46 protein-coding genes (1 of these 46 running past the window's edge) are annotated in these 57,671 nt (G+C 61.0%); 28 read left to right on the top strand and 18 right to left on the bottom strand.

What is annotated here, in order from left to right; all coding sequences use genetic code 11:
* The 13 genes from B7G66_RS03185 to B7G66_RS03125 form a co-directional block, all read left to right on the top strand.
* A protein-coding gene (locus tag B7G66_RS03185; RefSeq protein ID WP_003620391.1) for a lytic murein transglycosylase crosses the window boundary here: on the top strand, positions 1-102 show its 3' end. Its footprint begins 888 nt before the window's first position; 102 of the gene's 990 nt are visible here — the last part of the coding sequence; the start codon falls outside the window, past its left edge; the stop codon is at positions 100-102.
* Between the two features lie 44 nt (positions 103-146).
* Complete coding sequence (locus B7G66_RS03180) at positions 147-1,406, top strand: D-alanyl-D-alanine carboxypeptidase family protein (protein WP_040512018.1); 1,260 nt, start codon at positions 147-149, stop codon at positions 1,404-1,406.
* 28 nt (positions 1,407-1,434) lie between these two features.
* Positions 1,435-2,085 carry a dTMP kinase gene (gene tmk, locus B7G66_RS03175; RefSeq protein ID WP_040510853.1) on the top strand — a complete coding sequence of 217 codons (651 nt, stop codon included), beginning with the start codon at positions 1,435-1,437 and terminating at the stop codon, positions 2,083-2,085.
* Positions 2,086-2,092: 7 nt separating this feature from the next.
* Positions 2,093-3,058, top strand: a complete 966-nt coding sequence (locus tag B7G66_RS03170; protein WP_003620387.1) for a DNA polymerase III subunit delta' — start codon at positions 2,093-2,095, stop codon at positions 3,056-3,058.
* A complete protein-coding gene (metG, locus tag B7G66_RS03165; RefSeq protein WP_003620386.1) occupies positions 3,055-4,593 on the top strand; it encodes a methionine--tRNA ligase in 1,539 nt (512 codons plus the stop codon). Before B7G66_RS03170 ends, metG begins: the two co-directional genes overlap by 4 nt.
* Positions 4,593-5,390 (top strand): TatD family hydrolase, encoded by a 798-nt coding sequence (locus B7G66_RS03160; RefSeq protein WP_003620385.1) that lies wholly within the window; start codon positions 4,593-4,595, stop codon positions 5,388-5,390. Before metG ends, B7G66_RS03160 begins: the two co-directional genes overlap by 1 nt.
* Positions 5,391-5,394: 4 nt before the next feature.
* Complete coding sequence (locus B7G66_RS03155) at positions 5,395-6,180, top strand: MBL fold metallo-hydrolase (RefSeq protein ID WP_048858841.1); 786 nt, start codon at positions 5,395-5,397, stop codon at positions 6,178-6,180.
* Between the two features lie 349 nt (positions 6,181-6,529).
* Positions 6,530-8,476, top strand: coding sequence for a PrkA family serine protein kinase (locus B7G66_RS03150; protein ID WP_003620383.1), 1,947 nt, complete (start codon positions 6,530-6,532; stop codon positions 8,474-8,476).
* A gap of 26 nt (positions 8,477-8,502) precedes the next feature.
* Positions 8,503-9,813, top strand: coding sequence for a YeaH/YhbH family protein (locus B7G66_RS03145; RefSeq protein WP_003620382.1), 1,311 nt, complete (start codon positions 8,503-8,505; stop codon positions 9,811-9,813).
* A complete protein-coding gene (locus tag B7G66_RS03140; RefSeq protein ID WP_003620381.1) occupies positions 9,810-11,384 on the top strand; it encodes a SpoVR family protein in 1,575 nt (524 codons plus the stop codon). The genes B7G66_RS03145 and B7G66_RS03140 overlap by 4 nt, the downstream gene beginning before the upstream one ends.
* Before the next feature lie 151 nt (positions 11,385-11,535).
* Complete coding sequence (gene guaB, locus B7G66_RS03135; protein ID WP_003620379.1) at positions 11,536-13,038, top strand: IMP dehydrogenase; 1,503 nt, start codon at positions 11,536-11,538, stop codon at positions 13,036-13,038.
* A 30-nt stretch (positions 13,039-13,068) separates the two neighbouring features.
* Positions 13,069-14,364 carry an RsmB/NOP family class I SAM-dependent RNA methyltransferase gene (locus B7G66_RS03130; protein ID WP_003620378.1) on the top strand — a complete coding sequence of 432 codons (1,296 nt, stop codon included), beginning with the start codon at positions 13,069-13,071 and terminating at the stop codon, positions 14,362-14,364.
* Between the two features lie 145 nt (positions 14,365-14,509).
* A complete protein-coding gene (locus B7G66_RS03125; protein ID WP_003620376.1) occupies positions 14,510-16,339 on the top strand; it encodes a cation:proton antiporter in 1,830 nt (609 codons plus the stop codon).
* 12 nt (positions 16,340-16,351) lie between these two features.
* Here the strand turns inward: B7G66_RS03125 and B7G66_RS03120 are convergent, their stop codons facing one another.
* Positions 16,352-16,873 (bottom strand): L,D-transpeptidase family protein, encoded by a 522-nt coding sequence (locus B7G66_RS03120; protein ID WP_040510850.1) that lies wholly within the window; start codon positions 16,871-16,873, stop codon positions 16,352-16,354.
* Positions 16,874-17,038: 165 nt separating this feature from the next.
* Between B7G66_RS03120 and B7G66_RS03115 the strand changes: the two genes are divergently transcribed.
* The gene (locus B7G66_RS03115) at positions 17,039-17,755 is read left to right on the top strand and encodes a response regulator transcription factor (protein ID WP_003620373.1); all 717 of its coding nucleotides are present in this window, start codon (positions 17,039-17,041) and stop codon (positions 17,753-17,755) included.
* Between the two features lie 269 nt (positions 17,756-18,024).
* Here B7G66_RS03115 and B7G66_RS03110 read toward each other — a convergent pair whose 3' ends face one another.
* A complete protein-coding gene (locus B7G66_RS03110) occupies positions 18,025-18,819 on the bottom strand; it encodes an exodeoxyribonuclease III (protein WP_003620372.1) in 795 nt (264 codons plus the stop codon).
* 422 nt (positions 18,820-19,241) lie between these two features.
* On the opposite strand from B7G66_RS03110, the gene uvrC reads away from it, so the two are divergent.
* The 7 genes from uvrC (at position 19,242) to B7G66_RS03075 (ending at position 26,718) form a co-directional block, all read left to right on the top strand.
* Positions 19,242-21,167 (top strand): excinuclease ABC subunit UvrC, encoded by a 1,926-nt coding sequence (gene uvrC / locus B7G66_RS03105; protein ID WP_003620371.1) that lies wholly within the window; start codon positions 19,242-19,244, stop codon positions 21,165-21,167.
* Between the two features lie 93 nt (positions 21,168-21,260).
* Positions 21,261-21,860: a CDP-diacylglycerol--glycerol-3-phosphate 3-phosphatidyltransferase gene (pgsA, locus tag B7G66_RS03100; protein WP_003620370.1), complete on the top strand. Its 600-nt coding sequence runs from the start codon at positions 21,261-21,263 to the stop codon at positions 21,858-21,860.
* A 106-nt stretch (positions 21,861-21,966) separates the two neighbouring features.
* On the top strand, positions 21,967-22,491 hold the full coding sequence (locus B7G66_RS03095) for a hypothetical protein (RefSeq protein ID WP_003620367.1): 525 nt from the start codon (positions 21,967-21,969) through the stop codon (positions 22,489-22,491).
* A gap of 47 nt (positions 22,492-22,538) precedes the next feature.
* Positions 22,539-22,793: a molybdopterin converting factor subunit 1 gene (gene moaD / locus B7G66_RS03090; protein ID WP_003620365.1), complete on the top strand. Its 255-nt coding sequence runs from the start codon at positions 22,539-22,541 to the stop codon at positions 22,791-22,793.
* Between the two features lie 7 nt (positions 22,794-22,800).
* Positions 22,801-23,292: a molybdenum cofactor biosynthesis protein MoaE gene (locus tag B7G66_RS03085; protein ID WP_003620363.1), complete on the top strand. Its 492-nt coding sequence runs from the start codon at positions 22,801-22,803 to the stop codon at positions 23,290-23,292.
* Positions 23,293-23,590: 298 nt separating this feature from the next.
* Positions 23,591-25,453, top strand: a complete 1,863-nt coding sequence (locus B7G66_RS03080) for a ribonucleoside-diphosphate reductase subunit alpha (protein WP_003620361.1) — start codon at positions 23,591-23,593, stop codon at positions 25,451-25,453.
* 260 nt (positions 25,454-25,713) lie between these two features.
* Positions 25,714-26,718 (top strand): ribonucleotide-diphosphate reductase subunit beta, encoded by a 1,005-nt coding sequence (locus B7G66_RS03075; RefSeq protein ID WP_003620359.1) that lies wholly within the window; start codon positions 25,714-25,716, stop codon positions 26,716-26,718.
* A gap of 143 nt (positions 26,719-26,861) precedes the next feature.
* Here the strand turns inward: B7G66_RS03075 and B7G66_RS03070 are convergent, their stop codons facing one another.
* On the bottom strand, positions 26,862-27,620 hold the full coding sequence (locus B7G66_RS03070; protein WP_040512010.1) for a tRNA1(Val) (adenine(37)-N6)-methyltransferase: 759 nt from the start codon (positions 27,618-27,620) through the stop codon (positions 26,862-26,864).
* Between the two features lie 194 nt (positions 27,621-27,814).
* On the opposite strand from B7G66_RS03070, the gene B7G66_RS03065 reads away from it, so the two are divergent.
* Complete coding sequence (locus B7G66_RS03065; protein WP_003620357.1) at positions 27,815-28,819, top strand: polyprenyl synthetase family protein; 1,005 nt, start codon at positions 27,815-27,817, stop codon at positions 28,817-28,819.
* 156 nt (positions 28,820-28,975) lie between these two features.
* On the opposite strand, the gene B7G66_RS03060 is transcribed toward B7G66_RS03065, so the two are convergent.
* Together B7G66_RS03060 and B7G66_RS03055 are read right to left on the bottom strand one after the other, a co-directional pair.
* Complete coding sequence (locus B7G66_RS03060; protein WP_003620356.1) at positions 28,976-29,812, bottom strand: glutamate racemase; 837 nt, start codon at positions 29,810-29,812, stop codon at positions 28,976-28,978.
* Positions 29,813-29,831: 19 nt separating this feature from the next.
* Positions 29,832-30,593, bottom strand: coding sequence for an orotate phosphoribosyltransferase (locus B7G66_RS03055; RefSeq protein WP_003620355.1), 762 nt, complete (start codon positions 30,591-30,593; stop codon positions 29,832-29,834).
* 234 nt (positions 30,594-30,827) lie between these two features.
* On the opposite strand from B7G66_RS03055, the gene B7G66_RS03050 reads away from it, so the two are divergent.
* Positions 30,828-31,067 carry a hypothetical protein gene (locus tag B7G66_RS03050; RefSeq protein ID WP_040510847.1) on the top strand — a complete coding sequence of 80 codons (240 nt, stop codon included), beginning with the start codon at positions 30,828-30,830 and terminating at the stop codon, positions 31,065-31,067.
* Between the two features lie 158 nt (positions 31,068-31,225).
* On the opposite strand, the gene B7G66_RS03045 is transcribed toward B7G66_RS03050, so the two are convergent.
* The 4 genes from B7G66_RS03045 to B7G66_RS03030 form a co-directional block, all read right to left on the bottom strand.
* Entirely contained in the window at positions 31,226-32,524 is a 1,299-nt protein-coding gene (locus tag B7G66_RS03045) for a citrate synthase (protein WP_003620353.1), read from the bottom strand.
* Positions 32,525-32,735: 211 nt separating this feature from the next.
* On the bottom strand, positions 32,736-33,287 hold the full coding sequence (locus B7G66_RS03040) for a SixA phosphatase family protein (RefSeq protein ID WP_003620352.1): 552 nt from the start codon (positions 33,285-33,287) through the stop codon (positions 32,736-32,738).
* Positions 33,288-33,298: 11 nt separating this feature from the next.
* Positions 33,299-33,634 (bottom strand): chorismate mutase, encoded by a 336-nt coding sequence (locus B7G66_RS03035; RefSeq protein ID WP_040512008.1) that lies wholly within the window; start codon positions 33,632-33,634, stop codon positions 33,299-33,301.
* 79 nt (positions 33,635-33,713) lie between these two features.
* Complete coding sequence (locus B7G66_RS03030; protein ID WP_003620349.1) at positions 33,714-34,481, bottom strand: metallophosphoesterase; 768 nt, start codon at positions 34,479-34,481, stop codon at positions 33,714-33,716.
* A 717-nt stretch (positions 34,482-35,198) separates the two neighbouring features.
* Between B7G66_RS03030 and B7G66_RS03025 the strand changes: the two genes are divergently transcribed.
* Positions 35,199-36,719: an acetyl-CoA hydrolase/transferase family protein gene (locus B7G66_RS03025; RefSeq protein ID WP_003620348.1), complete on the top strand. Its 1,521-nt coding sequence runs from the start codon at positions 35,199-35,201 to the stop codon at positions 36,717-36,719.
* 89 nt (positions 36,720-36,808) lie between these two features.
* On the opposite strand, the gene B7G66_RS03020 is transcribed toward B7G66_RS03025, so the two are convergent.
* From B7G66_RS03020 to miaB, 6 genes are all read right to left on the bottom strand, one after another.
* Positions 36,809-41,365, bottom strand: a complete 4,557-nt coding sequence (locus B7G66_RS03020) for an AAA family ATPase (protein WP_003620347.1) — start codon at positions 41,363-41,365, stop codon at positions 36,809-36,811.
* Between the two features lie 24 nt (positions 41,366-41,389).
* A complete protein-coding gene (locus B7G66_RS03015) occupies positions 41,390-42,010 on the bottom strand; it encodes a thioredoxin domain-containing protein (RefSeq protein ID WP_003620344.1) in 621 nt (206 codons plus the stop codon).
* Between the two features lie 185 nt (positions 42,011-42,195).
* On the bottom strand, positions 42,196-43,131 hold the full coding sequence (locus tag B7G66_RS03010; protein ID WP_003620342.1) for a hemolysin family protein: 936 nt from the start codon (positions 43,129-43,131) through the stop codon (positions 42,196-42,198).
* Positions 43,128-43,742: an rRNA maturation RNase YbeY gene (gene ybeY, locus B7G66_RS03005; protein WP_080545450.1), complete on the bottom strand. Its 615-nt coding sequence runs from the start codon at positions 43,740-43,742 to the stop codon at positions 43,128-43,130. The genes B7G66_RS03010 and ybeY overlap by 4 nt, the downstream gene beginning before the upstream one ends.
* A complete protein-coding gene (locus B7G66_RS03000) occupies positions 43,726-44,865 on the bottom strand; it encodes a PhoH family protein (protein ID WP_003620339.1) in 1,140 nt (379 codons plus the stop codon). The genes ybeY and B7G66_RS03000 overlap by 17 nt, the downstream gene beginning before the upstream one ends.
* Before the next feature lie 17 nt (positions 44,866-44,882).
* A complete protein-coding gene (miaB, locus tag B7G66_RS02995; RefSeq protein ID WP_048858843.1) occupies positions 44,883-46,277 on the bottom strand; it encodes a tRNA (N6-isopentenyl adenosine(37)-C2)-methylthiotransferase MiaB in 1,395 nt (464 codons plus the stop codon).
* 726 nt (positions 46,278-47,003) lie between these two features.
* On the opposite strand from miaB, the gene B7G66_RS02990 reads away from it, so the two are divergent.
* Positions 47,004-48,887: an autotransporter assembly complex protein TamA gene (locus B7G66_RS02990; RefSeq protein ID WP_040511998.1), complete on the top strand. Its 1,884-nt coding sequence runs from the start codon at positions 47,004-47,006 to the stop codon at positions 48,885-48,887.
* A complete protein-coding gene (locus B7G66_RS02985) occupies positions 48,887-53,074 on the top strand; it encodes a translocation/assembly module TamB domain-containing protein (protein ID WP_003620335.1) in 4,188 nt (1,395 codons plus the stop codon). Before B7G66_RS02990 ends, B7G66_RS02985 begins: the two co-directional genes overlap by 1 nt.
* Before the next feature lie 182 nt (positions 53,075-53,256).
* Here B7G66_RS02985 and B7G66_RS02980 read toward each other — a convergent pair whose 3' ends face one another.
* Together B7G66_RS02980 and B7G66_RS02975 are read right to left on the bottom strand one after the other, a co-directional pair.
* Positions 53,257-53,853, bottom strand: a complete 597-nt coding sequence (locus tag B7G66_RS02980; RefSeq protein ID WP_040510844.1) for a CarD family transcriptional regulator — start codon at positions 53,851-53,853, stop codon at positions 53,257-53,259.
* Positions 53,854-53,926: 73 nt separating this feature from the next.
* A complete protein-coding gene (locus B7G66_RS02975) occupies positions 53,927-54,802 on the bottom strand; it encodes a bestrophin family protein (RefSeq protein WP_003620333.1) in 876 nt (291 codons plus the stop codon).
* A gap of 245 nt (positions 54,803-55,047) precedes the next feature.
* Between B7G66_RS02975 and B7G66_RS02970 the strand changes: the two genes are divergently transcribed.
* Positions 55,048-56,163, top strand: coding sequence for an S-(hydroxymethyl)glutathione dehydrogenase/class III alcohol dehydrogenase (locus tag B7G66_RS02970; RefSeq protein ID WP_003620331.1), 1,116 nt, complete (start codon positions 55,048-55,050; stop codon positions 56,161-56,163).
* Positions 56,164-56,165: 2 nt separating this feature from the next.
* Complete coding sequence (gene fghA, locus B7G66_RS02965) at positions 56,166-57,053, top strand: S-formylglutathione hydrolase (RefSeq protein WP_003620330.1); 888 nt, start codon at positions 56,166-56,168, stop codon at positions 57,051-57,053.
* A 40-nt stretch (positions 57,054-57,093) separates the two neighbouring features.
* On the opposite strand, the gene B7G66_RS02960 is transcribed toward fghA, so the two are convergent.
* Positions 57,094-57,513: a secondary thiamine-phosphate synthase enzyme YjbQ gene (locus tag B7G66_RS02960; RefSeq protein ID WP_003620328.1), complete on the bottom strand. Its 420-nt coding sequence runs from the start codon at positions 57,511-57,513 to the stop codon at positions 57,094-57,096.
* Between the last annotated feature and the right edge of the window lie 158 nt (positions 57,514-57,671).

The raw sequence follows: 57,671 nt of genomic DNA, 5'->3' as shown, positions 1-57,671 counted from the left end.
GAATCCTTCATGGTCTATCGTAATTTTAACGCAATCCGTCGTTATAATCCGTCGGATTTCTATGCACTGGCCGTTGGGCTTCTGGGTAACGAGATTACATGACATCAGGACACGCACAGCTTCGCACAGCCAAGCTTCCCGCCGCCATGCCGGGCCGGTATCCCACACGGCGCGCGGTCCTTTCGGGCGCAGTCCTGTCTGGCGCGGTAAGCGGGTTGGCCCTGTTGCCTGCGGGGCGGGCGTTTGCCGCACGCAGACATCATCCCGCACCTGACCCGGCAGCCCCCGCCGCCGGGGGGGGCGAGGCGCCTGCCGGGTCCTACTCCCCTGCCAACAGCCTGATCGGGCCGGTCGATACCCCCGCGCGCTGGGCGTGCATCATCGACTATACCACCGGTGCCGTGCTGCTGGAAAAGGCGGCGGACGAACGCATGCCACCATCCTCGCTGACCAAGATGATGACGGCTTATGTCGTCTTCGGGATGCTGCGTGCGGGACGGCTGAAGCTTGATCAGACCCTGACCGTCAGTGAAAAGGCATGGCGCATGCAGGGCTCGAAGATGTTCGTCCCCCTGCAGGGCGCGGTTGCGGTGTCTGACCTGATCCAGGGCATGGTGATCCAGTCGGGTAATGACGCCTGTATCGTCCTTGCCGAAGGTGTCGCGGGGTCCGAGGACCAGTTCGTGTCCCTGATGAATGCACAGGCGGTACAGCTTGGCATGACCAACACGCATTTCATGAATGCGACCGGTTGGCCCGCAGACGGGCATTACATGTCCGCGCGCGACGTCACGACCATCGCGATGCACCTGATCCACGATTTCCCCGAATATTACCATTTCTTTGCGGAAAAAGGGTTCCGATACAACAGGATTTCGCAGGAAAACCGCAATGCGCTGGTGGTCAAGGGGATCGCCGACGGCCTGAAGACCGGGCATACCGACGCGGGCGGCTTTGGCCTGTGCGCCAGTTCCGAACGTAATGGAAACCGGATCGTCATGGCCATCAACGGCCTGCCATCAAGCAATGCCCGCGCGTTCGAGGGGGAGAGGCTGCTCGAATGGGGGTTTGTCAATTTCGAAAATGCGACGCTGGTACATAATGGGGCGGTCATCGACAGCGCGCCCGTCTGGCTTGGTAAGGCGGCGACCGTGCCGCTTGTCGCCACGCGCGATGTCCTGCTGACGCTGCCCCACGGCTGGCAGAACCGCGCGCGCATCGCACTGGATTACAAAAGCCCCGTGCCCGCACCGATCAAGGCGGGGCAGGTGCTGGGACAGCTTGTGATTTCCAATACCGGTCTGGCCGACATCATGGTGCCGCTGGTGGCCGGGAACGATGTCGGGCGGCTTGGCCTGTTTGGCCGGGCTTCTGCCGTGCTGGGGCAGAAACTGGGACGTCACTGAGGCGATGACAGGGGTGATGACAGGGGCAATGACGGGACTGTTCATTACGTTCGAAGGGGGGGAAGGGGCCGGGAAATCGACGCAGGTTCGCCTGCTGCAAGAACATCTTGCCACGATCATGCCATCCGACAGGATTGTCCGCACCCGTGAACCGGGCGGGACGCCCGGGGCGGAGGCCGTGCGCGACTTCCTGTTGTTCGGCGAACATGACCTGTCGCTGCGCGCCGAAACACTGATGCATTTTGGCGCGCGCTATGACCATGTCGATCGCCTGATCCGCCCGGCGCTGGAGGCGGGAAAGGTCGTCATTTCCGATCGTTTCACCGATTCCACCGCCGCCTATCAGGGATATGGCAGGGGTATGGGTGATCCTGCAATCCTCGACCTGATCGCATCCCTGCGCCAGCAGACTGGCGCCCGGCCCGACATGACCTTCATCCTCGATGTTCCGCGTGCCATGGCGCGTGAACGCCTGCGCGCACGCGGCAATCGCCCCGACCGGTATGAAACCGCGGCGGAGGCCTTCCATGCCCGTGTGGCCGAAGGGTTTGCCGCCATCGCCCGGCAGGAACCGGGCCGGTGCATCACGCTGGACGCGGCCCAGCCGCCTGATATCGTGGCTCAGGCCGTCGCGCGGCATGTCGCGACGCGTCTGCCGATGTCGTGGGGACAGGGATGACAGCCCGATGACCGCCCCGCGCGAACGCACCCGTCTGCATGGGCATGACGCCGCGTGGCAGCAGTTCGCATCCGTGATGCGTGCGGGCCGCCTGCATCATGCGTGGCTGCTGACGGGGGTGGACGGGATCGGCAAGGCGACGATGGCCTTCATGATGGCCCGCGCCCTGTTGAAGGCACATGACCCCGACAGCCCGGTCGGCCGGCGCATCACCGCCGGGACGCATGCGGACCTGCTGGTGATCGCACGGGGGGTGGATGACAAAACCCGTCGTCCCCGCCGTGAAATCGTGGGCGATGACGTGCGCCCGATCGGGGCCTTCCTGCGTCGCACCGCGGCCGAGGGCGGGTGGCGGGTGGTGATCGTCGATGGCGCCGAATACATGAACCGCACCGCCTCCAACGCCATCCTCAAGATTCTGGAGGAACCCCCCGCAGGTGCGATCCTGATCCTGACCTGCGCGGCGCCCGGTCGCCTGTTGCCGACCATCCGCAGCCGTTGCCGTACGCTGGACCTCGGCCCGCTGTCAGCATATGATTTACATGCCGTGCTGACAGATGTGGTTGATGATGCATACCGCGCGGATATCGAAAATATCATCCCCCTGTCCCATGGATCGGCGGGACGGGCGATTTCCCTGCTGCACAGGGACGGGATAAAGCTGTCCGCGCTGGTGGCGCAGGTGATGGATGGACAGGATGGCGGGACGGATGCCTATCGCATCGCCAGCAGCATCACGGAATCGGAAAATGGCTTTTCAGTCTTTTTCGATCTGTTATGCGATGCCATATCGGTAAGGACACGCGAACTCCTCCGTGCGCCACAAGGCCAGGGGCAGTCACGCGACATGCGGCCCGAACGCATGGCCGATGCGTGGCAGGATCTGGTCCGGCTACGTGCGGAGACTGAAAATTTCAATCTGGATAAGCAGCAGGCGCTCCTGACGGCGCTTGCGCGGGTGAATGCAATATGACACGGCGCTATTACGTCACGACACCGATCTATTATGTGAATGGGGCGCCCCATATCGGACACGCCTATACCTCCGTCGCGGCGGACGTGATCGCGCGGTTCAAGCGGCTGGCGGGCTTTGACGTCTTTTTCCTGACGGGCACCGACGAACATGGGCAGAAGGTGGAGCAGGCGGCACACACAGCCGGCGTGACCCCGATCGAACTGGCCAACCGTGTCGCCGCGGATTTCCGCGATATGTATGACAAGATGGCCATCTCCTACGATGATTTCATCCGCACGACGCAACCCCGCCACGCCGAAGGGGCCGCCGCGTTGTGGAAGAAGCTGGAGGAGAACGGCCATATCTATCTCGGGGCGTACGAAGGCTGGTACGCGCTGCGCGATGAATGTTTCTATCAGGAAGAGGAACTTGTCATCGCGGCGGATGGCACCCGCACGGCCCCGACCGGCGCACCGGTGGAATGGGTGAAGGAGCCTTCCTATTTCTTCCGCCTGTCCAAGTTCCAGGACAGGCTGCTGGAACTTTACGAAACCCACCCCGGATTCGTGGAACCCGCGGGACGCCGTAACGAGGTGCGGAGCTTCGTCCGGGGGGGGCTGCGTGACCTGTCCATCAGCCGCACAAGCTTCAACTGGGGCATTCCCGTTCCGGGCGATCCGAAACATGTGATGTATGTCTGGGTCGATGCGCTGGCCAATTACCTGTCGGCCGTGGGCTATCCTGACGAAGGCGCGCCACGTTGGGATTTCTGGCCCGCGAACCTGCATCTGGTGGGCAAGGACATCCTGCGTTTCCATGCCATTTACTGGCCTGCACTGCTGATGGGGGCAGGGTTGCCGCTGCCGGAGCGTGTGTTTTCCCACGGATGGTGGACCATCGCGGGGCAGAAGATGAGCAAGTCGCTGGGCAATGTCCTTGACCCGCGCGATCTGGTGGCGGAATTCGGCCTTGATCCGGTGCGCTTCTTCCTGATGCGTGAAATGCCCTTTGGTGGCGACAGCGATATCAATCGCAAGGCCATCATCACGCGCATGAATGTCGAACTGGCCAATGACCTTGGCAACCTTGCGCAACGCACCCTGTCGCAGATCGCGCGCAATTGTGCCGGCCTGCTGCCCGAACGTGCAACGCCCACGGCGGAGGATACGGCGCTGCTGGCGCAGGCCAGCCTGCTGCCTGATCTCATGCATGGGCAGATCGACCGTCAGGCGCTGACCGATGCGCTGGAGGAGGTGTGGAAGGTAATCCGCGCCAGCAACGCCTATATCGACCATCAGGCCCCGTGGGCGCTGAAGAAGACCGATCCGCAACGCATGGCCGATGTCCTGCGCGTACTCGCCGATGTCTTGCGTACCATCGCCACGGTCTTGCAGCCTTATATGCCCGGCAGCATGGATACGATGCTGACACAACTGGGTGTGGAAGCGACGGAACGCGATTTCGCGGCCCTTGGGACGCCGTTACCCGCAGGTCGTCCGCTTCCCGCGCCCAAGGGCATATTCCCACGCTTTGTCGAGGCGGAATCCCAGTGATGGCGCGGGGTGGATTGACGGATTCCCATTGTCATCTTGACCATTTTTCGGACGAAGAATTGCCTGACCTGCTGTCGCGCGCATGTGCGGCGGGGGTCAGCGGGCTTGTCACCATCGGCACGCGCCTGTCGCGCGCGGCGGAGCAGAAGCGGCTTGCCGGTTTTGATTCCGATCGCGTGCGCGTCTGGTGTACGGTGGGCACGCATCCCGACCATGTCGATGAAACCCCGGTGCCGACAGCGCATGACATCATTGCCCAGACGCACGACAACTGTGTCATCGGGATTGGTGAAAGCGGTCTGGATTATTTCCATGGCAAGCCTGAAATCCGTCCCCTTCAGCAAGAGAGTTTTCGCGCCCATATCGATGCGGCACGACAGACGGGCCTGCCACTGGTGATCCACACCCGTGATGCGGATGCGGACATGATGTCCATTCTGCGCGACGAGACCGTGGAAAACGGGGTGTTTCCCTTTCTGGTACACTGCTTTTCCTCCGGCCCGGAACTGGCGCGCACGGCGGTTGAACTTGGCGGGTATATCAGTTTTTCTGGCATTGCGACCTTTGGCCGGGCGGAGGCCGTGCGCGCGGTTGCCGCAGAAATTCCCGCCGAACGCCTGCTGGTGGAGACGGATGCGCCGTTCCTTGCCCCGGTGCCAAAGCGCGGCAAGCGCAACGAACCAGGCTATGTCCCCCATACCGCGCAGGTGGTTGCACGGTTGCGCGGGATGGAGGATGACGCGTTCGCCGCGTTGACCACCGCCAACTTCCACCGTCTGTTTACCAAGGCGGCCTGAAGCGATGGAAATGACCATTCTGGGGTGTGGTGGCTCCGCCGGGGTGCCAATGGTCGGCGGGGTGGACGGGGCAGGGGACTGGGGCCTGTGTGATCCGTGCGAACCGCGCAATGCACGTCTGCGTTCATCGGTGCTGCTGCGTGATGATACGGGCAATGCGCTGCTGGTCGATACGGGGCCGGACCTGCGGGCACAATTGCTGGCGCAGCGGATTACACGTGTCGACGCGGTGCTGTATACCCATGCCCATGCGGACCATATCGCCGGGCTGGATGAACTGCGTGCAATCAACCGCATCATCGGTCGTCCGATTCCCGCCTATGGCACGCGCGATGTCATCGACGAACTGGTCACGCGCTTCGATTATGTCTTTCGCCCCTGGACGCCCCCTTCCTTCTATCGCCCGGTCCTGACGCCCCATGTGATCGAAGCCGGGGGCGAAGCCATGATCGCAGGCATGAATGTGCATGTTTTCAGGCAGGTGCATGGCCATACCCTGACGCTTGGCCTGCGTGTGGGGCCAATGGCCTATTGTACGGACGTGGCGGAACTTGACGATACCGCGCTTGATATCCTCCATGGCGTTGATACGTGGGTGGTCGGCTGTTTCCAGCGTACGACCCATGTCTCCCACGGTTGGCTGGAACGCGTATTCGAATGGCGTGAACGTATCCGCCCGCGTCGTACCGTCCTGACCCATATGGGGCCGGACATGGACTGGGACTGGATGCAGCGGCATCTTCCGGCCGGGGTCGAGGCCGCCTATGACGGGTTGACCCTGCGGACCTGACCTGACGGGCCTGGCGGCTACATGACGCAGACCCTACCGATGGTTCATTGTGAAGATTTAGGTTGAATCCGGCACATCCCCGGCGATAGCGTAAACAGACGGGCCGATCCTGCAAATCGGGACCCGTTCTTTGCGGGGTGACAAAATCACTAGGTTATATCAGGGCAATAATGCCCGGCCTCACGATACCACGCCCATGCAGGCGAGCGGTCGTGTCCATCATCGCCAGACCAGAACGACAGGTTGCTGAAACTCTGCCCCCTGCATGAAGGGGGCCCAGGCAAAAGATACGACGCATACTCATCCTACGGTTCACCCCGAACCCTGCTGATTTCGGAGAAATCTGCTGATGGCAAATGAGTTCAATGTCTTCTCCCTTGCGACGGCAATGCGCGATGAACACCGCGAAGTCGAAATGGGGCTGTCCGACTATCTCGAACATTGCAAGGTCGATCCTTCCTGTTACGCCACTGCGGCGGAACGCATGCTCCGCGCGATCGGAGAGGCGGAGACGACCGACACGTCCCGCGACCCGCGCCTGTCGCGCATCTTCATGAACCGCACGGTGCGGACCTATCCCGCATTTTCCGATTTTTACGGGATGGAAGAAACGATCGAACAGATCGTCGGCTTTTTCCGGCATGCGGCGCAGGGGTTGGAGGAACGCAAGCAGATCCTCTACCTTCTCGGGCCGGTGGGGGGCGGCAAGTCATCGCTGGGCGAACGCCTTAAGGCGTTGATGGAGAAAGAGCCGATCTATGCGCTTAAGGCCGGGCGTCACATCAGCCCGGTTTTCGAAAGCCCGCTTGGCCTGTTTGATCCCGAACGTATGGGACCGTTGCTGGAGGCGCAGTACGGCATCCCGCGACGCCTGCTGACGGGTATTGCAAGCCCGTGGGCCATCAAGCGGCTGGAGGAATTCGACGGCGACCTGTCGCGTTTCAGCGTGGTGAAACTTCATCCCTCCCGCCTGCGCCAGATCGCGATCGCCAAGACCGAACCGGGGGATGACAATAACCAGGACGTTTCCGCCCTGGTGGGAAAGGTCGATATCCGGCAACTGGAGAACTATAGCCAGAACGATCCCGACGCCTACAGCTTCTCCGGCGGGCTGAACCGTGCCAACCAGGGCATCCTTGAATTCGTGGAGATGTTCAAGGCCCCCATCAAGATGCTTCATCCGCTGCTGACGGCCACGCAGGAGGGGAATTATGTCGGCACGGAAAATATCGGGGCCATCCCCTTTACCGGTGTCATTCTTGCCCATTCGAACGAGGCCGAATGGCAGGCTTTCCGCAACAACCGTTCCAACGAGGCGTTCCTTGACCGGGTCTGCGTCATCAAGGTGCCGTACTGCCTGCGCGTCAGCGAGGAAGCGCAGATCTATGACAAGCTGATCGACACATCCAGCCTGTCACAGGCCCCGTGCGCGCCCAATACGCTGGAGATGCTGGCGCGGTTTGCCGTCCTGTCGCGCCTGAAACCCCATCCGAATTCCACCCAGTTCGCAAAGATGCGGGTCTATGACGGGGAAAACATCAGGGAGACCGACCCCAAGGCCCGCACGATGCAGGAATATCGCGACGCGGCAGGCGTGAACGAGGGGATGAACGGCATTTCCACCCGCTTTGCCTACAAGGTTCTGTCGGCCACGTTCAACCATGACCCGACGGAAATCGCCGCCGACCCGGTGCATCTGATGTATGTGCTTGAACATGCCATCCGGCGCGAACAGTTCCCCGCAGAGGTGGAGGCGCAATATCTTGCCACCCTCAAATCCGACCTTGCCGGGCGTTATGCCGAATATCTGGGGCACGAGATCCAGAAAGCCTATCTGGAAAGCTATAACGATTATGGCCAGAACCTGTTTGACCGGTATCTTGAACATGCCGATGCCTGGATCGAGGATCAGGACTTCAAGGACCCCGATACGGGGCAGATGCTGAACCGCGACCTGCTTAATTCCGAACTGACGAAGACGGAAAAGCCCGCGGGCATCGCCAACCCCAAGGATTTCCGTAACGAGGTCGTCAAGTTCGCCCTGCGCGCGCGCGCGAACAATGCTGGACGCAACCCGTCATGGACATCGTACGAGAAAATTCGCGACGTCATTGAAAAACGGATGTTCAGCCAGGTGGAGGACCTGTTGCCGGTCATCAGCTTCGGTTCAAAAAAGGACCGTGAGACCGGGCACAAGCACGATGAATTCGTGGGGCGCATGATTGCGCGGGGATACACGGAACGCCAGGTCCGTCGGTTGGTTGAATGGTACATGCGGGTCAAGCAGTCGGCCTGACACATGGAACATGGTGGTAATGCGCAGTGGACATCATTGACAGACGTTCCAATCCCCATGGGAAAAATATCGAGAACCGGCGTCGCGTGATCGAACGCGCCCGCGACGCCGTCCAGAAATCCGTGCGCGAGGCCATAGCGCACGGCAGCATACAGGAGACCGGACATGACAGAAGCGTCACCGTACCGGCGGATGCGCTGCATGAACCCTCGTTCCACCGGGTTTTCAGCGGGGGCAGCCGTCACTTCATCCTGACGGGGAACAAGGAGTTCTGCCGTGGCGACAAACTGCAACGTCCTCCTGCCGGTGGTCAGGGCGGTGGCGGCACGGGGGAGGGAAACCCGTCGGACGCGGGGGAAGGGGAAGACAGCTTCCGCTTTGTCCTGAGCCGGGAGGAATTCCTCGATCTGTTCCTGGACGATCTTGAACTGCCTGACCTGGTCAAGCGTGAACTGTCCACGACCGAGACGACGGCCCCCATGCGCGCGGGGCTGAGCAACGAGGGGTCCCCATCTCAACTGGACCTGTCGCGTACGATGCGCCGGTCCATTGCCCGGCGTATCGGCCTGCGTCGCCCACGCCCCGATGAAATGGTGCAGGTGGAACAGCGCATCGAGGCGCTGGAGGCGCAACGCCCGTTAAGTGCGCACGACCTTGATGAACTGCATCAGTTGCGTGAACAGCGCACAACAATGCAGCGTCGGCTTGCACGCATTGCGTGGGTGGACCCCGTTGACCTGCGTTACCGCCGCCACGCCGTGGTGCCACAGCCCGTCACACGGGCGGTCATGTTCTGCCTGATGGATGTTTCCGGCTCCATGACCGAACGGATGAAGGATCTGGCCAAGCAGTTTTTCGCATTGCTGCACGTATTCCTTGAACGGCGTTACCGCACGCTGGATATCGTGTTCGTGCGCCATGCCGAACGGGCGGAAGAGGTGGATGAAAATACGTTCTTCCACGACCCCAGCACAGGGGGCACGCTGGTGTCCTCAGCACTTGAACTGATGGCTGATATCCAAAAGAAGCGCTATCCGGTCCAGAGCTGGAACATCTATGCGGCGCAGGTATCCGATGGTGATAACCTGCCTTCGGACATGGCCCGTGCCTGCGGCATATTGACCGGGGATATCCTGCCGAATGTGCAGTATTTCGCCTATATCGAGGTTTCGGCCTCTGGCGCGGTGATCCGGGGACAGACCGACCTGTGGCGTGCCTATCACGATATTTCCACGCATGTTCCCCACCTTGCCGTCCGGCGTGTCACCGAACGCAAGGATATCTTCCCTGTCTTTCGTGACCTCTTCTCGCAGCAGCCTGAAAGGGAAAACGCATGATGGACCTTCGCCCCGCATCCCCTGTCACAGGCACATGCTCCGGCCTGCTCTATCAGGGCAACGACTGGAATTTCGAGATATTGCGCGACTGCTATGATGCCGTGGCGGACATCGCGGAACGTGAACTTGGCCTGACGACCTATCCCAACCGGCTGGAAATCATCACGTCTGAACAGATGCTGGATGTCTATACCGCCCATGGCATGCCGCTTGGCTATCGGCACTGGTCGCTGGGCAAACGTTTCATTGCCCATGAAAATGCCTATCGCCGGGGCATGATGGGGCTGGCGTATGAGGTCGTCATCAATTCCGACCCGTGCATCAGCTATTTGATGGAGGAAAATTCCGCCACGATGCAGACGCTGGTGATCGCGCATGCCGCGTTCGGCCACAATCATTTCTTTCATAACAACCGCCTGTTCCGTGAATGGACCAACGCGTCGGAAATCCTCGATTACCTGGAATTCGCGCGTGGCTATATCCACCAGTGCGAGGAACGTCACGGCATCGCGGCGGTGGAACGTATCCTTGACGCCGCCCATGCGTTGCAAGGGCAGGGGGTGCATCGCCATTCGGGCTCAAGGCGCCTTGACCTGCGTGCGGAACAGCAGCGCGCACAGGCACGACGCCTGCATGAGGAGGCGACCTTTAACGACCTGTGGCGCACCGTGCCCGTCGATGAAGAGCAGCAGCCCGACACCACATCGAACGACCCGATGCGCCGGCGCCTCGGCCTGCCGGAAGAAAACCTGCTCTACTTTCTTGAAAAACATGCGCCGCTGCTTGCCCCGTGGGAGCGCGAGGTCATCCGCATCGTGCGCATGATCGCACAGTATTTTTATCCCCAGCCACAGCTCAAGATGATGAACGAAGGATGTGCGACATGGGTTCATGATTACATCATGCGTCGCCTGCATGAAAACGGGCGTATCGACGACGCGTCGTATCTGGAGGCGATCCATTCCACCAGCAATGTCATCACGCAACCCGATTTTGACGCGGGCGGGGGGCCGTCGTTCAATCCCTATGCGCTGGGCTTTGCGATGATGGGTGACATTGCACGTATCTGCACGTCGCCCACGGCAGAGGACCGTGCATGGTTCCCTGAAATCGCGGGCAATGACCGGCCCATCGAAACCCTGAAACATGCATGGGCCGAATTTCGCGACGAAAGCTTCATCCTGCAATATCTGTCCCCTGCTGTGATGCGCAGGTTCCGCATGTTCCGCATCCATGACGATACCGCAGCGCCATACCTGTTGGTGGATGCGATCCATGATGACGCCGGATATCGCGATATCCGGCGCACGGTGGCGCAGAACCACGATCCCGCCAACATGAATGCGGAAATCGAGATCACCGGCGCCAACATGCATACCGACCGTATGCTGACACTGGAACACCGCACGACGCGGGGGCACCAGTTCCATGCCGATGACGCGCGCAGGACATTGCAGTACATGGCGGACCTGTGGGGGTATGGTGTTCAGTTGCTTGAACGCGATGCGGATGATGGCACGGTTCTGGCGACCTATGAGGCGACAGGGCGTGGGGGCGTGCGGCGCGGATGACCCCCTGACATTTTATTTTCCATGCCGAATCCGGGCCAAAGGATGCGCACAACGCTTGCAAGGCCCCGATTCACGGCTTATGAGGGTGCGCCAACGGTCGGGTACCCGCGGCACTGGGGACCCTCCACTGTCTGATTGAGGTTCCTGCAGCATGTCTTCCACGACGAAACCGGTTTCCATTCCCCGTATCGAGGATCGTATCCGCGAGGCCCTGGCGTTTGACGACGTGCTGGTGGTGCCCGATGAATCCAACGTCCTGCCTTCGGAAACTTCGACCAGAACGCGCCTGACGCGCCGGATCGAGCTGAATATCCCGCTGGTCTCTTCCGCCATGGATACCGTGACGGAAGATAACATGGCCATCGCCATGGCACAGAACGGTGGCCTGGGTGTCATTCACAAAAACCTGACGATCGAACAGCAGGCCGAGCAGGTCCGTCGCGTCAAGCGCTTTGAATCCGGCATGGTCGTCAACCCCGTCACGGTTTTCCCCGACCAGACACTGGCGGAGGTGAACGCCATCATGTCGCGCCATGGCATCAGCGGCCTGCCGGTTGTGGAACGCGACACCACGCGCCTTGTGGGAATACTGACCAATCGTGATGTGCGTTTCGCCACCGATCCGGGACAGCGCGTTTATGAACTGATGACCCGTGAAAACCTGGTGACCGTGCGTCAGGATGTCGCGCGGGAGCAGGCACGCCAGTTGCTGCACCGTCACCGGATTGAAAAGCTGCTGGTCATTGATGATGAGGATCGCTGCGTCGGCCTGATTACCGTCAAGGACATGGACAAGGCGGTGATGCACCCCAACGCCAACAAGGACGAGCTCGGCCGCCTTTTGTGTGCCGCGGCGACCGGTGTGGGCGAGGACGGCCTGACGCGTGCGCGCGAACTGATTGATGCCGGGGTGGACGTCATCGTGGTTGATACCGCCCATGGCCATTCACGTGGCGTCCTGACCTCCATTGAGAAGATCAAGGCCATCCGCGAAGACATCCAGATTATCGCAGGTAACGTCGCAACGCCGGAAGCGGCGCGCGCATTGATCAAGTCGGGTGCCGACTGTGTAAAGATCGGCATCGGGCCGGGGTCGATCTGCACCACGCGTATCGTGGCGGGCGTGGGCGTGCCGCAGTTTTCCGCCGTCATGGAAACATCGGCCGCCTGTCATGAACTCGATATCCCCGCCATTGCGGATGGTGGCATCCGTACCTCTGGCGATATCGTGAAGGCCATCGGCGCGGGCGCGGATGTCGTCATGATCGGGTCCCTGCTGGCCGGGACCGAAGAAGCCCCCGGCGAAGTGTTCCTGTATCAGGGGCGCACGTACAAATCCTATCGCGGGATGGGCAGCCTGGGCGCGATGGCGCGTGGGTCGGCCGACCGTTATTTCCAGCAGGAAATCAAGGACACCCACAAGATGGTGCCCGAAGGGATCGAAGGCCGCGTCGCCTATAAGGGGGCGATGGGGGCTGTCATCCACCAGCTGGTGGGCGGCCTGCGCGCTGGTATGGGCTATACCGGTTCAGCCACCGTCACCGACCTGCAGCAGCGCGCGCGGTTCCGCCGCATCACCGGCGCGGGCCTGCGTGAAAGTCACGTTCATGACGTGTCCATCACGCGCGAAGCGCCGAATTACCGGCAGGATTGACGGCATCATTACAAAAGCGATTACACGTCCATGACCCCCAGTGCACGGCTGTCGGCCGCCATCGACCTTATATCCGCGATGGAGGCCACGCCGTTCCGGCCGGCCGACGCGGTTGCCAATTCTTTTTTCCGCGAACGCCGGTATATCGGCGGGGGGGACCGCAGGGCCATTTCCGCCCGGGTCTGGGATACCCTGCGCCATTGGCGTCGCCTGTGCTGGTGGATTGAACGGGCCGACGCCCCGGTCACGCCGCGCACCCTTGTGCTGGCGCTGGAGGTTCTGGCGCGTCAGGACCGGATGACACCGGAGGAACTGTTCAGCGGGGAACGTTACGCGCCGTCCCGCCTTGATCCGCAAGAACGTGCCCTGTGTGCTTTCCTGCGGGGCAAGTCGATGGACCATCCCGAAATGCCACGGGCGGTCACGCTGGAGGTGCCTGACTGGCTGCTGCCCCGGGTGGAGGCCACCTTTGGCGCGCAGGCCGATGCGGAACTTCAGGCGATGATGGGCGAGGCCACGTTGGACCTGCGTGCCAACCTGCTCAAGACCACGCGGGAAGCTGCGCGCATGGCCTTGGCACAGGAGGGGATCACGACGCAGGACACCACGCTTTCGCCATGGGGGCTGCGTGTCGCGGGGCGGCAGCCTGTGACCTCCACCGCAGCGTTCCGTGCCGGGCTGATTGAAATCCAGGACGAAGGCAGCCAGCTTGTCGCCGCCGCCGTGGGGGCAGAGCCGGGCATGCGGGTTCTGGATTACTGTGCCGGGGCGGCGGGCAAGACGCTGGCGATGGCCATGACGATGAATAATCGTGGCCACATTGTCGCCTGTGACGTGTCCGAACCGCGATTGGACGGGGCGGTGCGGCGCCTGCGCCGTGCCGGCGTGCACAATGCCGAACGCCATCTTCTGGCAACGGGTGACAAATGGGCACGCAGGCGTGCGGGCAGTTTTGACCGCGTGCTGGTGGATGCACCCTGCACCGGGACGGGCACATGGCGGCGGAATCCAGATGCACGCCTGCGCCTGCGGGAGAGTGATCTGCTCGAACTGATGGAAAAGCAGTCAGACATTCTGGATCGTGCGGCGGCATTGCTGCGCCCGGGCGGACGGCTGGTCTATGCCACGTGCTCCATCCTGAACGAAGAAAACCATGACCAGATCGCGGCCTTTGTGCAACGTAACCCCGCCTTTCGGCTGGTGACGCCCCCCCAGGGCGAAGGGATCATGCCAGCGGGCCTGCTGGTGGGGGGGCAAATGAGTCTTTCCCCCCTGCGAAACGGGACGGATGGCTTTTTTACCGCCGTGATGGAACGCGTCGCCTGACAGGATTTTTTTACTCCTGATGTACGAATATCGACCCCATGCGACGGGTGTCGGCCCCATACTGGTCGATGCGGCGTAGCCCTGTTTTTTTTCCGGGCCGCGCCATCGGGGTTCCCGACAGGACATAACGATACGGGAAACATACATGCAGCATAATCTGGCGATCGGGCTTCTGTGCATTCTGGGGGGCGGAATTGCGGCGCAATGGGTCGCGTGGCGGTTCAGGCTGCCCGCCATCGTCCTGCTGTTCGCGCTGGGGCTGGTTTATGGCCCGGGCTTGGGCCTGCTGCACCCATCCGCGACGATCGGCAGCTATTTTCATCCCCTGATTTCGCTGGCGGTTGCCTTTATCGTGTTCGAAGGCGGGCTGGCGCTGAATGTGCGGCAATGGCGCACTTCGGGGGAGGGAGTGTTGCGGCTGACGGCTGTGGCGCTTCCGATCAACTGGGTGCTGGGCACCCTTGCCGCGCATTTCGTCGGCCACCTGCATTGGGGGACGTCATGGCTGTTCGGCGCGATCATTGTCGTGACCGGCCCCACGGTGGTGCTGCCGTTGTTGCGTCATACCAAATTGCGCCCACGGGTCGCGGCCTTCCTGCGGTGGGAGGCGATCGTCAACGACCCGATCGGGGCGATCCTTGCCACCCTTGTCATGGAATTCCTGCTGCTTCAGCCTTCGCCAACGGGGGATGTCTCCCTTGCGGCGATAGAGATCTGGCCACACCTGCTGTTCAGCACCATGTTTGCGATCGGCTGCGGCATTTTTCCCGCGCTGCTGGTCAAATTCCTGTCCAGTCGTGACCTTCTGCCTGAAATCCTGCGTATTCCCATCATCCTGACCTTTGCCATGAGCATGGCTGCCATATGCAACCTTGTGATGGCGAGTACGGGCCTGATGGCGGCCACCGTGTTCGGCATGGCGCTGGCCAACCTGAATGTTGTGGGCATTTCCGAACTGCGCCGTATCAAGGAATCCCTTGGTGTCATTGTGGTGTCATGCCTGTTCGTCGTCCTGACGGCCGACCTTCATCGCGATGTGCTGCAAAAATTGTCCCTGCCGATTCTTGCACTGACACTGACTGTGCTGTTCGTGGTCCGGCCGCTGGGGATTTTCCTTTCCACCATCCGGTCCGACCTGTCATGGCAGGAACGCCTGTTCGTTGGATGGATTGCCCCACGCGGGATCGTCGCCGCCGCGGTCGCGGGGGCGGCGGGCCTTCAGCTGCGTGATGCGGGTGATCCCAGCGCCGCACTGATTACGCCCGCGGTGTTTGCCGTCATCGCCACGACCATGATCCTGCACGGGTTTTCCCTCCGGCCACTGGCACGCTATCTGCGGCTGACACTGTCGGATGAACCCGCGCTGGCGATCATGGGGGCCAATGCATGGTCCACCAATCTGGCGACCATCATTCATCAGCAGGGGATTCCGGTGGTTCTGGTCGATACCTATTCCGGGGCGCTGGAAAAGGCCGACCGGCAGGGCGTGCCGACCCTGAAGGCCGAACTCCTGTCCGAAGAAGGGCTTGAACGGCTGGAGGAGCGACCGGCGGATTATCTGATCGCGGCGACGCCTGATGCGATCTATAACGGGCTGGTCTGTGCGCGGCTGGCCCCGGATTTTGGGCGGCAGCGCGTATTCCAGGTCAGTCCGGGCGTGGCACGGCTTGACCTGTATCGTGGTGTCAGCCGGGAATCGCGGGGCAAGGTTCTGGGGGAACCGTCATGGAATTTTTCCATGATTGATTCCCTCTTTGACAGGGGATGGCGTTTCCACTGTCATGTTATAACGGACCCGTTGCAGGAAAATGATATCGCGCAGGGACATGCGATGGTTTTCATGGTGATTCGCAAAGGGGTGGCGATATGGGTCATCTCTGCCGAGGATGAGGTCCGTTCCGAAGCCGGCGAGGGGGATATGGTCATCGTATTCCAGCCCCCGCCCGTTGCATCCCCTGACCCTGTGGCGGCATAGGGGGCGCGGGATTCAGCACGTCATGCCGGGGGGCAGGACCTCGATTTCAGACAACCCCATTTCCAGCAGATGCCGCAGGTCAGATTCGGGCACCGCGATGCAGCCCTCGGTCGGGCGACCGCCTGTCTGGGGAAGGTGAAGGAAGATGGCGGAGCCACGTCCGCGTACAGGCGGCGAATCATTGTAACCCAGAACGACGATGATGTCGTAGACGTGATCGTCACGCCACAGGCGTTCATGCCGACCGGCATGTGGCAGGATCACATACTGGTTATAATCGCTCTCTGCCGGATCGTCACACCAACCATCGTGCGGCGATAATGGTTCCACCGGCAGGCGGCAAACCGGGGCCGCGACCCGGTCGGCACGATAGAAAACCCGCCGCAGCGGAAGGATTCCAACCGGAGTGGCATGATCTCCCTCGATTTTATGCAGTGTGACGCCATTCGCGCCAATGGCTGCGGGTATCCGCCTGTTCATGCAATGCAGTTGTGCGTCCAGACCGGTATTCGATTGCAAAATAGCGCGTATCATGAATTTCTCTGTGTAAGGTCGCATGTGTGTTATGTCCGGCCTGCGTATGGCTGGATATGGTTTCGCGATCATTGGGCGACAGCCTGATGCGACATGTTATCGTATCATGAAAGTCGAATAACCGATTCCGAATCTCGGAACGGACAAAGTTATAAAGAGGGTTCGATGGCGGGTGCACGTCCCATTCTGATAGCGGACGACGATCAGACGTTACGTCAAATGCTCGTTGAACAGCTGCAGGTTGAAAGTGAATTTGAAGCAATCGAGGCAGGGTCCGTCGCTGAAGCATGGGAAAAGCTGAATGCGCCGGGTGCCCGTTTCGATGCGATCATCCTTGATGTTTCACTCCCTGATGGCGACGGGCGGGATTTCTGCGCCGATCTGCGGCGTAAGGGGAAGCGTATCCCGATTATCATCCTGACGGGGTCGGATGATGAAACGGATGTGGTGCGCGGCCTTGATGCCGGCGCCAACGATTACGTGGCAAAGCCGTTCCGTATCGCGGAACTGCTGGCGCGGCTGCGTGCGCAGATGCGTATTTTCGAAAATAGCGAAGATGCTGTTTTTGCCATTGGCCCGTATATTTTCCGCCCTTCGGCCAAGCTGCTGCAGGAAACGGAAAAGAACCGCCGCATCCGCCTGACGGAAAAGGAAGCCGCGATCCTGAAGTTCCTGTATCGCGCCGGTACACGTCCCGTGCCACGGCAGGTGCTGCTGAACGAGGTCTGGGGTTATAACGCAGCGGTGACAACCCACACGCTGGAGACGCATATCTATCGCCTGCGTCAGAAGATCGAGCCCGATCCGACCAATGCCACGCTGCTTGTCACCGAAGGCGGCGGGTATCGTCTTGACCCCGAAGGCGGCAAGAGCGCGGCCTGATCCCGCTTTTTTCAGCTCATGTCATGCGGTGAGGGGCCCTGTGTGTTTCACCGCATGGAGTGTGTGGCGGGCAGGGTCCACAATGCTGTCCGCACGCGCCCTGTTTTCAAAAGGGCACTTCCCGGAAAAATTTGGACATGCCCTATCGACGGCCCGTTTTAAAACCGTTGGCGGCGGGTGAGGTATCCCGGCCCTACGGCAAAGGGGCGTCATCACAGGGCATCACCACAGGGGCGCACGACACGGGAGCCATGGTTATGCGGGCATGGCTATATCGCCAGGTCCACAATCACCGGGACATGGTCTGACGGCTTTTCCCAATCGCGAACGGGACGCAGGACCGACATGTCGCGTAATGCTGGCACAAGGTCAGGCGTCACCCAGACATGGTCCAGACGCCGTCCACGGTTGGACGCGCTCCAGTCCCGGTTGCGATAGGACCACCATGTGTAGAGCTTTTCATCCGCCGGAACAAAGTGCCGCATGGCGTCAACAAAGCCGCTGTTCTGCCATGCCAGCAGGCGTGACGTTTCTTCGGGCGTGTGGCTGACAATCTTCAGAAGCTGCCGGTGGCTCCAGACATCATGTTCCAGTGGTGCGATATTCAGATCCCCCACCACCACCGTTCGGCAGACATCACGTTGCGCGAACCATGCGCGGGCTTCCTCGACGAATGCAAGCTTGTGCGCGAATTTCGGATTTTCCACCGGATCAGGAATATCGCCGCCCGCAGGGACATAGAAGTCATGCACGGTCACGGCATCCGTGCCTTCTCCGCATTCCACGGCGATATGGCGGCAATCGCCCCTGTCGCACCAGTCTGGCGTATCGGTCAGCATGCGCATGGGCTGGCGGCTGAGGATCGCGACACCGTTATAGCTTTTCATGCCGCGAAAACAGACATGGGGAAATCCCAACGCCTGTACCGCGTCCAGCGGGAACAGGTCGTCCGTGACCTTGGTTTCCTGCAGGCAGACGATATCCGGCTGGTTCTCCGCGCATAACCGCTCCAGCAGGGGCAGGCGCAGACGAAGCGAATTGATATTCCATGTCATGATACGCATAGGGGTGAATTACCCATCAGCCCGCCCCTGGCAAGGGCAATTAGCGCCAGGGGGCGCCAACATTCCCACGAAAATGCAAAGTGGGGACAGGGGGGAGAAGTCCAGACTTTCGTACGAAAGCAGAACAGATCCAAAAGAAGCCTTGAAATCACATGGGAAAACCTCGAAATACCCCTCAACGGCCTTCAGGTCTGAATTTTATTCACCTGAGGGCTTGACATCATTGTTTTCCAGCAAGTTGCGTGCCTGAAGGGTCTCCTTTGGTCCTGCATCCATCCATAATTGTTTTATATCAAATGGTTATGCGTTGTGATGTTTTTTTGGGCAATCCAAAGGCAGGGGAGGAAAACCGCCATGCGCATGATTTTATCTGCCTCTGCTCCACAGACTTATCCACAACTTCGGTGGATGAACGATTTTCAATGATCCCGGACGAAAAGACCATCACCACGATCCCCACTTCCCCGGCCCTCCCATCGCACGAAAGCGCAACCCCGGTGGGGGTTGCCGCGATTCACAAGGCGCTCCAGACCATGCCCCTGTCACCGGGGGTCTATCGCATGCTGGGCCGCAAGGGGGAGGTGTTGTACGTCGGCAAGGCGCTCGCACTGAAAAAGCGCGTCACGTCCTATACGCAGGTTCACCGGTTGCCGGAACGGTTGCGGCGCATGGTGTCGGAAACGGCGTATATGGAGATCGTCACCACCCATACCGAGGCCGAAGCCCTGTTGCTGGAGGCCAACTATATCAAGCGCATGCAGCCGCGTTACAACATCCTGCTGCGTGATGACAAAAGTTATCCATGGATCATCCTGACCGATCGGCATGAATTCCCCCAGATTGCGAAACATCGCGGAAAACCGGTCAAGGGCGCATCTTATTGGGGGCCGTTTGCATCCGCATGGTCGGTGAACCAGACGCTGAACCTGTTGCAAAAGGCATTCCTGCTGCGTTCATGCACCGATTCCGTGCTGCAATCACGGACACGCCCGTGCCTGTTGCATCAAATCCATCGCTGTTCCGCCCCATGTGTCGATCTGATCAGCCAGGAGGATTACGGCGCGTTGGTGCAGCAGGCGCGCGATTTCCTGTCCGGCAAGAATCCCCGCATGCATGAGGAGCTTGTCCGGCAGATGGAAGAGGCGGCAGGCGCGCTGCAATTCGAACGCGCGGCCGCCATCCGTGATCGTATCCGTGGCCTGTCGGCCATGCAGCAGGACGCCAGCGTCATCAACCCGACCACCATGTCCGATGCCGATATCGTCGCCATCTGGCAGATTGCGGGGCAGTCCTGCATTGAGGTCTTTTTCATTCGTGGGGGTCGCAACAACGGCAATCGCGCCTTTTTCCCCAGCCATGCCCGCGACGAAGGCGCGGCTGATGTGCTGGCGGCATTCCTTGCGCAGTTTTATGACGACAAGCCGCCACCGGGCCAGATTCTGGTCAATCACGCCATTTCCGATAACGAACTGCTGGGCCGTGCGCTGGAACTGCGTCGGGGGAAACGTGTTGAGATCATCCATCCGCAACGCGGGGAAAAACGCGCGGTGCTTGAACATGCCGAACTGAACGCGCGCGAGGCGCTGGAACGCAAGCTGGCGGAAAGCGCGGGGCAGGCCCGTCTGCTGCGTGGTGTGGCCGATCTTTTCGGTCTGGCAAACCCGCCCGGCAGGATCGAAACCTATGATAACAGCCATATCATGGGCTCACATGCATATGGCGTGATGGTGGTTGCCGGTCCCGAAGGGTTTGAAAAGCGGGCCTATCGTAAATTCGCCATCAAGGGGCCGGTCACGCCCGGTGACGATTTCGGCATGATGCGCGAGGTGCTGGAGCGTCGCTTCAGCCGCGCCCTGCGGGACCGTGAGGAGGGCATACGTCCAGATGACTGGCCCGATATCCTGCTGATCGACGGGGGGGCGGGACAGTATTCCGCCGTGCGCGCGGTGCTTGATGAACTCGGGGTGACGGATGTGACCCTTGTGGGGATCGCCAAGGGGATTGACCGCGACGCGGGCCGCGAATGGTTTCACACCGCGACCCGTCCACCGTTCCAGTTGCCCCCGCGTGACCCGGTCCTGTACTACCTGCAACGCCTGCGTGACGAAGCCCATCGCTTTGCCATCACGACACACCGTGCCGGGCGGTCAAAAACATTGGTCAAATCCGAACTCGATGATATTCCCGGTGTCGGCCCGGCACGTAAGCGCGCGCTGCTGAACCGGTTCGGTTCGGCGCGTGGCGTGCGTCAGGCGGGGTTGGGGGAACTGGAATCCGCACCGGGCATCAGCCGGGATACGGCACGGACAATATACGGTTTTTTCCATCCCGACTGGACCGGGGAATGAACCTTGTGTCATGCAGATGTGAGCAAATGAGCGGGCAGACCAGCGTTATAGATGTTTTTGTTTCGCGCTGTCCTTGGATATAGCTGGTGAACCATGCTTACTGACCTGCCTAATCTCCTGACCCTGTCGCGGATTGTTGCTGTGCCGGTCGTTGTGCTGCTGGTTGTCATCAGTACACCCGGCACGGACTGCGCCGCATGCGTCATCTTCATCCTGGCCGGGATTACCGATTACCTTGATGGCAAGCTGGCGCGCGCATGGCACCAGAATTCCGACCTTGGCCGCATGCTCGACCCGATCGCTGACAAGCTTCTGGTGGGGGCGTGCCTGATGGTGCTGGCCGGGCTTGCGCGGCTTCCTTATTGGACGCTCTATCCCGCGATCATCATCCTCTCGCGGGAGATACTGGTCAGTGGCCTGCGTGAATATCTGGCGACGACCAAGGTGGGACTGCCGGTTACGCGCCTTGCCAAATGGAAAACCGGGTTCCAGATGACTGCCATCGGTTTCCTGCTGGCGGGGGACAGCACCGCCAGCTTGCTGGATATCACATGGTTGCCGGTCAACCTGCTGGGGGCGATCATGCTGTGGGTTGCCGCGGCCCTGACGCTGGTGACCGGGTGGGATTATCTTTCCACCGGTATCCAGCATGTCACCCGTAACAACCAGTCGGTAGGTAATATCGTCCCCTGAATTTTCTGCTGGCGGTTCTGCCGGGCGCATATACCACTTGTGGTTGTGAGATTATGCGGGCAAATTCTCCCTATGGTTGTGCCGGCCATGAACCAGGGAGAATGCGATGCGTCCGAAAGCCCCGTTTCTACTACTCTTATGCCTGACGGGGTGTGGTGGGTTTGGCGACATTCTTGCCGATAACACGCAACTGCCTGGCAGCCTGCCCAACATGCCAAAGATGGAATCGGAAAACCTGCGTCGTTCCATGGGGCATGCCGTGGCGGAGCCCCCGATCCTGCCGCAGGGGCAGGACATATGGCCCACCAGGATACAGTCCATGCCCACGCTGGCGGATATCAGTTCGGGACGTGTGCATGCACAGTCCGGGCATTTCGTCCGTCGTTCCGCCGATGGCGCGCAACAACTGCTCGACGGGGCATCGCTCAGCATCGGTGAGGCGGATGCAGGCGATCTGCCGGCCGACCTGCCCGCCGCCATGCCGACGATACAGGACGGGCACGAGGGCAAGGGCCATCCGGCAAGAAGCCATGCCATGGCGGAAAATGCGGATATCATCGTTCCCCATGCCGATGGCGGCAAAACCGTGATCCATGCCGATGGCGCGGTGGTCGAGCAACCGCATCCCTGATATAGCGCTACGCATACCAGAACCTGACGCAGCAAAAGGGTGGGCGGATGCCGGACATTCTCTACTTCGCATGGCTACGAGACCGCCTGGGCCATGACCGCGAAGCCATAAGCCTGCCGTCCGGCGTCACGCGGGTAAGTGACCTTGTGCAGATGTTGCATGACCGGGGCGGTGAATATGGTGAAATCTTCGGACAGCCCGAACTGGTGCGCGTCGCGGTGAACCAGTCCTTTGCAGCGCTGGATACATGCATAGGGCCCGATGACGAAATCGCCTTCTTCCCGCCGGTCACGGGGGGATAGCAGCGCCATGCCACGCATCCATATCCGCGTTCAGACCGAAATATTTGATCCCACCCATGAAAGCGCCAGCCTGCTGGCGGGACATTCCGATGTCGGGGCCATGGCGTCGTTCATCGGCATGGTCCGTGAGGATGGGGGGCTGCGCTCTCTGGAACTGGAACATTATCCCGGCATGACCGAATCGATGATGACGCGAATCGCCGAATCGGCGGCCACGCGATTCGGGCTGTCGGGCTGCACCATCATCCATCGCGTGGGACGGCTTGGGGTTGGGGCCCCGATCGTACTGGTAATCTGCACGGCGGCCCATCGTGGCACCGCGTTTCAGGCTGTGGAGTTTGTCATGGACTGGCTCAAGAGCCGGGCGCCTTTTTGGAAAAAAGAGGAATTCAGCGATGGTCGCACCCAATGGGTGCAGCCGCGCGAACATGATGCACAATGCCTGCGGCGATGGGATGACGCAGACGGGAACAGCCTGGATATTCCCGCCGGACGTTGAGCGGTTTTGCCTGCCAAAGTGGAGTGAAAAATAACTTTTTTCCTCTTGACGACGGATTGTCCAAGAGTCGGAAAAGGCCACTGCGTCCATATATATAGTGCATCAGGACGCGGATTGGTCCATATATAGCGCCATAGCAGCAATGACCGGACACATAGGAACAGGATCACCCGATCCTGCGACACGTCACGGGCAGCTTATGGAGTTTAAGTGGATGAGTCTGGATGGCATCTCCGGTTCTACGGTCGAGGGATATAGTGACGAACACGATGCCATCCACAGAAAGGATGCGGCCCCCATGCCCGAGATGTTTGATGACGTCGTCCAGTTGCCAGACGGCTTTTCCGTCCGTGTTGACCGCAGCCGCGATGCGCTGCTGACGGCGTTTGGCAAGGCGACGCTCGATAACCGCTACCTTCTGCCCGGCGAGGGGTATCAGGACCTGTTTGGCCGCGTCGCGTCGTATTACGGCGCGGACGAAGGACATGCGCAGCGTCTGTATGACTATATCTCGCGTCATTGGTTCATGCCGGCCACCCCTGTGCTGTCGAACGGGGGCACCACGCGCGGCCTGCCGATTTCATGCTTCCTGAACGAAGCCAATGACAGCCTGCGCGGTATTGTCGATCTGTGGAACGAGAATGTGTGGCTGGCCTCAAAGGGCGGCGGGATCGGTTCCTATTGGGGCAACCTGCGTTCGATCGGGGAGAATGTCGGCCGCAATGGCAAGACATCCGGCGTCATTCCGTTCATCCGCGTTATGGACAGCCTGACGCTGGCCATCAGCCAGGGGTCGCTGCGTCGCGGGTCGGCTGCGGTCTATCTGCCGGTCTGGCATCCTGAAATCGAGGAATTCATCGAACTGCGTCGCCCCACCGGTGGTGATCCCAACCGCAAGGCGCTCAACCTCCATCATGGAATCCTGATTTCGGATGCGTTCATGCGCGCCGTGGCGGCGGACGAGGAATGGGCATTGCTGTCGCCCAAGGATGGCAGCCACATCCGCAAGGTGTCGGCCCGGTCGCTGTGGATACGCATCCTGACCGCCCGTATGGAGCAGGGCGAACCGTACATCATCTATTCCGATCACGTGAACAATGCGCGCCCCCAGCATCACAAGCTGGCGGGGCTGGAGGTCAAGACCTCCAACCTGTGTGCCGAAATCACGTTGCCCACCGGCATGGACCATCATGGCAAGGAACGTACGGCGGTGTGCTGCCTGTCGTCGCTCAACCTTGAAACCTGGGATGAATGGAAGGATGATCCGCAGTTCATCGAGGACGTTATGCTGTTCCTCGACCGGGTGTTGCAGGATTTTATCGACCGTGCCCCCGATGACATGGAACGCGCCAAATACGCCGCCGCGCGTGAACGTTCGGTCGGGTTGGGGGTCATGGGCTTCCACAGCTTCCTTCAGGCCAAGAACATCCCGTTCGAAAGCGTGATTGCCAAGGTGTGGAACAAGCGGATTTTCGAGCATATCCGCAAGCAGGCCGACGCTGCGTCCCATAAGCTGGCGCAGTCGCTGGGCGCATGTCCCGATGCCGCGGAATATGGCGTTATGGAGCGGTTTTCGAACAAGATGGCGATTGCGCCGACGGCATCGATTTCCATTATCGCAGGCAATGCAAGCCCCGGTATCGAACCAATCGCGGCCAATGTGTTCCTGCAAAAGACGCTTTCAGGGTCTTTTACGGTGCGTAATCGCCATCTGGACCGGCTTTTGACGCAAAAGGGGCGCAACACGGATGACGTATGGTCGTCCATCACCCTGAATAAGGGCAGTGTGCAGCATCTTGATTTCCTGGATCAGCAGGAAAAGGATGTGTTCAAAACCGCCTTTGAACTGGATCAGCGCTGGGTGATCGAACATGCGGCGGATCGCGCGCCCTTCATCTGCCAGGCACAGTCAATCAACCTGTTCCTGCCCGCCAACGTGCACAAGCGCGACCTGCACCAGATCCATTACATGGCGTGGAAACGTGGCGTGAAATCGCTGTATTACTGCCGTTCCCTGTCGGTCCAGCGCGCTGATGCCGTCAGTGATGGCAAGGTGAAGAACGATATCATGCAAAAGGAAACGGACGAGGCCCTGCCACCGATCCCCCCTGCGGCCCCTGCATCCTCGACGGATTACGAGGAATGCCTCGCCTGTCAGTAAGGGGACGTTTGGCAATGACGTCGTCATAAAGAACGATATGGCGTTTCAGGTGTCGCCTGCCTTCCAACAGGCGACATCTGCCAAAGCGTGTTGAAAAAATCTTTATCAAAAACTTTTATCATTAGCCGGATATGATCGTGGCTGTCCTGCCTCAGCCAGAGCAGGCGCGCCTGCCGCAGGGGATATCACATCCCCTGTTGTGTTCATGCAGGAGCCAGGAGAAGCGGCGGTCCTGTTTGGCTTCGAATAGGGTGAGCACCATGAGCGATACATCATCTGGCCCGGACACCCGGACCGAGCAGCACTTTGACCTGCTAACCGCGAACCCGGTTTACAAGCCCTTCCGCTATCCTTGGGCATATGATGCCTGGTTGACGCAGCAGCAGGTACACTGGCTACCCGAAGAGGTGCCCCTTGCCGATGATGTCAAGGATTGGCATCGCAGCCTGACCGAAAGCGAACGGCATCTCGTGACGCAGATTTTCCGCTTCTTCACGCAGTCGGACGTGGAAGTGAACAACTGCTACATGAAGCATTACAGTCAGGTTTTCAAACCGACCGAAGTGCTGATGATGCTGTCGGCATTTTCCAATATCGAAACGATCCATATCGCGGCCTATAGCCATCTGCTCGATACGATCGGCATGCCTGAATCGGAATATTCCGCATTCCTGAAATACAAGGAAATGAAGGATAAGTACGATTACATGCAGGAATTCTCGGTCTCGAACAAATACGAGATCGCCCGTACGCTTGCGGCATTCGGTGCGTTTACCGAGGGATTGCAGCTTTTTGCCTCGTTCGCGATCCTGCTGAACTTCCCGCGCTTCAACAAGCTCAAGGGCATGGGACAGATTGTCTCATGGTCGGTGCGTGATGAAACGCTGCATTGTGTCTCCATGGCGCGGCTGTTTCGGGTTTTTGTGCAGGAAAACCCGGAAATCTGGACGCAGAAGCTGCAAGATGACATCCGCCAGATCTGCCGCGATATTGTGGAGCATGAGGATGCCTTTATCGACCTGTCATTTGAAATGGGGCCGGTGGAAGGGCTCGATGCCGCGCAGGTGAAACGCTATATCCGCTTTGTGGCCAACCGTCGTCTGGGCCAGCTTGGCCTTGATGGGCTGTATGATGTTGCGACCAATCCGCTGCCATGGGTGGATGAGATGGTCAACGCGGTCGAGCATGCCAATTTCTTTGAAAACCGTTCCACCGAATATAGCCGTGCGGCGACGCAGGGAACATGGGGCGAAGCCTTCGACTGATCCTGTGTGGCTCCTTGCAAGGGGCCACATAACTGACTGTAATAATAGAAGTTTTCAGGGGATCTGGTTTGGATTCAAAATCTGCCGCCTTGGTTCCGGGATGCGGTGGTCAGTAAAATTTTTATAATGTGTTGGAGTTTAGATTAGTCGAGGAGCGGCTGGCCTTCACGCAGGACGGCATGGGCGGCCTGCGTGAAGGTGCCATCCGCATGATGCAGCACAATGCCAGGCAGAAGTCGCGCAGGGGTGCGTGATCCCATGCGTCCCCGTATCAGCACGATCTTTGCCGCAACGCCCTGCCGGGGCCAGCAGGGGAAGACCGTAATATCCCCCAGATGGCTGTCGCCCATGCTGCTGATTGCGTGATCGAGCAATGTGGCAGGCACCGCAAGTGTCAGGGTTCCATGGTGACGCAACTGTGCCGACAGGCTGCCGACCCAGTGTGCAAGGCCCGCGCGCGGCAGGCGGCGCGCCCTGTCCCGACGCGACAGGGGGGAGGGGGTGCTGGCATGGTCATGCCACGGCGGATTGGCAAAGGCATGGTCGATACGCCGCACGCCCGGTCCGCTCAGATACGGGTCATCAGGCATCGCCGGCAAGGTGGCCTGCAGGATACGAATCGTGTCGAATCCGTTATCGCCAACATTCACCTGACCAAGGGCGACAGTATGGGAATCGCATTCCAGCCCGATCCCGCGCACACCCGGCACCCGTGCCGCAAGGCACAAAAGCCCCGCGCCCGCGCCGCATCCCCCTTCGAGTACATATTGCCCGGCGCGTGCAGGCACGCACGCGGCCATCAGGACAGGTTCCAGTCCTGTCCGGTATCCATCGCAAAATTGACGATAGCGGACACGCCCATCAAGGAGCGTTCCCAACGTCATGGGGGGCAGTGTATCCATGCGCGAGACCGCCGTCATACGTGCGCATTCAGCATTCGGTATCGTCCTCTGGCTTGACCGCCTTTCCGGTGCCCCTCATATACTCTGATACATTGAACCTTCGGAACCGGGAGAATAACCTTTTGGGCCTTGCAGTTAGTCTGCCGGAATCCGATAAAACGGCAAGTCAGAAAGACAAAGGGGCTCGACGCCCGATGGCAGACGGATCTGAGGTTGCCTTGCGCGACCTGGCTGAATATCTCGCCGATGACATGGCGGCATGCAATCGCGCAATCGTTGAACGCATGGACAGTCCGGTCGCGCTGATCCCTCAACTGGCGGCGCACCTTGTCGCGGCGGGGGGAAAACGGCTGCGTCCGTTGCTGACACTGGCGTCGGCGCGGTTGTGCGGGTATGAACCCGACGCCACGCATCAGCGCCATGTCGCGCTTGCGGCATGTGTGGAGTTCATCCACACCGCAACGTTGCTGCATGATGATGTCGTGGACGAAAGCACCCTGCGGCGGGGATTGGCCAGTGCCAATGCCATCTTCGGTAACAAGGCATCGGTGCTGGTGGGTGATTTCCTGTTTGCCCGTTCGTTTCAGCTCATGACCGATGATGGCTCGCTCAAGGTGATGAACATCCTGTCCTCTGCCTCCGCGACCATTGCGGAAGGGGAGGTGCTGCAGATGTCCACGCAGAACGACCTTTCGACCAGTATCGAGAAATATCTCGAAGTGATCCATGGCAAGACCGCCGCCCTTTTCGCGGCGGCCTGCCGGGTGGGGGCCGTTGTTGCCGATCAGCCGTTGAAGGTGGAAGAAGCCCTCGATTCCTATGGCACCAACCTCGGCATGGCGTTCCAGCTTGTCGATGATGCGCTGGATTATGCGGCGGATCAGGCCACGCTGGGCAAAACGATCGGCGATGACTTCCGCGAAGGCAAGATCACCCTGCCCGTACTGACGGCCTATAACGCAGGGGATGAAAAAGACCGCGTTTTCTGGCGTCGCGTCATTGAGGAAAGCGAGCAGACGCCGGATGATCTCGACCATGCGCTGGAACTGATTGCGCGGACCAATGCCATTGGCATTACGCTCGATCATGCCACACGCTATGCGGAGGCCGCGTCGCAGGCATTGGATATCTTCCCGCATTCCCGCCTGAAGCAGTTGTTGCAGGATACCGCGTCCTATACCGTCAGCCGCCTGCGCTAAAAGGTGGTTTGTAAAAACAGACCCGGTAATACACTGAAAAGATAAAAGTTTTTGGTGAAGCTTTTTCTAAAAAGCTTCGAAAGACGCCGCCTTTTTGAAAAAAGGCGGCCCCCAGAAACTTTTCTTGTTTTCAGAAGTACCACAATGCGCGGCCTGTTATCTTATGCAGGTGTCCTGCGCGTTCTGGTGGTCCTCTCCCATAAAGGGATAGGCTGCGTCATATCCCATGTGACGCAATCCGGGGAGCAAAGCCCCCATATCCTGCGGCAATGCGGTAAAGAATGCATGCCCCGGCTGATACGGTCCTTTTGCGGCAACCGTGCCGAGGTTATGGGCAAGACGTGTTGCCTGTCGTGAGACCGCCTGCGCCGGATCAATCCAGCGCAGGCCGGGCCGCCCCAGCCGCTGAAAGCGATCCAGCAGGAACGTATAATGGGTGCAGCCCAATCCCACGACATCAATGGCGTCGCCCCCGGGCTGTGAAAACAGCCCATCCATTTCCATCCTTATGGCCCTTTCGGGAACGGGGCGCCCCCGAAAGGCCAGTTCGGACAGGTCCGCAAGGTTGCGCGCGCCATAGGTGATGAGGGTGCAACCCGGGGCGAACCTGTTTCGCAGGTTGCTCAGATAAGGGCGCGTCAGTGTCGCACGTGTTGCCAGCAGGCCGATGGTTCCACTTTGCGTCAGGTCGGCCGCCCATTTAATCGGGGGTACACATCCCACGAAAGGGAGCCTATGGCGCGCGCGCAGGGCATCAAGGGCAAGGGTACTGGCGGTGTTGCAGGCGATGACCACCAGGTCCGGTCGCAACCGTGCGATGGCCTGCCCGACAAGGGTAAGGATGCGTGTTACCAGAAAATCATCAGCCTGTTCCCCATAGGGAAAAACGGCCGTATCGGCGAGGTAGTCGATGCGTGCCCCCGGAAGGTCCGTCCTGAGGCAGCGCACGATTCCCAGGCCGCCGATACCTGAATCAAATGCAAGAATCCGCACGTCCCGTCACACCATGGGTTCAGGACGCCTTATCCGCCGTGAGCTTGCGCGTCAGGGCTTCTTCCGCGCTGGCGACGCCGCCATGCTTGGCCGACCATGCGCAGGGGTTTTCAAGGAAGCGGCGGACTTCGTTTGCATCTTTTTCAGAGAAATAGGGCTTGCCCGCGCAGGCCTCGAGGATATCCCACCATGTGCACAGTGCATGCAGCGTGATGTTCATGTCCGCCAGTGTCTGGTATGCGCCGGGAAACACGCCATAAAAAAACACGACGAACGTATGGTCCACGATAGCCCCTGCATCGCGCAGGGCCTGTGCAAACTGCACCTTGGACGAACCATCCGTCGTCAGGTCCTCCACCAGCAGCGTGCGCATGTTTTCGGGCACATCGCCCTCGATCTGGGCATTGCGGCCAAAGCCCTTGGGCTTTTTGCGGACATAGGCCATCGGCGCCATCATCCGGTCGGCAATCCACGCGGCAAAGGGAATACCCGCCGTTTCCCCGCCAACCACGGCGTCAATGCTTTCATAACCGACATGGCGGCCGATTTTTTCCACCCCCAGTTCCATGATCTTCTGTCGCGCGCGGGGGAAGAAGATGATCCGGCGGCAGTCAATGTAAACAGGCGATTTCCAGCCAGAGGTCAGGGTGTAAGGTTCATCCGGGCGGAAATTGACGGCCTTGATTTCCAGCAGAAGACGCGCGGTCGTCAGCGCGGCATCCCGATCCCATGCGGTTGAACCGGTTGAAAGGCCAGCGCCATTTCCTGTTGCGTCGTGCATCTACCCTGCCTCCAGATTGTGGATATGAAATGTTGAAAAGACGCTTACCGGGAAAAGCGCGGAAAATCCATAATTAGAGCGGATGGGCGAAACATTCCGTCATGCTGGTATGAATTCCGTGGACAGATATGATTTTGCGAAATGGTGACAAGTGTTTTCTTGATTCCCAGGCAGGTTATAGATTACACTTCCGCCAAGTTAATAATAATTATCATTTTCGGGTGGTGTCTTATCGTGGGTTCTGAAACAAGCCATATCGTTCGCAACTGCGAACGGGCCGTTGTTACCGCGTACCAGGAACTGCGTCAGGTGGGGACGACGGATGTGTCCGCCTTCCATGCCTGCACGACGCTGTATCGCATCCATCACCCCGAGGCATCGTTAAACGAAGCGCGGCGTCTGGTGTCCGAATGGATTGACCACCATGTCGTCCATCATCGTCCCGGTCCGACGACGGGCTGTGAGTGTGCTTGAGGATTGACGCATCCGGGTGGTGACGTATCACCCGGACAAGGCAATGCACACATACATATAATTATATGCAACGGGCCTCTTCCACATGGGTGGAAGAGGCCCGTTTTCATTGGTGTGACCTGTTTTCCCCGGCCCGTGGGCCGGGAAAGGGCAGGGGATCAGGAACGTTCGGAAATGGGGGTGAAATCGCGTTCCGGCGAACCCACATAAAGCTGACGCGGGCGGCCGATACGCTGGCCCGGTTCTTCGATCATTTCCTTCCACTGGCTGATCCAGCCGGTGGTGCGCGCCACGGCAAACAGCACGGTGAACATGCTGGTCGGGATGCCCATGGCCTTGAGGATGATGCCCGAATAGAAATCGACATTCGGATACAGGCTGCGCTTGACGAAATATTCGTCGCTGATCGCGATTTTTTCGAGCTCGATGGCCAGATCCAGCAGCGGGTCGTCCTTGATGCCCAGTTCGCTCAGGACTTCATGGCAGGTGGCCTGCATGATCTTGGCGCGGGGATCGAAGTTCTTGTACACACGATGGCCAAAGCCCATCAGGCGCACGCCGCTACTCTTGTCCTTTACCTTGGCGATGAAGTCGGGAATGTTATCCTTATGCCCGATGGAGGCCAGCATCTTCAGCACGGCTTCGTTCGCGCCGCCATGCGCAGGTCCCCACAGCGCCGCGATCCCGGCAGAGATGCAGGCAAACGGGTTGGCCCCCGTGGAACCGGCAAGGCGCACCGTGGAGGTCGAGGCATTTTGTTCATGATCCGCATGCAGGATCAGGATACGGTCCATGGCGCGGGCCAGTACAGGATTGATCTTGTACTGCTCGCTGGGAACCGCGAACATCATGGACAGGAAATTTTCCGCATAGGACAGGTCGTTACGCGGATAGATGAAGGCATCCCCCTGCGTATAACGATAGGCCCATGCCGCGATGGTCGGGATCTTGGCGATGATGCGCATGGCCGACAGGTTACGGCTGGCCGCGTTCGAGATGTCGATCCCGTCGTGATAGAAGGATGAAAGCGCGCCCACCGTGCCGCACAGGATCGCCATCGGGTGCGCGTCGCGACGGAACCCGTTAAAGAAATTGCGGATCTGTTCATGCAGCAGGGTATGATGCTTGATATCCGTCACGAAGGTGTCATACGCCTTCTGGTCCGGCAGCTCGCCATTCAGGAGGAGGTAGGCAACCTCCATGAATGTGGCTTTTTCCGCCAGTTGTGCGATGGGATACCCACGGTGCAGCAGGATGCCCTTTTCACCATCGATAAACGTGATCTTGCTGGTGCACGATGCCGTCTCGCCATAGCCGGGATCGAAGGTGAATACACCCGTCTGTGCAGGCAGCTTGCGGATATCGACGACATCCGGCCCCAACGTGCCAGACAGAACCGGCAGCGCCGCACTCTTTTCGCCTAGCGAGATAGTCGCGGTTTTTCCTGACTCGCTCATCAAACACTTCCTCCTGGTCGTCCGCCGTCGCTGTTGCGGTATGGCGAAACGTGTCTCCAACCTCGGGACAGCCTGTCGTTCTGGCGACAGTTTCGTGCCTGCCCACGTTTTATGTGCCCACCCGTCCAGTGCGGATCATGATGGGCGTTGAAACCGAGATAAGGACGAAATGGCATCCATGGCAATCCGGGGCAGCCATGCCCGGCGGACATCAGTCACAGAGGGCGCGATACAGGCTCATTTCATGATTCTGGTTATTATTCCACGGAATTACGCTGAAAAAGCACGCCATTGCCGCAGGGGGGAAGCCCAGTGACAGGGCAGGGGGCAGATTGCCCGAAGCATCGCGCCCCGCAAGGTCCATGACCAGGTTACCGATGCCCGGATTGTGGGATAACACAATGATATTACGGTATTTTTCATCTACCTCGCACAGCACCTCAAGGATACGGTCCGCAGAGGTTTCATAAAGTGCGTTCACATGTTGGACATCGGGGGCATGATCTCCGAAAAATGATCCCATTGCCGCCCACGTCTCACATGTGCGTAACGATGGGCTGATCAGGGCAAGATCGGGCACGAACCCCATTGCCTGCAGGTCATGGCCCCGCTGCCGGGCCGACAGGCGTCCCTGTGCCGTCAGGGGGCGCTGGATATCGGCATCCATGCCAAAGTCGCCAAAGGGCACGGGCGCAGCCTGCGCATGGCGCATCAGAACCAGCCGCTGCGGGGACTGCCGCCAGCCATCATCAGGATCGGACATCGTGGGGGATTTCAGGATTGCGGCCTGTCATCGGCGTGACGGGCGATGGCCTCGTGATGCCGGATGACTTCCTTGATAATGAAGGCAAGGAATTTTTCCGCGAAATCGGGGTCCAGGTTTGCGCTGCGGGCCAATGCGCGCAGACGCTCCACCTGCTGGGCTTCACGCGTCGTGTCGGCAGGGGGCATCTGGTAACGTGCCTTCAGGCGGCCCACGGCCTGCGTATGGCGAAACCGTTCCGCCAGCAGGTAAACCAGCGCCGCATCAATGTTGTCGATGCTGCGGCGCAGTTCCAAAAGTGCATCGCGCGCTTCGTCCGGCACGGCGGTCACGGGTGTTTCATTCATGTAGGTCAGGGCTCCCAGTAAAAGCAGGTCTGTATGACAGGGGTCATCAGGATCGGCGGCAGGCGTGATCGCGTCACATTCACATTGCGTGAACAGCGGGGTCGGTCCCCGGCAGGTCAAGTCCGGGCAGGTCGATCCACGCCAGATGGCCGCCCTTGCCCGCACCCGTATCCGTAAAGATCGCCGTGCCACCGGCGCGACCGGTTCGTACCCATGGCCGTCCATCGGTCGAACGCCGGTCATGGCCGCAATAGACGGTATAGCCGGCAGGAATGTGATCCACCCAGTTCAGGCGCCGTTCGGGATACCCGTCTTTTTGTATCCGGCCGGTTGTTTCCCCAAACAGTGCGCGCGACAGCAGGGGCGTAACCGTGCCAAGGCCGGGGGGCGGAACTTCGTCAAGCATACGTACATGAAACCCCCCATGCACGAAGACATATTTCCCCAGCACGATCCATGCGGGTGCCATCGACAGGTCTTCAATCGCGCGTGTCCGTACGTCTTCGTTTTCGGGGGCAAGAAACTGCGCCAGGGTTTCCATCAGTGGCGGGTCGCGTCGCATCTTGCGGCCATGCAGGGCGCGCGCAAGCTTGCGGTCATGGTTGCCCAGCACGAACAGCCCACGCCGTTCGTCGATCAGTTGCTGCATCAACCGGAACGTCCCCACGCTGTCGGGGCCGTAATCCACCAGATCGCCCAACTGTATCAGGAACCGGTCCGTGGCCGCCGCATGGCGGAAGGCATGCAGGTCCCCATGCACATCGCCCACGATACGTATGCGACGCCCGCCGATCATCCGGGCAATGGCGTCATTATCCGGCGTCGGCGCATATCGGGGCATTCCCATCGGGTCTGTCCCCATTGCTGCAGACGGCGGCACATGGAGGGGAAAGCCTGCGCGATGTACGGCGTCGCCCGAAAAGGCATATGGGGGATGGGAGGGTAATCGACGTCTCAAACGAAAGTCCTCTCCCTGAAACATGAATGATGGCCCATCGCCACTTCCTGACCGAACCATATCAAAGCAGATGCGCCAGGCGTGCGCACGCAGGGGCCCTTATCCATCAGGATAACAATCCTTGCACTATCCGCAAACACAGGGATGGCTTGTCTCGACGTCTCCACGATGTTGCGTATCGACAATAGATAATGCTTCAGACCCCCAAGTCATGCAAAAAACGCATGAGAAGGTTGCAATTATCGTTTATGCTCCCTTCACTAGAGCAATCGTGAAGGCAACGATGCATGTAGGACGCAACTGTCACATGCTTTTGTTGTGACGCCCGCCCCGAGACGGAGAACAGATGTCAGGAGGGAAAACGATGCGCATTCCCCCGTTCGCCTGAACCGTAGCAATCCTGTAAGGGGATAAAGCCTCACGGCCAAAGCGTCACGGCACGGGTCGACCGGGAAAACGGGCGACATACGGAAATTGCGCATCAGGTGGTTCGCGCGGAATGGGGGCAGGCAACGTCCCGCACCGTGTCGGGGCCATCACCAAGGATAACCGGCCCGGTGCAATACATGCGCTGGCGCACACAAAAAAGACTTTGAGGGAAAGTTCATGATCGACCACACCCGAATCCGGAATGCGGCGCTCCGGGCCAAGATCACGACAGCGGAACAGGCCGCATCGTTCATCAAGCCCGGCATGACGGTTGGCACCAGTGGCTTTACCGGCGCAGGCTACCCCAAGGCGGTCCCCGAAGCGCTGGCCGCCCTGATGGAAAGCGAGCATGCCAAGGGGCGCGATTTCCGTATCCGCCTGCTGACCGGGGCTTCCACCGGGCCGGAACTTGATGGCGCGCTGGCCAAGGTCAACGGCATTGCCTTTCGCATGCCCTACAACTCCGACCCGGCCTTGCGTGCGCGTATCAACAAGGGCGAAACCGAATATCTCGACATGCATCTCAGCCATGTCGCGCCGATGGCCTGGGCTGGCTTCTTTGGCGATATCGACACCGCCGTGATCGAAGCCACCGCCATCCGCGAAGACGGCAGCATCGTTCCGTCCTCTTCCGTCGGGAATTCCAAGACGTGGCTCGACACGGCCAAGCAGGTCATCATCGAGGTCAATAGCTGGCAGGACAGCGCGCTTGAGGGGATGCACGACATCTGGACCGGCACCGCGCTGCCGCCGCACCGCCAGCCCATCCCCCTGCTTCGTCCCGATGACCGCATCGGGGAGACGTCGTTGCGTGTGGACCCCGCCAAGATCGTGGCCATCGTCGAAACCCATGCGCCCGACCGCAACGCCCCGTTCAGCCCGCCAGACGCGTCGGCCAAGGCCATCGCCGGACACCTGATGGAGTTCTTCCGCCACGAAGTCGCCCGTGGCCGCCTGCCGTCGTCGTTGCTGCCGTTGCAGTCCGGCGTGGGCAATGTCGCCAATGCCGTGATGGGTGGCCTGGAGGAAGGGCCATTCGAAAACCTGACCGCGTTTACCGAGGTGATTCAGGACGGCATGCTGGGCATGCTGGAATCGGGAAAGATGCGCGTCGCCTCGGCCACAGCATTCTCGCTCAGCCCCGAAGCCGCGGAATCGCTGAATTCCCGCATGCGGGAATTCCAGAAGAAGATCATCCTGCGTCCGCAGGACATCAGCAACCATCCCGGCCTGATCCGTCGCCTTGGCTGTATTGCCATGAACGGCCTGATCGAATCCGACATCTATGGGAACGTCAATTCGACGCAGATCATGGGGTCGAAGATCCAGAACGGCATTGGCGGTTCGGGCGATTTCGCCCGTAATGCCTATATTTCCGTCTTCATGACGCCCTCGACCGCCAAGGGGGGCAAGATTTCGGCCATCGTGCCGATGGCGTCGCATGTCGATCACATCACGCAGGATTCGCAGGTTCTGGTAACGGAACAGGGGCTGGCTGACCTGCGCGGCCTGTCACCCAAGCAGCGCGCCGAAGTCATCATCGCCAACTGTGCGCATCCTGACTACCGTCCGATGCTCCAGGATTACTACAAGCGCGCCCGTGCCGGGTCGTTCGGGCAGCAGTCGCCGCATCTGCTGACCGAAGCCCTGTCATGGCACCAGCGCTTCATTGAAACGGGTTCCATGCTCCCGTCCTGACCCTGCCTACAGCCAGCCCGTGTCTTTATGGCGCGGGCTGGCCATCCATCGAAGTGCGCTCTGTTTGCTGGCTACCCGGCTGGCCCCCCTCAGGGCGATGTCGCATCCGTGGGGTGCATTCTGTCCTGCGCCACCATGGCAGAGGCACGTTCAAGGTCGATCGAAAGCACACGGCTGACCCCGCGTTCCTGCATGGTCACGCCATACAGCCGGTCCATATGCGCCATCGTCAACTGATGATGGGTGACAACCAGGAACCGTGTCCCGGCCTCTGCCACCATATCGCCCAGCAGGGCACAGAACCGGCCGACATTGGCATCATCCAGCGGTGCATCAACTTCGTCCAGCACGCAGATCGGGGCGGGATTGCACCTGAATACCGCAAAAATCAGCGACAGCGCCGTCAATGCCTGCTCCCCCCCCGACAGTAGCGACAGGGTGGCCAGCTTCTTGCCGGGCGGCTGGGCATAGATTTCCAGCCCGGCCTGCAGGGGATCGTCATTGCCGACCATGCCCAGATGGGCGCGCCCGCCATTGAACATCCGCGTGAACAGCGATTGGAAATGCTGGTCGATCTGTGAAAAGACCGCCATCAGCCGTTCCCGGCCCTCGCGGTTGAGATTGCCGATCGTCCCACGCAACCGGGCAATGGCGGATTCAAGCTCCGTGCGTTCGGTCATGATCGTGTTGATCTGCTCTCCCGCCTCATTGGCTTCGATTTCCGCACGCAGGTTTACAGGGCCAAGTTCTTCACGCTGGCGGGCCAGACGGCCGACCTTGCGGCGTAACCCGGCCTCGGCTGCCTCGCTCAGGTCCGTTGGCACGATACCGGCGGGCGGCTGTGATTCCGCCATCAACTGCGCAAGGATGGCTTCGGCCTGCTCCTGCTTGCCTTCGGCACGCAGGACGTCCTCACGCATGCGGATCATTGCGGCATCCGCCTTTTCGCGTGCATCCTGCGCCGTGGACAGTGTGGTTTCCGCCGTTTTCAGGGCTTCGGCCGATTGGTTGTAGCGTCCTTCCGCTGCGGACAGGTCGGTGGAAATGGCCTCGCTGCGTGATGTGATCTCTTCGGGTTGCAGGGCGATGCGCCCATGGTCTTCGTGGGCGATCCGCAGGCGGTCGTGGGTCGCGTCCACATCGCGCTGTGTCCCCTCAACGCGGTCGCGCCATTCCCCCATGGCGGCAAGTGCCCCGGCAATGCGTTGGGTCAGTGCCTCATGCTCGTTATCGATCCGCCCGAGCAGGTCACGTACCTCCTGTTCCATCCCCCGCGTTGCGGCATGGTTTTCGCGCAGGGCCTCAAGGTCCCGGGCCAGAAGTTCGGGGTCCGGCAGGGCCGCCTGCTCCGTGACAATCCGTGCGCAGTTTTCGGAAACGGTGGCGAGTTCGCGCCTGATGTCGTCAAGGCGCGGTTCCTGCGCATCAAGGATACTGCGTATTTCGTGCTGGCGGTTTCCGGCCTCGGTCCGGGTCTGTGTCGCCTCATCAAGGGTCGCCTGCGTCGCGCCGCGATTGTCCTGCGCGGTGGACAGTCGTTGCGCCGCCGCTTTTGCAGCCTGTTCCGCCATATCAAGCGTGGCCGTAGCCTGCTCTGCGGGAGGGAGCGAAGCCTGATATGCCTGTGCGCGTTCATGGTCCTGCTGGGCCTGCGCAAGATCCTGCGCCATACGGGCGAGGGCGGGCATGATTGCCTGAAGGCGTGTCTCTGCCTCGCCCTGGCGATTGGTGGCTTCATTCAGGCTGCGCTGCGCTGCGTCATGCGCCACCTGCGCCGCCTGCCGGGCCTGCCGCGCCTGTCCTTCGTCCTGCCGCGCCACGAGTGCCGCCGCCGATGCGCGTTCAAGCTCGGCTTGCAACAGGGCGGCGGCCGGTTCTGCGGCTTCTTCCTGCTGTGCGGTTTCCAGCGTCTGCCGTGCCTCGGCATCGGCGGCGCGCGCCGCCTCAAGTTGCACGGCAATCGTATCAAGGCGCGTGCGCACCGCCGCATCCTGCCGCCCGAGTTCCGCCTCCTGCCGCCGCAGCAAGCCAAGCTGCTCCTCAACACCGGTGCGCCGGACGCGGGTTTCCTTCATGGCTGTCGTGGCTGCTTCCAGCGCGATGCGCGCATCATCGGCAGCCTGCCTGCGTTCCGGGACCTCCGCCCGCAGACGGTCGAGTTCCGCGCGAATATCGCGCAGCCGATTGATCTGGCGCAGCTTCAGGGCCGCGCGACTGGGCAGGTTCCCGGCAAGCCGATAGCCATCCCACCGCCACAATGCCCCGTCACGTGTCACAAGGCACTGCCCCGGCGCAAGCTGGCGTTGCAGGCTGTCCCCATCAGCCCCGTCATCAAGCAGCCCGGCAAATGCCAGCACACGCGCCAATGCGCCGGGCGCGTTAATCAGGCCGGACAGGGGGCGGATGTCCCCATCGGGAAAGGCCGGTGCCTCCAGCACGGGCAGGTCACGCCACTGCCGTGCCGCCGCGGATGAAACCGATGCCTCCAGCCCTTCTGACAGCACTACGGCAAGGGCCGTTTCCAGCCCTTCGGGAATATGTAACAGCGTGGCGATATCCGGGGCATCGCCGTCCTGAACCTCCCCATCCGCCGCAAGAGCCTTGGCCAGGCCGTCCGCTTCGGCCTCCATGCCGGTTACGGTGGCGCTAAGTTCGTTCAGGCGTCGTGCCTGTGTTTCGCTGTGTGTGCGGCATTGGGCAATCTGCTGTTCCGCTGTCCGCAGGTCGTCTTCGGCGCTGGCATGGGCCTGTTCTGCGGCCTTGCGGGCTGCGATGGCGCCATCCAGCTTACCCGGTGGAAGGGCATTTTGCTCGATCCGTGCCGTTTCTTCCACCAGCGACGCCAGTTGTGCGGCCGCCCGCGCACAGGCGGAACGTGCGGCACGTGTCGCCTGTTCCAACGCGCCACGTCGCGATGCGGCCTGTTCGACCCGGGCGCGGACTTCCATTTCCTTTGCGGTCAGTTCGGTACGGACGATTTCGGCGCGTTCCAGTGCCTCACGCGCGGCGACAAAGGCGGCCTCAGCCGTTGCGACACTGTCGCGCAACTGTTCCAGATGGTCCTGCGCCACCAGCAGTTCGCGCGCCTCAACCTCCCGCTGGGCCAGAGCGGCATGGTCACGGTGCAGGGTTTCCAGCCGTGCGGCTGCCTGGGCCAGTTCCTGGGCGGCCTGTTCATGCTGTCGGCGGGTTTGCGTGGCCTCGTTGCGTGCGATATTCGCCTTGAGCACGCAATCCGATTGAAGCTGTGTCGCGGTTTCCAGTTCAACGCGGGCATCATGCGCGGCCTGTGTCGCGGCCTCCACAACGTGGTCAAGTGCCGCAAGCGCCTCCGTGCCGGGCATTTCCGTGCGCAGGCGCGTAACCTCCGCCGTGATCTCGTCATGCCGGGCCTGCAGGTGGGCCTGACGTTCACTTGCCGCGATGCGGGCCTCTTCCATCTGGGCAAAGCGCAACTGCGCTTCGCGTGCGGCCACACTGGCCTGCTCCAGGGCCCCGGCCTGTTCGCGCACCTGCGTCTGTAAGGTGGCAAGCTCGTCGCGGGCCTGCGCCTGACGTCCCGGCAGGGCGTCAAGGGCAGCCTGCGCCTCTGCGCGCTCCGCCTCCAGACGTTCCAGCATGGTCCGGGCATCCCCCTGTCGCGCAAGGGCGGCTTCATGGTCCTGCTGGCATTGTTCAAGGCGGGCCTGCGCCTCTGCCACGGCGGCATTGGCGCGCGCGACCTCTGCCGCGATATTTTCCGCCATCACGCGATGCCGTTCAAGCTGGCTGCGCTGGGTGTCGGCCTGCGTGCGCAAACCGGGCAGGGCCTGTGTCGCCTCGAACTGTGCAATGGTCGCGTCTTCTGCCGCCTGTTCCGCCGCAAGCAGCGCGTGACGCGTGGTGTGGAGGTTTTCGCGGGCCTGCGCCACCGCGTTGCGTGCGCGGGCATGCAGCAGCGCCAGCAACGTCACTTCGCTTTCGCGTAACCCCTGCGACAGTTCACGGTACCGGGCCGCCTGCGTTGCCTGTGCCTGCAGGTCGCCCAATCGCGCCTCAAGCTGAAGGCGGAGATCCTCTGCACGTTCGAGGTTGGCCTCGGTTGCGCGTAATTTCAGTTCTGCTTCATGCCGCCGTCCATGCAGGCCGGTAATGCCTGCCGCTTCCTCCAGGATGCTGCGTCGTTCCTCGGGACGTGCGTTGACCAGAGCAGAGACACGCCCCTGACTGACCATTGCGGATGACCGCGCCCCCGACGCCAGATCGGCGAACAGGGTCTGCACGTCGCGTGCGCGCATGGACTTGCCATTGATGCGATATCCGCTACCCGCGCCGCGTTCTGCGCGTCGCACGACCTGCAGTTCATCCTGTCCCTGGAACGGGGGCGGGGCGACATCCGCCGTACCTTCCAGTGACAATGTGACCTCGGCCGTGTTGCGCGCGGGGCGTGCGGCGGTGCCTGCGAAAATCAGGTCATCCATTTCGCCCCCGCGCAGGGACCGCGCGGAGGTTTCCCCCATGGTCCAGCGCAGGGCCTCCACCACGTTCGATTTGCCACAGCCATTCGGCCCGACAATTCCCGTCAGGCCCGGCAGGATTTCGATGGAGGCCGGGTCGGCAAAGCTTTTGAACCCGGCGATGCGAAGGCGGGCGAAACGTGCTGTCATGAAGAAACCGGCTGCCTTGGGAAATCAGGAAAGGGATTCGACCTTCTGGGCGAACTGCTCATACGTCAGTTCCTGCGAGACCTGTTCCTTGTCATTGAACCGGAATGTCGGGGTGCCGTCGATCTTGTACTGGGCCTGGGCACGGTCCTCTTCATCCATGATGGCGTGACGCAGCTTGTCATCGGCCAGCGTCTGCTGGAACAGGTCCGCAGACATTCCCGCCAACGCCGCCATCTTGCGCAGTTCGTCCTGCGGGTTGACATCCTTGCCAAATGCCCAGCGATCCTGACTGGCGAGCAGGGCGAGCACGAACGCCTCGTACCGGTCGCCGGGCAGGGAACGCGCGATCATCGCCGCCGAAAGTGCAACCTGATCCAGCGGGAAATCACGGAAGATATAATAGACCTTGCCCGTATCAATCAGCTTGCTGCGTACCTCTGGGAACACTTCTTCAGAAAAGCGCGCGCAGTGGGTGCATGTCAGGGAAAACCATTCCTCCACATGCACCTTTGCCGACGGATTGCCCAGCGCGCGGATGGCAAGGCGCGGGTCGGCCGCCTGCGCCCGCGCGCCCGACGCCATTCCGGCGCCCAGCAGCAGGGCAGGCGCGGCGGAAGCAAGCAGTGTGCGACGTGTAATAAGCATTGCAGGGGACCTCCGGTTAAGAAAACGCATCGTGATATCGCAAAGAACTGTCAAAGGCCGGATGCGTCAAGGCCAATGACGCATGGTCATGCCGGGGCGTGTGGGGACCACCATGCCGGGCATCACTGGCCTTGTATCACTGGCCTTGTATCATTGGCTCAGGTCATGCAGCCAGATGGTTGGCCTTACTTCTGCGCCTCGGCCGTGGGGGGCGCCTGGGGATCGGCGACGGGCCGGACGCGCAGTTTGCGGATATGGCGGGCGTCGGCGTCAAGGATGCGGAACACGGTACCGCTTTCATGTGTCACGACCTCGCCCCGGGTGGGTACATGACCCGCAAGGCGGAAGACCAGCCCACCCACCGTTTCGATTTCCGCTTCGCGTTCATCCTGCGTCAGGATCGGTCCCGTGCGCAGTTCGAACTGTGCGATGGGCAGGCGCGCATCGACGTCGAACGTGCCGTCATTGCGTTCCTGCAGCATCGCCACCGTGGGTTCATCATGTTCGTCGGAAATGTCGCCCACGATGGTTTCGATCAGGTCCTCGATGGTGACAAGCCCGTCGATCCCGCCATATTCGTCGATCACAAGCGCGAGATGCACATGGCGCAGGCGCATCTGTAACAGCAGGTCCAGCACCGGAAGCTGTGGCGCGACCATGAGGGGCTGGCGCAGCAGGGGTTCGATGCTGAAGGCCTCGCTGGTGCCAAGATAGGCGATGAGATCCTTTACATGGATCATGCCCACGATGTCATCCAGCTGATCGCGATAGACCGGCATGCGTGAATGGTTTTCACGCCGCATCATCGCCAGTGCCTCATCCAGACTGATGGAGGCGGGCATGGCCACGATATCGGCGCGTGGGATCATCACGTCATCGGCGGTAATACCGCGCAGGCGCAGGACATTGGCCAAAAGCGCGCGTTCCTGCCGGTCCAGTTCCGAAGGTGTGGAATCCGTCGTGTCGTCGGCCGCGGCGTCCGCTTCCTTGACCAATGCGGCGATCGAATGCCGCAAACCCTGATCGCTGTTGCGGCGCCGCCCGAACAGCGACAGGAAACCCCGCCCCCGGGGGGGCGGGGTGGTCGAACCGGGTTCCGCAGCGGAAGGAGGGCGGCTCATCGTGCTGCCCCGCCTTCACGTCCGCCGCGGTGTTTCCACGGGTTGGGGATTCCCATGCGCCCCAGGATGCGCGATTCCTCCATTTCCATGGCGCGCGCGTCACCCGCGTGGTGATGGTCATATCCCGACAGATGCAGCACGCCATGCACCAGCAGGTGCATCATGTGGTTGCGCACCGAACGTCCCGCCGCGCGTGCCTCGCGCTCGACCGTGGCGAAGGCGAGGATGATGTCCCCGCCCCACAGCCAGATGCCAGACCCCGAATCGGTGGGGGCATAATCGGCAGGGGCATATTCGAATGTCAGGACATTGGTCGGCTTGTTCCTGCCGCGGTGAAGATGGTTCAGCCGCCGGACCGTCAGGTCATCGGCCAGCACGACCGTGACCGCCCCGGATACATCCAGTTCACGCATCGCGGCGCGCACCGCGCGTTGCACCTCGCGCGCCGGGTTGGGCATCGCCCTATGCCATCGACGCTCGGTAATGCTGACATCAATGTCGTCCCCGAAGGGAGGTTGTGGAACCGGCCCGTCATCCTGACCGGCCGGCGTGGTATCTTCATGCGCCCCATCCACCGACGGGACGGGGCATGTTCTACTTCGCGGTTCCATTGTTCTCCTGCCGCGATCTGGTGCGCGTGGCTTCCCTGCTGGCCTCGGCACGCTGATCGTATGCATCCACTATACGCGCAACCAGCGGATGACGCACTACGTCACGCGATTCAAACCGTGTCATGGCGATTCCGGGCAACCCTTCGAGGGTCTCGACCGCCTCCCGCAGGCCGGATGTGACCCCACGTGGCAGGTCAACCTGGCTCAGGTCCCCGGTAATGACCATGCGTGTGCCTGCGCCCATGCGGGTCAGGAACATCTTCATCTGCGCAGATGTCGTATTTTGCGCTTCATCAAGGATCACAAAGCTGTGGGCCAGCGTACGCCCCCGCATGAAGGCGAGGGGGGCGACCTCGATTTCCCCTGTCGCCATGCGCCGCACCACCTGGTCGCCCGGCATCATGTCATGCAGCGCGTCATAAAGCGGGCGGAGGTAGGGGTCGATCTTGTCCTTCATGTCGCCAGGCAGGAAGCCAAGCCGCTCCCCCGCCTCCACGGCGGGACGCGACAGGACGATGCGGTCCACCAGCCCGGCCTGAAGCATGGCGACGGCCTGCGCCACGGCAAGGTAGGTCTTGCCCGTGCCGGCCGGACCAATGCCAAAGACCATTTCCTGCCGCGCCAGCATGTCCATATAGCGTGCCTGACCGGCAGAACGCGGCGCGATCGCGCCGCGGCGCGTCATGATGGAGGGAAGTTCCGGCGCGCGCGCGGCTGTCGTATCTGGTCGTGCAAAGGGGGGGGCTGCGGTCATGGGGCGCGGGTCCTGCGATGTTTCCGGGGCGGAAAAAAGCTGGGCGGACATGCGGATTGCGGCATCCACCTCGCCGCTATCAAGGGGGTGTCCACCTTGCAGTCTGCGGTAAAGCGACGTGAGTGCGGATTGCGTCACGGCAACCCGTTCGGGGCTTCCGGTAATGGCGATCCTGTTGCCCCGACATGACAGCCGGACATCGAACCCACGTTCAAGGTGGAGGAGATGGCGGTCATGGTCCCCCACCAACTGCGCCAGCAGGGGGTTGTCGTCGAACTGCATCGTCACGGTATGGGCCACTGCCGCGGCGGGTGGCCTGCCGGTGACGGACGGATGCCGACCGCCCCCGGGGCGGCGGGACGGGATCATGGATGCCGCGTGTTCTCTCAAACCCTGTCTGTCTCCCCTGTCAGCACACCACCCAGCGAATTGGTGTGCAGCTTCACGATATCGACCTCGGCCACCTGTCCGATCAGGCTGTCGGGGCCTTCGACATGTACGGCCTGCAGATACGGGCTTTTGCCCGAAATCTGCCCCGGTTTGCGCCCACGGCCGGTAAACAGCACATCCACGCGCTGTCCCACGCTGGCCGCGTTGAAGGCGTCTTGCTGTTCACGCAGCAACGCCTGCAACCTCTGCAACCTTGCATCCTTCACGTCTTCGGGCACCTGCGCGCCGGCATTGGATGCCGGGGTTCCCGGACGGGGCGAGTATTTGAACGAATATGCCTGGGCAAAGCCGATGTCGCGGATCAGTTGCATTGTCTGTTCAAAATCCTCGTCGGTTTCGCCGGGATGGCCGACAATGAAATCCGACGACAGCGCAAGGTCGGGCCGCGCGGTGCGCAGGCGCGCCACAAGGTCGCGATATTCCTGTGCCGTGTGCCCCCGGTTCATCGCCGCAAGGACACGGTCCGACCCTGATTGCACCGGCAGGTGCAGGAACGGCATCAGGGCGGGCTGTTCACGATGGGCGGCAACCAGGCCGTCATCCATATCACGCGGATGCGACGTGGTATATCGGATGCGTTCGACCCCAACCTGACCTGCAAGTTCCGCCGTCAGCCGCGCCAGCCCCCATGTCGTCCCGTCCGGGCCATCACCGTGATAGGCATTGACGTTCTGGCCCAGCAGCGTGATTTCGCGCACGCCATGCGCCACCAGCCGCCGTGCCTCGTCCATGATTGCCGCCACGGGGCGGCTGGCCTCTGCGCCACGGGTATAGGGCACCACGCAGAAGGAGCAGAATTTATCACATCCTTCCTGAATCGTCAGGAACGCGGCCCCGCCAGCCGGTACCTCACGTTCGGGGGGCAGGAAGTCGAATTTCTGTTCCACCGGGAAATCGGTTTCGATCACGGCCCCGGCGGCGCGGGCGGCGCGGGCCACCATTTCGGGCAGGCGATGATAGGTCTGTGGCCCCAGCACGATATCGACATAGGGCGCGCGCGCCAGGATTTCGCGTCCCTCGGCCTGCGCCACACACCCTGCGACGGCAAGGACGGTCTGCTGTCCGGCCTGTGCGCGGGCCTCTTTCACCAGACGCAGCCGCCCAAGTTCCGAGAAGACCTTTTCTGCGGCGCGATCACGGATATGGCAGGTATTGAGGATGATCATGTCGGCGCGATCCGGGGCGTCAACCGCCTCGTATCCCAATGGGCGCAGGACATCGGTCATCCGTTCGCTGTCATATACGTTCATCTGGCAGCCCCACGTAATGACATGCAATCCGCGTGCCTGCTTGCCGGAGCGCACGGTGGAGGCGCAGGGAAGGGGGGTCATATCATTCACGCAAACGGGTTCCTTGACATCGGGCGGGACAATCCCGCGAGGCGGCGCAAACACATCGTGTGTGTCGCGCGGATGGTCAAGACCCGAAACCACATGTCATAAAGGATAAAGGACCCATATCGTGACATTATCCCCCGATGGGATGACCGATTCAAAATATATCCTGTAATGCGATCATGGCGGATGACGCGGGGGTTTTGTCAAGGACAGTTTTGGCATCGCCCCGCCCGGCGCCCATGCCGACGCCACAGGCATCGCGGGGCCTGGGCGGGGATGGCACGGGGAAAAAGGGCCGGGAACTGGGCATCGGGCGACATATCGCAAAATGTCATGCGATGCCGGTGCATGACCAGTGCATGTTGCCATCCCATCTTTATCATGGCGGGCGGCGTGTCGGTCGGGTGCGGACATATTCACCTTCTGACCATATTTATCCCTTAATCAGTCCTCTATGTGAGGTCTCCGGTGCAAATATGGGTTGGAATATGCGGTGCCGCGATGCCAGACACCCCATGAGAGGGATTTTCCATTATCGCCATGCGCAGAGTTCGTGCTTAACATGCCCATGGCAGGTGGATGGATGACAGAAGTGCGAATGGGGACGACTTGACGTTTTTTCGTCACTTTCCGACGACATGGCATGCATTGCCCGTACCCGCTGAAAACGGGACATTTTCCAATAGACCACAGTGGTGGGCGCCTGCGCGGCTGCCTGCAATGGCGCTGTGCGTGGCTGCGCTTGCGGGGGGTGTTACGCCTGCGCGTGCGGCGGACCCGCAACCCTATGTCACGGTCATCCGTCCCACGGGGAATGCCGACCTTGATACCGCCGTGCATGCCTCTTCCGATCTGCTGGGACTGCAGAAGACACATACCGTCAGTCCTTTTGCCCTTGTGGGCCGGATTCACAATGATTACGCCCGCATCCGCAGCGCACTCGAAAGTTTCGGGTATTACGCGCCGACCATTGTGATCCAGGCGGCGATTGCGTCCAAGAACGGGGCCACCAACCCGCAGGACGGGCACGACCCTGACCTGCCTGAATGGATGCAGGCCATCCCGGCCAGCCAGAAGATGGAAATCACCGTTTCCATTACCAAGGGGCCACAGTTCCGGATCGGTTCCATCAGCATTGTCCCGGCAAAGGGCAAGCCACCTGTCAAGCTTGATGCCCACGAAACCGAATCCCTGGGCATCAGAACCGGCGATCCCGCGATCGCGGCCAATATCCTCAAGGCCGGTTCTCAGCTTCAGACGACCCTTGCCGAAGAGGGATACGCACTGGCCGATGTCAGCACGCCGCAGGCGTGGCTGCGGCCACAGACGCGTACGATCGACGTTGCCTTTACGGTGACGCGCGGGCCGGTTGTCAATCTTGGTGCCTTCAGTTTTGGCGGCCTGCGTCGCACCCATCCCGCCTATGTCGTGCGGCGCCTGACCATTGCCCCGGGCGAGTTGTACCAGCCTTCCCGCATTGAGGCGGCGCGTCAGGGCCTGTCATCAATGGGGGTATTTTCCGATGTGCAGGTCCATCATGATCAGCAACTGGCGTCCGACGGGACATTGCCGCTGGACTTCAGCTTTGCGGAATCGAAGCGGCATAGCGTGGGTGTCGAAGGGGGCTATTCCACCGACCTTGGCGGGCGTGCCGGTGTGTCGTGGACGCACCGCAACCTGTTTGGCAATGCCGAGCGCCTGCGCCTGACGGCACTGGCCACCGGGTTGGGCGGTTCGGCTGAACAGGGGTTGGGCTATGACCTGTATGCGGATCTGATGAAGCCTGATTTCGGGTCGCGCAACCAGAATCTCAGCGCCCGGATCGAGGGTATCCGCCAGCTTCTGTATTCCTATCGGCAGACTGCGATCCTGGCCCGCGCCGGGATCGTACGCCGCATCAGTTCCCACTGGAACGTCGCCTTTGGCGGTGAGGTGGAGCAAGAACGCATCGACCAGATGTCACAGACGCATAATTATTTCATCGTCTCCCTGCCGTTAAGCGCGACCTATGACGGGACGGGTGTGGATAATCCCATCACGCCTGCGACCCATGGCGTGCGTGTCAGTATGAATGTCACGCCTTCGGCATCGCTGGAGGATCGTACATCGTTCTTCATGATCATGCAGGCGACGGTTTCGACCTATTTCGACCTTGCGAATCTTGGCCTTGCGCGAAAGGGGCGCAGCGTGCTGGCCGTACGCGGGACGATCGGCAATGTGGAAGGGGCGTCCACCTATGCCATTCCCCCTGACCAGCGGCTTTATGCCGGTGGCAGTGCGACCGTGCGTGGATACCGTTATCAGGGGGTCGGGCCGCAGTTCGCCAACAGCCGCTATGCCATTGGCGGGACATCGATGGATGCGGGGTCTTTTGAATATCGGCAGCGTATCTTGCAGAAATTCGGCGCCGTTGGCTTCATCGACGCGGGGCAGGTTTCTGATGGCAGCACGCCGTTCAAGGGAACATTGCGTGCCGGGGCGGGGGCGGGGGCGCGTTATTATACGCCCATCGGTCCCGTGCGGCTGGATATTGCCGTTCCGCTCAACCGCCCGCGACGTGGCGATAAATGGGAACTGTATGTCGGGCTGGGGGAAACGTTCTGATGAACGAGACGCAAAATCCGGCCCGCCCGGCATTGTGGAAAACCCTGCTGAAGATAGGGGGACTTGTCCTTGGCGTTCCGCTGGGGCTGGTGCTGCTGGCGTTCATGCTGATCCTGGTGGGGGCGAACACGGGGATGGGCCGTCATGAGATCGAACGCCGCCTGCCCGGCCTTACCGGCGGCAGCGTTCGGATGACGGGACTGTCGGGGCGGTTTCCTGATTCATTGCGGATCGCGCATCTGGAACTCAACGATTACCGTGGCACATGGCTTGCGATTGACGATCTGGCGCTGGACTGGTCCCCCACACGGCTGCTGTTGCGTCGGGCCGTGGTGGACGACATTTCCATCGCACGCCTTTCCATCCCGCGCCTGAGCGAGGAAGACCCGGCGCATCAGTCGCCCCCGTCCAGGGACAGCAGTGACAACGTGCATATGGGCGTGGATATCCGCCATGCCCATATCGCCCGCATTGATGTGGGCGCGCCGCTTGCACGCCTGCCCGCGACCTTCAGCCTTGACGGGCATGCGCGTCTGGCGGATATCGCGCCGGTCCTCAATGGCATATCGGTTGCGACATTGCCGGCCGCTGACATCAACCTGCAGGTACAGCGCCTGGACCAGCCGGGAACAGTGTCGGTCCGCACGCAACTGGGGCGCGGGACGCTGGCGCTGGATGTCCATGCGCATGAGGAAAAGAACGGTTTCCTTGGCACATTAAGCGGCCTGCCGATGCTGGCGCCGCTCAACCTCGACATGCATGTCAGCGGCCCGCGTGACCAGAGCACGCTGGCGGTGGCCATACAGGCTGGTGCGGCGCAGGCGCATATCGACGGGCGCGTCGGGCTGGTTCACCATGCGATGCAGTTGCGCGCCAGTCTGGAGGCCCCGGCCATGATGCTGGGACCGGATACCGGATGGCAGTCGATTGCGCTGCGAAGCGAGCTTGGCGGAACGATGGAGCGGCCCACCGGTCATGGCACCCTTGATATCGGGCAACTGAATCAGGGGGGGGCGGGCCTTAATACCCTGCATGCTGTCTTCAGCGGTCTGTCGGGGCGGAGCGCGAATGACGCCATAAATATACATGCTGATATCGACGGGTTGCGGATACCAGGTGCGCATCCCACCCTTTTCGCGGCGCAACCGGTGGCGATCGACGTGTCATGGCGGCCGGACGCGCAAGGTGCCCCCGCCGACATTACCGTGCATCATGACCTGTTGCAGGTGAATGGGCACATACGCACCACGGCCCCCCGTCAGGGCGACGTCACGCTTGACCTGCCGCGACTTGCCCCGTTTGCCGCGCTGGCATCCACCCGGCTGGAGGGTAATACGCACCTGCATGCCAATTTTGACATCCCGGATGCACGGACGGCAGGACGGGTTGCGCTGGATGGTCAGGTGGCGATCACGGGGGGGCAGGCACAGGCTGTCGGCCTGATCGGCAGGGCGGGTCATGTGCAGCTTAGTGCAAGCATGCCCCCCGCCGATGGTTCACCGCGCATCGTGCATGTGCAGGACCTGAAGGTGGACGGGCAGACCCTGCACCTGGATGCAGGTGATGCCACCGTCACGCTGTCATCGCCCACGCAGGTGGACATGACGGCGCGACTGGAGCTGCTGGACCTGCAAAAGCTTGCCCCGTCGTTGCGTGGGCAGACCAGCGTGACGCTGACGGCAAAGGGGGCGGTCGATGACCTGGCCGCGACCGTGCATGCGCAAACACAGATCGGGACACCACAGATTCAGCCCGGCCAGCTGATGACCGATCTGAATTTCCGTCACCTGCCCGCAGTGCGCGAAGGGGAGGCCACCATCAAGGGAACGCTGGATCGTGCACCGGTCGCCCTTGCCGCGTCGCTTGTAACGGGGACGGACGGGACACGGCATCTCCGCCTTGGGCAACTGTCATGGAAAAGCCTGTCGGGGCAGGCGGATATGGCCCTGCCGCATGGGCATATGGTGCCTTCGGGGACGATGGATATCCATATGACGCGGCTTGCCGACTGGCGTGACCTGCTGGGTCATGACATCACGGGACATGTTGCCGCCGGTATCCAGACAACGGCGCGCATTGGCGCGACACCGCCTGTCGTGTCCCTCAACCTTGATGGCGCCATCGGTTCCCCGTGGGCGAATATCCGGCGGCTCCAGCTTGGCGGTACGATCCGTGACCCGGTGGATGCGCCCCATACGGATCTGGACCTGAAAATTGACGATGCCGATGTCAATGACATCCATGCCAATGCACATGTCACGGCCAGGGGCCCGCTGAATGCCCTGCTGGTCAGTGCGACATCACGCCTGTCCACACCGCAAGTGGGGCCAGCGGCGCTGGATACTGTGCTGCTGCTCGATATTGCGGGGCACAAGGCCACGGCCCGCACCCTGACGGCGGAGGCACGTGGCGAACGGTTGCAACTGCTTGCCCCCGCCACCGTCAGCTATGGCGCGGCGATGGGGGTGGAACATGTGCGTGCGACCCTGACACCGCCGCAGGGACAGGCCGCCAGTATCGATATTGCCGGATCGCTCCGGCCGGGGCTGGACCTCAAGGCGGACCTGACGCACATCACCCCCGCGCTTTTGCGGCCGCTGATGCCATCATTACGTGCCGAAGGGGATATTTCGGCCCAGGCGCGCCTGACCGGGACGTTGGCGCGGCCGGGGGGGCGGATCACAATTCGCGCGGATGGGCTGAAATATCATACGGATTACACATCCTCCCTCGCCGCAGCCAACCTTGATGCAACAGCCGTCCTGAACGGAACGGTGGCCCGTGTGGACGCCAGCCTGAACGCCGGAAAGCAGGTCAGCCTGAATGTGCAGGGGAACGCACCGACAGGCCTGAATGGTGCGCTGTCGCTGCATGCCGCGGGTTCAATCGACCTTGCGGCCGCGAATGCCTATCTTGGCGCACAGGCGCGGCAGGCTGGGGGCGTGGTGCGGATGAATGTGGATGTGCGCGGTACGCCAAAGGTTCCGCTTGTTTCCGGGACGCTCGACCTTGCGGATGGCACTTTCCACGATTATGCGCAGGGGGTGCAGCTTTCGGCGATCCGGGGCAGCGTGCTGGCGCAGGGAAACCGGCTGGTCATCCAGTCCCTTAGCGCCGGTGCGGGCAAGGGAACCATCACGGCCGCCGGGTCCTATGGGATATTCGAACCCGGACACCCGATCGACCTGACCGTCACCGCGCGCAATGCCCGGCCACTGGCCAGTGACCTTATCACCGCGACCCTTGATGCCAACCTGAACATCAAGGGACAGCTTGCATCACGCATTAATGCTGGTGGGGACATCACCCTTTCGCGGGTTGATGTGAATATTCCCGATTCACTGCCGACATCGGTTGCCCATCTCGATGTCATCCGTCCCGAAGACGCAGCGACCGTCGCGCAGCAGCCCACATCCCCGCTGGTCATCGGCCTTGACCTTGGCCTGCGTTCGCCGGGACAGTTTTTTGTGCGTGGACACGGGCTGAATACCGAAATGCACGGTAATCTGCATCTGGGCGGGACCAGTGACACCCCCATCGTGACGGGGTCATTTTCCATGGCCAAGGGCACCTTCGCCCTGGGGGGGATTTCCCTTAATTTCAGCAAGGGCAAGGTCGGCTTTGACGGTATTGGTGTCACCCACGCCATCGACCCGAGCCTTGATTTCGTGGCGGAGCGCAGTACCAACGAAGGGACGGCACGCCTGAATGTCGGGGGATATGCCAGCGCGCCCAAGATCACGTTCTCTTCCACCCCGCCACTGTCACAGGACCAGATCCTTGCGATCCTGCTGTTCGGGACGGATTCACAATCCCTGTCCCCGACACAGATGGCGGAAATCGCATCGGCCATCGCCACCATCAGTGGTGGCTCTGCCTTTGATCCGCTTGGTATCGTGCGCAAGACCCTGCATCTCGATCGCCTGCAGATGAGCAGTTCGTCCAATGGTTCGGGCGGCAATGATACCGGCAGCATCGAAGCCGGAAAATACGTCATGCGTGGTGTTTATGTCGGGGCAAAGCAGGCTACGTCCGGTTCCGGCACGCAGGCACAGGTCCAGGTGGACCTGACAAAACGTCTCAAGATCAACACAACGGTCGGGACAGGTGGGAATGTGACCGGCTTTACAACACCCGAAAATGATCCGGGCAGCAGCATCGGGCTTCTTTATCAGTTCAATTACTGAGAAAAATCCCACGACAGACCGGCGATAGGGCGACGATCATCCCCATGCCCTTTCCCCATGATTGGCGCACGGTGCATCTGTTTGAAACAGGCTCGCTTATGCTTCGCAGGGTATGAAAAAGCCTGCCAGACGTGGGGTCTGGCAGGCGGGGAAGACGTGTCAGGGATGGGGAGGGAAGAGGGTCAGGCGGCCTTCATGACAGCGGTCAGCGTTTCCAGCACAATGGCGGGTTCCTTGCCTTCCAGCACCGCGACCTCTGCCACGAAACGTTCCTGCGCGGCTTCGAACAGCTTGCGCTCGCTGAAGCTGCCGTCGAGGCTGTCGACATTGCGACGCAGGTCACGCAGGACCTCTGCGATCTGGACCAGGTCGCCCGAATTGATCTTTTCCTGATACGCAACGGCACGACGTGCCCACATGCCACGGCTGACATGGGGCTTGCCCTTGATGATGGCCATGGCCTTGTCCACGATCTCGCGCGAGACGATCTTGCGCAGGCCGGACTTGCGGGCCTTGGACAGGGGGATGCGCAACGTCATCTGGTTGCCGGGGAACGAAATCTGGATCATTTCCAGTTTTGTGCCCGCGATTTCGTCAATGCCGATCCGGTCAACCCGCCCCACGCCATGCGCCGCATAGACGATGGCGTCACCTTCGCGGAACGGGTCTTCGTCCTTTTCCGGCTTGCTGCTCTTGGCTTCGGCGGCGGTCACTGCTGCGGCGGTCCGCGCCATCGCATCGGTCACACTGCCCTTCGGGGTCGTTCTGAACATGCTCATGACATGTCATATAACATAAATTTCCCCATATGTCTTGACCTGATCGAAAGCCATGGTAACGCCGCCGAATGTTTCAGTTCTGCACGCCCCGCACCGGGACCAGGGCGGGGGGGGCGGTCTGTCCACATGATTGCAGCAGGTCGATTTCGATGGTGCGCGCCATCGTGCGCATCGGCATGCCGTGCGGGGTGGAGGCAAATGGTTCCTGCAGGTCGCTGCCAATCTTGTCCAGCGCCACGAACAGCAGCCCCACCAGCGAGGACCCCAGCGGCGTGATCCAGCCCAGTGTCTGCACCATCGACAGCGGCAGGATGATGCAGAACACCGTCGCCACCAGTTTGGGCAGCACGGAAAACTGGATCGCCAGGGGCGTGTTGCGAATACGCTCCAGCCCGCCCTGCGCATTGCTCATGTCCGACAGAATCCGGTCGATCTGCCCATGCAGGGCGCCATCAATGCCCAATGCCCGCGCGCGCGCGTCAACACCCAGCCCGATCTGGAACAGGATCGCCGCCGGGATGTTGGCATGGCCGGCGATTCCGTTCTGCATCCCGGCGGGCAGGAGGCGCCTGATATCCTCCATCGTGTCGGTGCGCCCCAGCGCGCCGCGCAGTGCATGCGGATAGGCCGCCATCGCGCGTGCAAGATCAGGGCTGCCCTGCAGGATCGTCCCGACCTGCCGTGCGAAGGAGCGGCTGTTGTTGGTTACGGCCCCCCACAGGGTGCGGGCCTCCCACCAGCGGTTATAGGCGGTATTGTTGCGAAAGCTCATGAACAGGACCAGCGCGGAACCGATCAGCGAGATCGGCAGAGTCGGCTGTTCCATCCAGTCCTGATGATAGATCTGGAACATGACCACGACCACCACGTCCCACGCACCAAGCAGCACGAGGGACAGCAGGCTTTCGCGCATGAGTATCCATAATCCGATCCTGCGGTTCACGATCATCTGGATAATGTCCTGAAAATGATGGGGTCGATGAAAAAAGGTCCGGTCCGTAAGGTCCGTACTGCATTACTGCACATACCATATCGGCGGAGGGGGGAATGCCCTGACCTCACGATTGCATAATTTGTAATACCCGCCACACACGGTAACACTGTCCCATCGACATTGACGCAGAGGGGGACGGACATTCCTTATGCGTCTCTGTCACGCGTCATTTTATCATACCGTAAAAGGGTTTACAGATCATGGATGTCAGGGCAGCCGTTGCGTTCGAAGCCGGAAAACCTCTGGAAATCGAGACCGTACAACTCGAAGGCCCGCGCGAAGGTGAGGTCTTGGTGGAAATCAAGGCAACCGGCCTGTGCCATACCGACAAATACACCCTGTCCGGTGCCGATCCCGAAGGATTGTTCCCCGCGATCCTTGGCCATGAGGGCGCAGGCGTCGTGGTTGAGGTCGGGCCAGGTGTGCGCCACCTGAAGCCGGGCGACCATGTCATTCCGCTCTACACCCCTGAATGCCGGGAATGTAAATCGTGCCTGTCGCGCAAGACCAACCTGTGTACTGCCATCCGTACCACACAGGGCAAGGGCCTGATGCCCGACGGGACATCGCGCTTTTCCTTCAAGGGACAGCCGATCCATCATTATATGGGGTGTTCGACATTTGCGAACTATACGGTGCTGCCTGAAATCGCGCTGGCGAAGATCCGTCCTGATGCTCCGTTCGACAAGGTGTTCTATATCGGTTGCGGTGTGACGACCGGTATCGGCGCGGTCCTGTTCACCGCCAAGGTGGAGGCCGGGGCGTCGGTCGTGGTGTTCGGGCTTGGCGGTATCGGTCTGAATGTCATTCAGGGTGCGAAGATGGTTGGGGCCGACCGGATCATTGGCGTGGACATTAACCCCGCGCGTGAAGCCATCGCCCGCAAATTCGGCATGACCGACTTCGTCAACCCCAACGACCTTGGCCCCAATGGGGACCTTGTCGGGCATTTGGTCGAACTGACCGGGGGGGGCGCGGATTATTCGTTCGAATGTATCGGCAATCCCACCCTGATGCGTCAGGCGCTGGAATGCGCGCACCGGGGATGGGGGGTGTCCACCATTATCGGCGTCGCGGGTGCGGGGCAGGAAATCAGCACGCGTCCGTTCCAGCTTGTGACCGGGCGGCGCTGGATCGGTTCGGCCTTTGGTGGGGCGCGCGGACGCACTGATGTGCCAAAGATCGTGGATTGGTACATGGAAAACCGCATCGACATTGATGATCTCATCACCCATCGCCTGCCGCTCGAACGGATTAACGAGGGGTTTGACATGATGGCGCGCGGCGAAAGCATCCGCACCGTGGTCGAATTCTGACCATGGATGCCACGACCCTGTCCGATCCCGGCAATGAACTGACGATCCGTGCAGAACATGCGTGTTGTGGTGGCCGGGTGGGATTCTACAGCCATGCATCCCATGCCCTGGGGCTTGAGGCGCGTTTCGCCGTGTTCATGCCCGATGGGGCCAGCATGGCACGGCGTGTGCCCGTCATTCATCTGCTGGCGGGCCTGACCTGCACCGAGGAGACGTTCCTTATCAAGTCCAACATCATCCGTTTCGCGGCGCGGCATGGCATCGCCCTTGTGGCAAGCGATACCTCCCCCCGCGGGGCAGGGGTCGCGGGGGAAGATGATGCCTATGACCTTGGTAGCGGTGCAGGATTCTACCTTGATGCGACGTGTCCGCCATGGAACGCGCATTATCGCATGGGTACCTATGTGGGCGAGGAACTGCCACACCTGACCGAGCGTCTGTTCGCGCTGGATGGGGCACGGCGCGGGATCATGGGGCATTCGATGGGCGGCCATGGCGCGTTGGTCCATGCCCTGCGCGCGCCGCAGCGGTGGAAATCCGTCTCTGCCTTTGCCCCGATTGTCCATCCAGCCATCGTGCCATGGGGGGAAAAGGCGTTTTCGACCTATCTTGGTTCCGATCGTACTACATGGGCGGCCCATGATGCGACATTGCTGCTGGAGGCGGGGCATACACACCCCACAACCATCCTGATCGACCAGGGGGAAGCAGACCAGTTCCTGCACGGGCAACTGCGCCCCGAACTGCTGCGCGATGCGGCAGCAATGGCAGGTCAGGCGCTAAGGCTGCGGCTGCACAAGGGGTATGACCATTCCTACTGGTTCATTCAGTCCTTTATCGAGGAGCATGTCAGCCATCATGCCGCCATCCTGGGCGGCCCGTGCACATGACCTGACGTAACGCAGCCAGCAGGGGTGGCCCGTCGGGGTGTCAGGTGCCGATAAGATGCAGCACGATTTCACGCCGATGGGCCATGCGCCTGTGTTCAAACAAATACAGGCCCTGCCATGTGCCCAGTACGGGCCGCCCGTCCGCCACTGGCACCGAAAGCTGGGTATCGGTCAGCATGGTGCGCAGGTGGGCGGGCATGTCGTCCGGCCCTTCGTCATCATGGATGTAACGCGAGGGATCCTCGGGCACCAGTGCCTCGAAATATCGCGCGATATCCTCGCACACCGTGGGGTCGGCATTTTCCTGCACCGTCAGGCTTGCCGAAGTATGCCGACACCATAATGTCAGCAGGCCGGTCCTGATCCCCGTGGCCCCAACCCAGTCGAGCACCGGGCGTGTAATGGGCACCAGTCCCTTGCCCCGCGTCGTGGCATGCAGGGTATGCAGTTCCTGACGCATCATATACTCCTTATGCTTCATTGAGACGGTCATGCTGCCAACCGGCAGGAAGGGGAAAGTCTTTAGGGACTGTTTGAAAAGTCAGTCTCAATAACATACTGAAATTACAAAAAATTTTGGTGAAGCTTTTTCTAAAAAGCTTCAGAAGACGCCGCCTT

The organism is Novacetimonas hansenii JCM 7643 (assembly GCF_000964405.1).
Lineage (GTDB): Bacteria > Pseudomonadota > Alphaproteobacteria > Acetobacterales > Acetobacteraceae > Novacetimonas > Novacetimonas hansenii.
Note: the sequence above shows the minus strand (reverse complement) of the source record. Positions and strands in the feature narration are given on the sequence as shown.

Bases quoted from the DNA above. Each gene is read 5' to 3' on its own strand.
- B7G66_RS03070 (WP_040512010.1), bottom strand. From the start codon at position 27,620: ATGGATACACTGCCCCCCATGACGTTGGGAACGCTCCTTGATGGGCGT.
- B7G66_RS02975 (WP_003620333.1), bottom strand. From the start codon at position 54,802: ATGATCGTGAACCGCAGGATCGGATTATGGATACTCATGCGCGAAAGC.
- B7G66_RS03065 (WP_003620357.1), top strand. From the start codon at position 27,815: ATGGCAGACGGATCTGAGGTTGCCTTGCGCGACCTGGCTGAATATCTC.
- B7G66_RS03020 (WP_003620347.1), bottom strand. From the start codon at position 41,365: ATGACAGCACGTTTCGCCCGCCTTCGCATCGCCGGGTTCAAAAGCTTT.
- B7G66_RS02970 (WP_003620331.1), top strand. From the start codon at position 55,048: ATGGATGTCAGGGCAGCCGTTGCGTTCGAAGCCGGAAAACCTCTGGAA.
- B7G66_RS02980 (WP_040510844.1), bottom strand. From the start codon at position 53,853: ATGAGCATGTTCAGAACGACCCCGAAGGGCAGTGTGACCGATGCGATG.
- uvrC (WP_003620371.1), top strand. From the start codon at position 19,242: ATGATCCCGGACGAAAAGACCATCACCACGATCCCCACTTCCCCGGCC.
- B7G66_RS03110 (WP_003620372.1), bottom strand. From the start codon at position 18,819: ATGCGTATCATGACATGGAATATCAATTCGCTTCGTCTGCGCCTGCCC.
- tmk (WP_040510853.1), top strand. From the start codon at position 1,435: ATGACGGGACTGTTCATTACGTTCGAAGGGGGGGAAGGGGCCGGGAAA.
- B7G66_RS03125 (WP_003620376.1), top strand. From the start codon at position 14,510: ATGCAGCATAATCTGGCGATCGGGCTTCTGTGCATTCTGGGGGGCGGA.
- B7G66_RS03150 (WP_003620383.1), top strand. From the start codon at position 6,530: ATGGCAAATGAGTTCAATGTCTTCTCCCTTGCGACGGCAATGCGCGAT.
- B7G66_RS02960 (WP_003620328.1), bottom strand. From the start codon at position 57,513: ATGCGTCAGGAACTGCATACCCTGCATGCCACGACGCGGGGCAAGGGA.
- B7G66_RS03040 (WP_003620352.1), bottom strand. From the start codon at position 33,287: ATGTCCGATCCTGATGATGGCTGGCGGCAGTCCCCGCAGCGGCTGGTT.
- B7G66_RS03115 (WP_003620373.1), top strand. From the start codon at position 17,039: ATGGCGGGTGCACGTCCCATTCTGATAGCGGACGACGATCAGACGTTA.
- B7G66_RS03035 (WP_040512008.1), bottom strand. From the start codon at position 33,634: ATGAATGAAACACCCGTGACCGCCGTGCCGGACGAAGCGCGCGATGCA.
- B7G66_RS03080 (WP_003620361.1), top strand. From the start codon at position 23,591: ATGCCCGAGATGTTTGATGACGTCGTCCAGTTGCCAGACGGCTTTTCC.
- B7G66_RS03180 (WP_040512018.1), top strand. From the start codon at position 147: ATGCCGGGCCGGTATCCCACACGGCGCGCGGTCCTTTCGGGCGCAGTC.
- B7G66_RS03025 (WP_003620348.1), top strand. From the start codon at position 35,199: ATGATCGACCACACCCGAATCCGGAATGCGGCGCTCCGGGCCAAGATC.
- B7G66_RS03045 (WP_003620353.1), bottom strand. From the start codon at position 32,524: ATGAGCGAGTCAGGAAAAACCGCGACTATCTCGCTAGGCGAAAAGAGT.
- moaD (WP_003620365.1), top strand. From the start codon at position 22,539: ATGCCGGACATTCTCTACTTCGCATGGCTACGAGACCGCCTGGGCCAT.
- B7G66_RS03030 (WP_003620349.1), bottom strand. From the start codon at position 34,481: ATGGGAATGCCCCGATATGCGCCGACGCCGGATAATGACGCCATTGCC.
- metG (WP_003620386.1), top strand. From the start codon at position 3,055: ATGACACGGCGCTATTACGTCACGACACCGATCTATTATGTGAATGGG.
- B7G66_RS02985 (WP_003620335.1), top strand. From the start codon at position 48,887: ATGAACGAGACGCAAAATCCGGCCCGCCCGGCATTGTGGAAAACCCTG.
- B7G66_RS03085 (WP_003620363.1), top strand. From the start codon at position 22,801: ATGCCACGCATCCATATCCGCGTTCAGACCGAAATATTTGATCCCACC.
- miaB (WP_048858843.1), bottom strand. From the start codon at position 46,277: ATGACCCCCCTTCCCTGCGCCTCCACCGTGCGCTCCGGCAAGCAGGCA.
- B7G66_RS03170 (WP_003620387.1), top strand. From the start codon at position 2,093: ATGACCGCCCCGCGCGAACGCACCCGTCTGCATGGGCATGACGCCGCG.
- B7G66_RS02990 (WP_040511998.1), top strand. From the start codon at position 47,004: ATGGCGCTGTGCGTGGCTGCGCTTGCGGGGGGTGTTACGCCTGCGCGT.
- B7G66_RS03015 (WP_003620344.1), bottom strand. From the start codon at position 42,010: ATGCTTATTACACGTCGCACACTGCTTGCTTCCGCCGCGCCTGCCCTG.
- guaB (WP_003620379.1), top strand. From the start codon at position 11,536: ATGTCTTCCACGACGAAACCGGTTTCCATTCCCCGTATCGAGGATCGT.
- B7G66_RS03075 (WP_003620359.1), top strand. From the start codon at position 25,714: ATGAGCGATACATCATCTGGCCCGGACACCCGGACCGAGCAGCACTTT.
- pgsA (WP_003620370.1), top strand. From the start codon at position 21,261: ATGCTTACTGACCTGCCTAATCTCCTGACCCTGTCGCGGATTGTTGCT.
- B7G66_RS03010 (WP_003620342.1), bottom strand. From the start codon at position 43,131: ATGAGCCGCCCTCCTTCCGCTGCGGAACCCGGTTCGACCACCCCGCCC.
- B7G66_RS03160 (WP_003620385.1), top strand. From the start codon at position 4,593: ATGGCGCGGGGTGGATTGACGGATTCCCATTGTCATCTTGACCATTTT.
- ybeY (WP_080545450.1), bottom strand. From the start codon at position 43,742: ATGGAACCGCGAAGTAGAACATGCCCCGTCCCGTCGGTGGATGGGGCG.
- B7G66_RS03000 (WP_003620339.1), bottom strand. From the start codon at position 44,865: ATGATCCCGTCCCGCCGCCCCGGGGGCGGTCGGCATCCGTCCGTCACC.
- B7G66_RS03130 (WP_003620378.1), top strand. From the start codon at position 13,069: ATGACCCCCAGTGCACGGCTGTCGGCCGCCATCGACCTTATATCCGCG.
- B7G66_RS03155 (WP_048858841.1), top strand. From the start codon at position 5,395: ATGGAAATGACCATTCTGGGGTGTGGTGGCTCCGCCGGGGTGCCAATG.
- B7G66_RS03120 (WP_040510850.1), bottom strand. From the start codon at position 16,873: ATGATACGCGCTATTTTGCAATCGAATACCGGTCTGGACGCACAACTG.
- B7G66_RS03055 (WP_003620355.1), bottom strand. From the start codon at position 30,593: ATGCACGACGCAACAGGAAATGGCGCTGGCCTTTCAACCGGTTCAACC.
- fghA (WP_003620330.1), top strand. From the start codon at position 56,166: ATGGATGCCACGACCCTGTCCGATCCCGGCAATGAACTGACGATCCGT.
- B7G66_RS03140 (WP_003620381.1), top strand. From the start codon at position 9,810: ATGATGGACCTTCGCCCCGCATCCCCTGTCACAGGCACATGCTCCGGC.
- B7G66_RS03095 (WP_003620367.1), top strand. From the start codon at position 21,967: ATGCGTCCGAAAGCCCCGTTTCTACTACTCTTATGCCTGACGGGGTGT.